Genomic DNA, 57,671 nt, shown 5'->3' with positions numbered 1-57,671 from the left:
TCCTTATAACTTCCCTGGCCACCTGCCAAACGGTCATATTGTACCGGCCCTGCTGGCGGGTAACACTGTGATCTTCAAGCCATCAGAACTGACGCCTTATGTGGCAGAGCTGACGCTGAAGCTATGGGAGCAGGCGGGTCTGCCAAAAGGTGTGATCAACCTGGTACAGGGTGAAGTAGAAACAGGTAAAGCCCTGGCGTCACACAAAGGCATCGACGGCTTGTTCTTCACTGGCTCTTCTCGTACCGGTCACCTGTTACACGAGCAGTACGCAGGTCAGCCTGGCAAAATTCTGGCGCTGGAAATGGGGGGTAACAACCCATTGATCGTTAAAGACGTTGCTGATACCAAAGCGGCAGTTCACGACATCATCCAGTCAGCCTTTATCTCTAGCGGTCAGCGTTGTACCTGTGCGCGTAAACTGTTCCTGCCAGAAGGTGAACAGGGCGATGTGATCCTGGCGCAGCTGCTGAAAGCGACTAAAGCGATTAAGATCGGTAATTATGATGCCGAAGATCAGCCGTTTATGGGCTCAATGATCTCTAACAATGCCGCAGCTGGTATGGTTACTGCACAGCAACAGCTGGTTGAGCTGGGTGGTGAGATCCTGCTTGAGCTGACACACACTGAAGGCACTGGTTTTGTAACGCCAGGCATCATTGAGTGTACTAAGGTCACTGACTTCCCTGACGATGAGCACTTCGGTCCGTTACTGAAAGTGTTCCGTTACAGCGACTTTGATGCCGCGATTGAAAAAGCCAACGACACCAGCTTTGGTTTGTCTGCCGGCTTACTGGGTGATAACCAGGCCGATTATGAGTACTTCCTGCGTCGCAGCCGTGCTGGTATCGTCAACTGGAACCGCCCAATCACAGGCGCATCCAGTGCCGCACCATTTGGTGGTATCGGTGCTTCTGGTAACCACAGAGCAAGTGCCTACTATGCAGCAGACTACTGTGCATATCCGGTGGCTTCGGTTGAACTGGACAAAGTGACTTTGCCAGGCACCTTGAGCCCAGGCCTGACTATCGAGTAAAATCTTACTCAGAGAGAATAAACGCTTATTTTCTCACCCTTTAGTATTGAAAAAAGCAGCCAAGTTTCAACTCGGCTGCTTTTTTGTTGGTCTGCAAATATCAAAAGTAGCAATCAAAACTAGTTTCTGCTTAAATCAATAGGAGATGTCATTGATACATTCAGGTGGGCAATATATGGTTTTAGATAAACAAGGATACGATGAGTTAGTCATGTACCTAACGCAACACTTAGCCTTGTTTGAGAAGCCGGGTGTGGTGAAAGCCAATGCACCTAAGGTGTTGGAGTTAATAGAAGATGTGATTGCTGAGCATGTGATCCGCCTCTGTGAGCAACATACCGGATTGACGACCGAACAACGTAGCCTGATAGTCAGAGAAGTTGACGGCATTGTGTATGATTTGCAGGAAGTACTCTCCAGCGTAACAGAGCAGCGCGTCACTGAAGAACAAAGAGAGTTTATTGAGGAATTCGCCGGACTGGTTAAAAACCTGTTCGACAATGCAATAAACTAATGCAGTTGTGGCTGCTATGTATCAAATATAACACCGCCTATTGGCGGTGTTATTAGTTTTAGGAACTCGAGGAATAATAAACATGCAAGCAAGTGTGAAGTGGGTTGACGGAGACACCTTTATTGGTCGCTCTCATTCTGGTCATAACGTGGTATTCGACGCAGGCGCTGACAGTGCGGCGCCAAGTCCGATGGAAATGGTGTTGATGTCGGCAGGCTGCTGTTCATCTGTGGATGTTGTCAGTATTCTAAAAAAAGCTAAGCAGGACGTCAGTGATGTCACTGTGGAGCTGACTGCAGAGCGCGCTGAGAGTGCGCCTAGAGTATTTACCAAGATCAATCTACACTTTGTGGTGACTGGCGATAATGTGTCTGAAAAACATCTGGCACGGGCCGTACAATTGTCTGCTGAGAAGTACTGTTCTGTGGCCTTAATGCTTGAAAAAGCAGTAGAAATTACCCACAGCCATGAGGTGGTTGAAAACAGCGCAAAATAGTGCTTTTTCGAGACGCTATTTTCGTATAAAATCCGCGAACTTTTATTTCTGCAGCGCAGATTTTCACGTTTTAAGGTGGGTCTATCGTGAACAAGCCCTTTGATAAAATTAAACTCCACGGCTTTAACAACTTAACTAAGAGTTTAAGCTTTAGTATCTATGATATTTGCTATGCCAAGACCGAGCAGCAGCGCAAAGAATATCTGGAATACATCGATGAACAGTATAGTGCTGACCGTCTTACTGACATTCTGCGCGATGTTGTCGATATCATTGGTGCCAATGTACTGAATATTGCCCGCCAGGATTACGACCCACAAGGCGCCAGTGTCACCATTCTGGTCTCGGAAGAGCCGGTTGAGCAGCAGACGTTCGACAGCAATGAAACACCAGGTCCATTACCTGATTCTGTGGTTGCGCACCTGGATAAAAGCCATATTTGTGTGCACACCTACCCTGAAGCGCATCCGCATGATGGTATTTGTACATTCCGTGCTGATATTGAAGTCTCTACCTGTGGCATTATTTCACCACTGAAGGCGCTGAATTTCCTGATCCATAAGTTAGAGTCAGACGTGGTGACTATTGACTATCGAGTACGTGGTTTCACTCGCGATGTGAATGGCGTAAAGCACTACATCGACCATGCTATCCACTCTATCCAGAATTACATGACCGAAGATACCAAAGAGGCGTATCACATGGTGGATGTGAATGTGTATCAGGAAAATCTGTTCCATACTAAGATGATGCTTAAAGAAACCGATCTGAACACCTATTTGTTCGGCATCACAACAGATGATCTGGATGCAGATGAAGAAGAGCAGATCCGCGAGCGTCTGAACCGCGAGATCCAGGAAGTGTTCTACGGTCGCAACCTGCCGGAATAACCAGCTGGTACTATCCGTTTGGAATGGTAAAAAAGGCGCTCACTGAGCGCCTTTTTTATATCGATATGGATTGGTATTACAAATCGTAACTGAAGGTCAGGCCAAAGACTCGCGGCTCACCATACTGAACGTAGTTTCGCGCCGTGTAGCCATCGCGTGGATCATTACCAAAGTAAAACCCTCTGACCGGGACATCACGGTCGGCCAGGTTACGACCCCAGGCAGTCAGTGACCATTGTTCACCATAATAACTTACGCTGGCATTGATCAGGTTCTGACTCGGTGCTTGTTCATTGTGACTGTCAGAGAAGAAGTAATCGTCTTTACCTTCGAGCCCTAAAGTGACAACCAGGTTTTCCAGTACACTGTAGTCTGCTGAGAAAGCATATTGGTACTTAGGTGCCTGCGCCTGCTCGCGACCATCGAAGTTTTCACCTGATGTAGTCACAAAGTCTTCAATTTTAGTATCGAGATAGCCCAGGCTATAGTTGAGCGTCAGCCGATCTGTGATCAGACGTTGGCCTTCGATTTCCAGACCGTAGTTCTCACCTTTACCTGCATTACTGATGAAGCCCGCAAATTGCACACCATCAATTTGCCATTGCTTAAGCTGCATGTCCTCGCGTTCCATATAGAATGCGGTAACAGACAGGGTGTGTTTTTTATCTTCAGACTGGCCCTTTACACCAAATTCTGCATTCCACAGATACTCTGGCTCAAACGAAAATGCTGAGGCCGGGATGCTGAAGCCTTCATCTTTGGCTTTGGCCAACGCTTCACCATTGGCGCCACCGACCTTATAACCCCGGCTTAGGCTGGTATAGATCATGGTGCGAGGCACAACCTGATATTCCAGCGCCAGCTTACCACCGACCATAGTGTCATCCTGATCTATGCTAAAGCCATTGGTATCCAGATATTCACTATCATAGCGTTCAACTCGCAATCCCGTGATCAGTCGGGTCTGTTCATTCAGATGCGTGACTTTTTGACCGAATAGCGCCTGACTGGTGACATCATAGCTGGAGCGAAAATCATTGCTCAGCCAGGTGTACTGACGGGTCAGGTCGACATCACGACGCTGTGCGTAGGCACCAATCACCCAGTCGCCCTGCTTGTCCAGTAGTTTAACTTCCAGCGTACCACGTTCGTGATCACGTAGATAGTTATCAAAGCCAACATAGTGATCCGGGTGTAACCCGGCGGCGCAAAGCTGTGCCTGAGTCGCATCATGACAGGTCCAGTCTTCGTCGTAGCTATACTCAGTATCAGCCTGCAACCCTGTGCCCTGAAGCTCGACATCAAAGGCGCTCAGACCGGTATACAACGCACTGAGTGCAAAGGCGTCGCTTTTTTGTGTGTCTTTACCTGGCTGATTGGCCACACTGTTACGTGTATTATCCAGTGTAAAGCCATCATAGCCATTATCAATATTGATATGATGCACTGCCAGATTGACAGTCAATGCGTCTGTCAGCTGGCTGCTCAGTTTAAAACGGGCCAGACTCTCTTCCTGATCCTGAGTGGGTTTATTCAGGTAAAGGTTATCAACGTAACCATCCGAGCCGCGTTGATATACACTGACCCGGGCGGCGGTGTTATCGGTCAATCCCGTACCTGCGGCCAGACCCGCTTCATAGCTGTTGTAGTTGCCGGCGCCTATGCGTAGTTTCAGGTTCGTGTCCTGAGTTGGAGCATGAGACTGCAGATCGACTATTCCGCCCATTGCATCGGCACCAAAACGTGTTCCCTGAGGACCGCGATACAAGGTGACCTGATCAATATCGAACAGCAATGCACTGCCACCCAGGCCTGAGTAGTTAATGCCATCGACTAGCATGCCTACACTCGGGGTGATAGGATCTACAAACTGAGAGCGCAGGCCCACACCACGTATCTGCACGAAGCGACCTCGCGAGGCACCTGCGGTAAAGTTCACATTGGCGGTGCTGTTCAGTAATTCGTCCAGGTAACTGGCGCCGCGATGGGTCATTTCAACTTCATCCATGACACTGGCACTGGCGCTCAGTGTTTGCAGAGATTCTCTTTGAAAGTCACCGGTGACCTCAATGGTTTCAAGGGGCACTGCGGTGCGTGATTCATCAGCTGCGGCTTGGTATGACAGGGCAGCCAACAGGCTGATGCTAAGCGAAGAAAGTTTAAGCTTCATGTCTTATCTTGTTCCATTTTTGATTGCGCACAGTGTAGCAAAAGCCCGACCAGTTAACAGTTAATATGTGTTATAAATTCGGCAACTTAGTCAAGAGGAAAGGCCATGACATTTAAGCTTGATTTCAAAGTCAGGGATTACGAATGTGATCTACAGGGTATAGTGAATAACAGTGTCTATTTTAATTATCTGGAACATGCGAGGCATGAATTTTTGATTGCCAATGGTGTCGATTTTGCTGCACTTGCGGAACAAAAAATCAACCTGGTAGTGATCCGCTCAGAAATGAATTACAAGGATTCACTTAAACCAGGCGACGCTTTTTATGTTGAGGTTGACACATTGCGGGTCAGCAAACTGAAGTTTGCGTTTATCCAGCGTATTATCCGTGCAGAGGATAATAAACTGATGCTGGATGCCGTTGTGACAGGCACTTCCGTGAATGAACGAGGACGTCCGTTCCTTCCAGAGAAGATTGATCAGCTTTTTGGCTGATTTTTTGACTAAAAAGGCAGAAAATTACAGATTTTTACTGCCTTTTCCATGCCGCCTGACGTTATAATATTAATCATATTTTAAGCGGTTGGTTTACCATGAAAATTTCCATTCTTTTATGCCTGATGTGCGTATTATTAATGGCATGTTCCAGTACAGGGAAGGTAACCAGGGAACAGCTTAAGCACTCTCACTGGCAGTTAATTCAGGTTGATGGTCATCTTGTCAAAGATGCCTCACCGATAGAAATTGAATTTCTGGACGCTCTACAGGTGGTTGGCTTCGCAGGTTGTAATCGGTTTTTTGCCGAGGGCAACATGGATTCAGAGGTGCTCACACTGAGTAAGCTGGGGATGACTCGCAAGTCTTGCGGCAGTACCTTAGACAATCAGGAAGTACAGTTTCTAGAGATGCTGCAACAAGGCGCCAGTGTTACCTTTGTGAATAGCAAGCTACAGCTGAAAGGCGAGCAAACCTGGCGGTTTAAAGCGCTGGACGCAGAGTCTTTGACTAACTAGGCGCGATTCAGTAAACTTTTTCACAGTTCGTTACTTGTCGGAGTGCCCATCTGGGCTGAGATCGCAGTATTGCGGGATCCGTGGACCTGATCAGGTTAATGCCTGCGTAGGGAACAAGCTACCTAAGTTGGTATATCGCAAGATATCTAGGTTGCCAGCCATGTTGTGCCTGTGCCAGCATGATCCACTGAATGAAACCAGCACACAGAATTTAGCTGTGAGCTTGGTTTGGACCCTTCTCGCTCCCTTAGCGGAGTTCTGACAAGACACCTTAACTTAACAATGAGGCATGTCATGTCAAACAACAGTAGCAAGTTATCACGTCGTGAGTCGCGCGAGGCCGCGTCGGATTTTATTTATAACCTTACCGGGCAACCTTTCCCAAATTCCGAGAAAGTGTATGTTGATGGAGAGCAGGCAGGTGTGCGTGTTGGTATGCGCGAAATCACTCTGAGCGACTCTTTTATTGGTGGGACGGAAGAGGATCCGATCTTCGAAAAGAATGAGCCGGTTCGTGTTTATGATACATCGGGCCCTTATACCGATCCGGATTTTAAGCTGGATGTGCGTAAAGGCTTACCTAAATTCCGTGAGCAGTGGATCCTGGACCGCGACGATACTGAAGTACTGGAGTCGGTCACTTCGCAGTTTTCTCAACAGCGCATGGCGGACGAAGGTCTGGACCATATTCGTTTTGAAAACCTGCCTACGATCCGTCGCGCTAAGCCCGGAGAGAATGTGACACAAATGCACTATGCGCGCCGTGGTATTGTGACGCCGGAAATGGAATACGTCGCCATTCGTGAAAATATGGGTCGCGCGAAAATTCGTGAAGAGTTACTGGCGCAGCAGCACAAGGGCCAGTCGTTTGGTGCCGAGATCCCAGATTTTATTACCCCTGAATTTGTCCGTTCTGAAATTGCACGTGGCCGCGCTATCTTGCCAAACAACATCAACCACCCGGAAACCGAACCTATGATTGTCGGCCGCAACTTCCTGGTGAAGGTGAATGCCAACATAGGTAATTCTTCGGTGACCTCTTCGATTGAAGAAGAGGTTGAGAAACTGGTGTGGTCAACCCGTTGGGGTGCCGATACAGTCATGGACTTGTCGACTGGCCGATATATCCACGAAACCCGTGAGTGGGTCGTACGTAACTCACCGGTGCCGATCGGTACGGTGCCCATTTATCAGGCGCTGGAAAAAGTGAATGGCGTGGCGGAAGATCTGACCTGGGAAATTTTCCGCGATACGCTTATTGAGCAAGCCGAGCAGGGCGTTGACTACTTCACCATTCACGCAGGTGTGCTGTTACGCTATGTGCCTATGACAGCGAAGCGAGTGACGGGCATTGTTTCGCGCGGTGGCTCTATCATGGCCAAATGGTGTCTGGCGCACCATAAAGAAAACTTCCTGTACACCCACTTTGAAGACATCTGCGAGATCATGAAGCAATACGATGTCTGTTTCTCTTTGGGTGATGGTCTGCGTCCGGGCTCAATCGCCGATGCTAACGACGAAGCGCAATTGTCTGAGCTGCGTACTTTGGGTGAGCTGACCACGATTGCCTGGAAGCATGACGTACAAGTATTCATTGAAGGGCCGGGCCATGTGCCAATGCATCTGATCAAAGAAAACATGGATGAGCAATTAAAGCATTGTCATGAAGCGCCTTTCTATACCCTTGGTCCGCTGACCACAGATATTGCTCCTGGCTACGATCACTTCACCTCCGGGATTGGTGCAGCTCAAATAGCCTGGTACGGTACGGCCATGTTGTGTTACGTCACGCCAAAAGAGCATTTGGGTCTGCCAAACAAAGAAGACGTGAAAGAGGGCCTGATCACCTACAAGATTGCGGCACATGCGGCGGATCTGGCCAAAGGTCATCCGGGCGCGCAAATCCGAGACAATGCCTTGTCTAAAGCGCGTTTTGAGTTCCGTTGGCACGATCAGTTCAATCTGAGTCTGGATCCGGAGCGGGCATTGTCTTATCACGATGAAACACTGCCTCAGGAGTCGGGTAAGGTGGCACACTTCTGCTCTATGTGTGGTCCTAAGTTCTGCTCGATGAAGATCACTCAGGATGTACGCGACTATGCCAAACAACTCGAAGCCGAGGGCATAGATCCAAATAATGCCGGTGAAGCTATCGCCATCAAAATGATTGATGTGGAAGCCGAAATGCAAAATAAATCACGCGAATTTAAAGAAACGGGTTCGGAGCTTTACCACAAAGCGCTGTGATTTAGGGTAGCGGGCCCCCTCGGGCCCGTATGGAGGCAAGATGTCCCAGACAAACAAACCACGCGTTGCCATTGTCGGCTTTGGTCTGACAGGCCGGGTTGCGGCGCTGATGCTGGCTGAGCATTATCAGCTGAGTGTATTTGAGCGTGATCTGGTCGCGGAGCCTGCCAGTGTAGGCACTTTGGCCGCAGCGATGCTTGCGCCCATGGCCGAATCCGTGATCTGTGAACAAGATCTGGCTGAGCAGGGCTTACATGCCATGACCTTATGGCCCGAGTTACTGGCCAAACTCGACGCGCCGGTGTTCTTTCAGCAGCAGGGCACTGTGATCGTCGCGCACCAGCAAGACAGGGGCGACTTGTTGAGTTTCCAACGTCGCCTTAAGCCACTGGCTGGCCATCAGGTGCAAAGCCTGAATGGTCACGGCATTGGTGCGCTGGAACCTGATCTGGCTGGCCGCTTTCACCAGGGGTTGTATTTACCCTGTGAGGGTCAGCTCGATAATCTGGCATTCTTTGCTGCCAGCCTTAGCACCTTAAAAAACAGGGGGGTGCGCTTTAATGAAGGGGCAGAGGCACACATCGCACAAGGGCGGGTCAATGGTGACGCGTTTGACTGGATCATTGACTGCCGTGGACTGGATGCCAAAGACGACAGCCCCGGGCTGCGAGGGGTACGTGGCGAAGTTGCTCGCATCTATGCGCCCGAGGTGAGTCTGCAGCGCCCGGTGCGTCTGATGCATCCACGTTATCCACTCTATATTGCGCCTAAACCAAATCACGAGTTTGTCATCGGTGCGACCGAAATTGAATCTCAGGATCGGGGTGATATCACGGTACGCTCAACACTGGAGTTACTGTCGGCTGCATATACGGTACACAGTGGCTTTGCTGAGGGGCGGGTGATGTCGCTGCGCGCAGGCTTGCGCCCGGCATATAAAGACAATCGCCCGCATATTAGTGTCACTGATAATGTGATTCGCATTAACGGTCTGTATCGGCATGGTTTTTTGCTGGCACCGGCGGTGGTGCAGCAAGCGTTACAACAAGGGGTATTATGAATATTAGTTACAATGGTCAGGCGCTCACGCTGTCACAGCCACTGTCTTTGCTGGAGGTGATTGAGGCGCAAGGGGCAAAGGCGCCTTTTGCCGTGGCACTGAACGGGCAATTTGTGCCGCGCAGCACGTTGGCGGAGCATCGACTGCAAGAGGGTGACAGCATCGAGTTGCTATCGCCTATTCAGGGAGGCTAATGATGCACAGTGATAAACCGTTAACCATTTACGGTGAGCAGTTCGACAGCCGCTTGCTGATAGGCTCGGCACTTTACCCCTCTCCGGAGATTATGCAGCAAAGCCTGGTGGCTTCGCAGGCACAAATCGTCACTGTCTCACTGCGACGACAAAACTCCGTGTCGGCTGGAGACGACTTCTGGCAATTGATCAAAGACACCGGATTGCGAGTACTGCCTAATACCGCCGGGTGTCACAGTGTCAAAGAAGTGGTGACACTGGCACAAATGTGTCGGGAAGTGTTTGCAACTGACTGGATCAAGCTGGAACTGATTGGCGACGAATACAATTTACAGCCCGATCCGATTGCCCTGCTGGAAGCCACCGAAATCCTGATAAAGCAGGGGTTTAAAGTCTTGCCATATTGCACCGATGATTTAGTGGTGTGTCAGCGCCTGGCGGATCTGGGCTGCGAAGTACTGATGCCCTGGGGGGCCCCCATTGGCACCGGGAAAGGGCTACTCAACCCCTATAACCTGAAAACCATTCGTGAGCGTTTGCCTGATCATACCCTGATTGTTGACGCGGGACTCGGCTTACCATCACATGCCGTACAGGCCCTGGAGCTTGGGTATGATGCCGTGTTGCTGAACTCTGCCATTGCTGGTGCTGGTTGTCCGGTGACCATGGCCAGTGCTTTTAATCATGCGGTGGTTGCCGGGCGTGCCGCCTATGTAGCGCAGGCCATGCCGGAGAAAGAAGTCGCAGCGCCTTCCACCCCGACGATGGGGATGCCCTTTTGGCATCAGAATTAAACACGCGCTATAGTGACGCTAAGCCTTTGTGGCGCATAGCACTTATTCATGCGCCCATGTTAAACAGAGTAAGTAGGAGTAATTGTGGCTGAACTGGTATGGACCATTGCCGGGTCGGATTCGGGCGGCGGCGCAGGGATCCAGGCGGATGTCAAAGCGATGCACAGCTTTGGTGTGCAAACCTGCACAGCCGTGACTGCGCTGACGGCGCAAAATAGCCTTGCGGTTGAAGAGATCAATGCGGTGTCGAGTGAAGTGTTGGAATCTCAGCTACTGGCACTCGAAGCCGATTTAAAAGCGACCGTGATTAAGATTGGGATGCTGGCCAATAGCACACAGATACAGCTGGTGGCAGAGCATTTAGCACAGTACAAGAGCCGCTGGGAGACACCACCTGTGGTGGTCTTTGATCCTGTTGCCATTGCATCCAGTGGTGATGCGCTGACCGAAGAAGATACCCTGGATGCCCTGAAAAAGTACCTGTTACCTCTGGTCGATGTGATCACGCCCAATACACAGGAGACGCAAGTGCTCACTGGCGTATACCTGATTGGTCCGGATGCCGTCAGGGACGCTGCCCGTAAGCTGCGCGAATTTGGCGTCAAATCGGTGATCATTAAAGGGGGTCACTGGGATTATCCCAGTGGCTATTGCATTGATTATTGCTGGAGTGAGGATGAAGAGTATTGGCTTGGCAATGAAGCGATACAAACGCCGCACAGTCATGGTACCGGATGTAGCTTCGCCTCTTCTGTTGCGGCTTGCCTGGCCAAAGGCTACCCGATCAAAGATGCCTTTATTCTGGCCAAAGCCTATATTAATCAGGGGCTGAAATTAGCGCAGCGCTTTGGTGAGGGGCGAGGGCCACTGGCACATGCCGGGTTCCCAGAGAATATCTCAGACTTTCCTCAGGTGATAGAGCCAGGGAGCTGGTTGGGTGATGAACTGGAATTTGCCGTCAGTGAAGAGTTTAACTTTGCCGCCGGGTTTGCGCCCATCGGAGAAGAGCTGGGGCTTTATGCCGTCGTAGACTCGGTAGACTGGGTTGAAAAGTGTCTGGCTGAGGGCGTAAAAACAGTGCAACTCAGAATTAAACAGGCTGATCATGTGACCCTGGAAGAAGACATACAGTGTGCTATCACACTGGGGGAAAAGTATCAGGGCCGGGTCTTTATTAACGACCACTGGGAGCTGGCCATTCGCCATGGCGCCTATGGGGTGCATCTTGGTCAGGAAGATCTGGATTCGGCGAATCTGGTTGCCATTCAGCAGGCAGGATTACGCCTGGGGGTGTCCACACATGGGTTTTATGAAATGCTGCGAGCCCATAACTACCGGCCCAGTTATCTGGCATTTGGGGCGATTTACCCGACGACCACCAAGGACATGACCGGACAGATCCAGGGGATCGAAAAGCTCAGACACTTTGTGCCTCTGATGTGTGAAACCTATCCTACAGTGGCTATTGGGGGCATTGACCTGACACGGGCTCCTCAGGTTGCAGCAACCGGGGTTGGCAGTGTGGCGGTGGTGCGTGCCATCACCGAGGCGGCGGACCCTAAACAGGCCATTATTGACCTGAAACGGGCCACTGGCGAGTCATGAGTACAGAACTCAGTGACAAAGAGCGGCTGAGGTACAGCCGCCATTTACTGCTCAATGAAGTGTCTGAAGCCGGTCAGCTCCGTCTTAAACAAGCGCGGGTGGCTGTGGTGGGTTGTGGTGGCCTGGGTAGCCCTGCGCTGTTTTATCTGGCGGCAAGCGGAGTCGGGCAGCTGACTTTTTGTGATGATGATGCGGTTGAGCTGTCTAATTTGCAAAGGCAAATTTTGTATAAGATCAGCCATATCGGGCAGCCAAAAGCGAAGGCAGCGGGTAAGGTTTTAGCTAGCCTGAATAACCAAATCTCACTGATCCCTCAGCCTGTGAAGCTTAATAGCAGCAATATAGACAGCATATTGCAAGACAGTGACTGGATCCTGGATTGCAGCGACAACTTCGCCACGCGCTATTTGCTCAATCAGTATTGCGTACAACAACGTAAGGTACTAATCTCGGGTGCCGCGCTGGGCACTCAGGGCCAGTTTATGACCTTTGATTTCAGGAAACCTTCCCCCTGTTATCACTGCATTTTTCCACAGTCTTCGGCGCAACCGATATTGAATTGTCAGAACGCAGGTGTGGTGAGTCCGTTACTTGGCATAATCGGCTCTATGCAGGCGATGAAAGCAGTCAGTTTAATTATCTCTGATGTACCTGATAAACACAGTGAAATGATAGTGGTTGATGCGCTAAGCCTTAAGCAAAGGCAGTTTACGCTGGAAAGAGATACAGCATGTGATGTGTGTGGCTAATGCCACAGACGATTAAAAAAGCCCGCTTCTGCGGGCTTTTTTGAGCGAATTACCCGACTTAGTCGCGGATGGTCGCAAAAGGGGTGCCCATACGGGTAACGGTTTCTGGCAATTGATTGGCCAGGAAGTCGGCCTTGTCTTCTCCCCAGGCCAAAATAACCGTCGAGCCCAGCTTAAAGCGGCCCATCTCGTCACCTTTTTTCAGTTTAACGGCGTTGTCGCCCTCTGCCGGGTAATCCCAGCTGAAGACGTCTTTACCGGCTGGTGGCGTGACAGTGCCGGCCCAGATAGTTTCGATACTGGCCACTATGGTGGCGCCCACCAGTACCATAGCAAGTGGACCTATCTCAGTGTCAAAGATAGCGACAACTCGTTCGTTACGTGCAAACAGATTGGGGACATTTTGCGCCGTAAGCGGGTTTACTGAGAAGAGATCACCAGGCACGTAAATCATCTTTTTCAGCGTTCCATCAAGGGGCATATGAATACGGTGATAGTCTTTGGGTGCTAAATAAATAGTGGCAAACTTACCGCCAAGGTACGGTGCTACGTCGGATTCTTTGCCACCCAGCAGAGTTTGCAGGCTGTAATCATGGCCTTTAGCCTGAATGATCTGGCCATCGACCACATCGCCTAACTGGCTGATGGCACCATCGACCGGGTGGGCCAGGATGCCGGCATCTTCTGCAAGCGGGCGGATCCCCGGCTTCAGCGGACGGGTAAAGAATTCATTAAAGGTTTTATAGTGAGCTGGATCTTCATGCAGGGCTTCACTCATGTCTATCTTGTATTGTTTGATAAACAGTTTAATTAAGGTGGTGGTCAGTGCACCCGCTTCGGCTGCGGCCAGTTTTCCCACTAAACGTGATACGGCATGTTTGGGTAAAGCATATTGCAGGGCAATCTTTAGTTTATCCAAGTTCACTTTTATTATTCCTGAAAAAATTTTGAAGATAGTATCAAACTCTTGGCGCGCGTGCACCTGCACGGCCATCCGCCATTGACTCCAGAATACGATGATAGCTGTCAAAGCGCAGCTCGCTGATCTTGCCCTCATCAACCGCTTCCAGGATCAGACAACCCGGATCATTCAGGTGTTTGCAGTCACGAAAACGGCAACCGCCGATAAATTCACGAAACTCTTTAAAACACCAGGTTACCCGCTCTACTTCGAGGTGCCACAGGCCGAATTCACGGATCCCCGGACTGTCTATCAGGTTACCGCCACTGGGCAGGTGATGTAGCTTAGAAACCGTGGTGGTGTGCTGACCCAGGCCACTGTTCTCAGAGACTTCCTGCGTCAGAATGGCGGCATCGGGCAGGACGGTATTCACTAAAGTGGATTTACCCACCCCGGATTGGCCAACAAAGATGTTGTTCTTGTCTGTCAGCAGGGCTTTGAGTTCATCAATCCCCTGGCCTGTTTTGTTACTCACCAGCAGGACGCGGTAACCTAGCTCACGATAGATATCCAGCACTTCATCGACATAGTCGAGGCCTTCGTCATCGAGCAGATCGATCTTGTTGAGTAACAGAATAGGCTCAATGCCCATGTCCTCACAGGCGACCAGATAGCGGTCAATGATCTGTGGGGTGAATTCAGGCACTACAGCGGATACCATTAAAATTTGGTCAATATTGGCTGCCACCACTTTTACGCCGTCGTAAAAATCCGGACGGGTGAGCTGAGAGCGGCGAGGCTCAACGGCTTCTATCACGCCGGCCAGATCGCCTTCGCTGACTTTGGCGCGACGAAAAATCACTTCATCGCCACATACTATGCTGGTGACAGTACGGCGAATATTACAGCGCAGGACGTCGCCATTTTCGCACTCGACATCGGCGTGCTGGCCAAAGCGACTGATCACCACTGCGGGTTCTGTGGGGCCCAGGTTATCGGTTTGCCAAGTTACCTGAGTGTCGGATTGTTGTTTCGCTTTATGCAAGCGTTTTTGATGGTTGGCACTGATCCGTCTGGACTGGCCCTTACTGAGTTTTTTGCGTTTTGCCATATCTTATAAACTCGCGACACGATTTATTGCTATCGAGTGGTATACAGGCCAATCATGGACTATAACTCAATAAATTGCCCCGCTTTGTAAAAAAAAGCTTTTGGTCGAGTGATGAAGCTAATATGATATATCTAATTGCATTGGATCTAAAGGAAAGTACCGTTAGGTAGTGTATGTCTTTTCATGAATCAAACCTGATCTGGCTCGACTTAGAAATGACGGGTCTGGAACCTAAAACAGATAGGATCCTCGAAATTGCCACTGTGATCACCGACTGTGATCTGAATGTACTGGCCGAGGGACCTGTAATTGCTATCCATCAAAGTGATGATTTACTTGATAATATGGATGAGTGGTGTACAAACCAGCATGGCCGCTCCGGTCTGACTGCACGTTGTAAGGCCAGCACTCACTCTGAATCTGATGCAATCAAACAAACATTGGACTTCCTGAAACAATGGGTACCGCCGGGCAAATCGCCGATGTGTGGTAATTCGATTGGGCAGGACCGTCGCTTCCTCAACAAATACATGCCTGAGCTGGAAGAATATTTCCACTACCGCAACCTGGACGTCAGCACGATTAAAGAGCTGGCACGTCGTTGGAAGCCTGAGCTGTTAAATGGGATCCACAAAAAGAGCTCTCACCTGGCTCTGGACGACATCAAAGACTCCATTATGGAGTTGAAGGTTTACCAGCAAAAATTCTTCAATCTTTAAAAAATTTAGAAAAAGTACTTGCAATGCTTTTTCTATCTTGTAGAATCCTGCCCCGCTCAAGACGGCAAAGCTTCTTTGTCTCTGGGGTATTTATGAAGCGGCACTAGCTCAGCTGGTAGAGCGCGACCTTGCCAAGGTCGAGGTCACGAGTTCGAACCTCGTGTGCCGCTCCAATCTACAATCAGTTTACTCGACTGACTAAATAACGAGTTTGTATTGGATTATATTTCCATACCCTGTGATGCGGCACTAGCTCAGCTGGTAGAGCGCGACCTTGCCAAGGTCGAGGTCACGAGTTCGAACCTCGTGTGCCGCTCCAACACTTCTTCAGGTGTATAAACTAGATATCTTTTATAAAGCGGCACTAGCTCAGCTGCTAAAACGTTAGACGCGACCCGTCGCGCACCAGCGTTTAAAATATGAGTAATCAGGAATGCGGCACTGGCTCTGCTGCTAAAATGTTAGACGCGACCCGTCGCGCACCAGCGTTTTAATATTCCATAACTTATGAAGCGGCACTAGCTCAGCTGGTAGAGCGCGACCTTGCCAAGGTCGAGGTCACGAGTTCGAACCTCGTGTGCCGCTCCAATCTACAATCAGTTTACTCGACTGACTAAATAACGAGTTTGTATTGGATTATATTTCCATACCCTGTGATGCAGCACTAGCTCAGCTGCTAAAACGTTAGACGCGACCCGTCGCGAACCAGCGTTTAAAACAATTGAGCAAATTATGAAGCGGCACTAGCTCAGCTGGTAGAGCGCGACCTTGCCAAGGTCGAGGTCACGAGTTCGAACCTCGTGTGCCGCTCCAACTCCTCCCTCTCTTTATATCCATATTTTCTCACTCTGACTTACTTGCTCAACTTTAAATCTTATTCCACCAATTTTCATCGATAAACTGATTGCTTATTTTTAGTTCGACACGTAAAATACGCGCTCTTTCGGCCTAACTAACTTTAGTTCCTTGCCTTACCCCGACTGGCCGAAACGGGACAAGGCTATATTAACCGTAAGGAATATCCATGCGTCATTACGAAATCGTATTCATGGTTCACCCAGACCAAAGTGAGCAAGTACCTGGTATGATCGAGCGTTATACTGGTGCCATCACAGAAGCTGGCGGTAAAATCCACCGTCTAGAAGACTGGGGTCGTCGTCAACTGGCTTACCCAATCGAAAAGCTTCACAAAGCACACTATGTTCTGTTGAACGTTGAAGCACCTACTGAAGTAATCAGCGAGCTTGAAACTTCTTTCCGCTACAACGATGCAGTGCTTCGTAACCTGGTTATGCGTACTAAGAACGCTGTAACTGAAGCATCTCCTCTTGCTAAAGAAGAGAAAAAAGAAGCAGCAACTGCTTAATCGTTTTTGATTCGGAATTGATCTGGTAGTTTGGTGAGCACTCAGTCTGATCTGTATACAAACCAGCTGGTATTATCTGGCACGGTCTGTAAGCCACCTAAGTACAGTCAAAGCCCCGCCGGTATCGCGCATTGTATTTTTGTTTTAGAACATAAATCGATGCAAGTAGAAGCCGACCTAAATCGTAACAGTTATGTGCGTATTCAGGTGGTTGCCAGCGGACAGCAGTTCCGGACTCAACTAGAGCATTTATACGTTGGGCAAACCATACAAGTACGCGGTTTTTTAAACCGGCACGAGAGTCGCAGTGGCTTGAGTCAACTTGTATTACATGCACAACATATTGAAAGAATTAATTGAGGAAATTTACTCATGGCACGTTATTTCAGACGTCGTAAGTTCTGCCGTTTCAAAGCGGAAGGCGTACAACAAATCGATTACAAAGATCTGGCTACTCTTAAAAACTATGTAACTGAAAGTGGCAAAATCGTACCTAGCCGTATCACAGGTACTAGCGCTAAATACCAGCGTCAGCTAGCAACTGCTATCAAGCGTGCTCGCTACCTAGCCCTTCTTCCGTACACTGACTTACATAAGTAAGCAGCTGATTAACAGTTTTTAAAAGGTGTAGAGACATGCAAGTTATTCTACTAGACAAGATCGCAAACCTAGGTGGCCTAGGTGACCAGGTTTCTGTTAAATCTGGTTTCGCACGTAACTTCCTTTTCCCTAAGGGTAAGGCAGTTCCTGCAACTAAAGCTAACATCGAAACTTTCGAAGCACGTCGTGCTGAGCTTGAAGCGAAAATCGCTGAAGAGCTAGTTGCTGCACAAGCGCGCGCTGAAAAACTAGAAGCACTTGCTGAAGTGACTCTGGTTTCTAAAGCGGGTGACGAAGGTAAGCTGTTTGGTTCTATCGGTACTCGCGATATTGCCGACGCTATCACTGCAGTAGGTCTTGAAGTTGCTAAGTCAGAAGTTCGTCTGCCTACCGGTACTATCCGCGAAACAGGTGAGTTCGACGTATCAATCCAGCTTCACACTGACGTGACAACAGCTATCAAAGTAATCGTGATCGCTGAAGCTTAATAGTATTAAGCACCAACCGCGTGTATCTGCACGCGGTTGTATTCCCAATCTCTGAAAGACAATAACAACTCCAATTTTCAGTGTGTGGATCTGATGATTATCGGGATCATCATGGAAGGTTTACAACACAAGTCGGAAATTTAATCCAAATCAAAACAACAGCGCTCGTAAACGGCTTATAGTCTTTATGGGAACAAATGACGCTGGTATTTAATGGTCTGACCACCGTGTAACCTTGAGGCACATCGTCGGCTGTTATCCCGTGTAAGCGCGTTCCTGTTTTAGATAATTCTGTTTTGTGATATTTTAGTTAACTGTTTTTATTACAGGCACTTTTTTTTATTGGTCAAATGTCATACAGTCATACTCAGGTACTAATGACAGCGTTATCATTTAGGTGGGAAACCCAATATGCTTAAAACCTCCAGAATGCGTGGATTTACTTTAATTGAGCTGCTGATCGCCATTGCGATCGTCGCCATTCTGGCCAGTGTGGCATTGCCAAACTATGGTCAGTATGTACGTGAAAGCAGACGACTGGATGCACAGCACTTGCTGTTACAAACCAGTGCTACGTTGGAGCGCATCTATTCCCGCAATGGTGGTTACCCTAATGATCAAACGTTTCAAAGTCTGCCAGCTGCTGAACACTACACGTTCAGCTACGAAGCGCGTAATAAGCCACAAGGTGCCAACGGTGATTTTCGCAATATGGGCTATATTTTAAAGGCGACGCCACTGGCTGCAGGTGGTCAAAATGGCGACATTTGCGGAGTGCTCACGCTGGACCATTTAGGCAATCAGGGAGGCAACCTGAATGACTGTTGGTAAGCATGCCCAGCACGGTGTAACACTGATTGAGCTGTTGATGGTCCTGGCCATCATTGCCATCCTGGCTGTTACGGCTGCGCCGTCTTTAATCGGCCAGATTAAACAGGACAGAGTTAATACCACCGCAAATCAGCTAAGCAGCTTTTATCGCTTTGCCCGCAGTGAAGCGGTAAAACGCGAAGTGCCGGTAAAACTGGAACTTGAAAACAATGACTGGGTGATGAAGGTGGTCGAGCAGGGTCAGGAAATCACGTTAAAACGGTTTACGATTGACCACTCGGCAGTAGCCGTGAACCTGGTTGACAGAACACTGCGCTCAAGCGGTGAGCTCAGTGCATTCAGTAATATACTGATATCGGATAATGATGCAACAACGGATGATGTTCGTTTATGCATCTTACACAGTGGGCAAAGCTGGTTGGGTAAGGCGACAGACAATTGCGCGTAGTTTCGGGGTTTTCATTGCTGGAAGTTATGGTGTCTATGGTAATCGCAGCCATTGCATTGCTCGGCCTTGCTGCAGCCCAGATCAAGGCCATGCAGTTTGCACAGAACAGTTTTAATTATACCGTGGCTTTGATCCACGGTCAGAATGCGATAGAGCGTATTTGGCCCGACATTTGCCACTATCAGAGTGTCAATACCAGCCTGAACCCGGGTGCCAACCCGACAGCTGCCTGGCTATACCCGAATGATCCTCGCTTCACGCTAACGCTGCCCGACACTTTTAGTCTCGATATGAGCCTGACGGTTAGCTGGCACGATGAACGAATGACCAATATAGGCGTGGACCAAATCTCTTTGCACGCCAGTTTTGTCAATGAATGTTTGTGAGTCGATTGATGAATTGCCGCGGATTTACTTTACTTGAGCTACTGATCGCACTGGCGATAGGCTTGTTTATGCTCGGAGGTATTGCCGTGGCCTATTCGACCATTCGCAGCACTATTGCGGTAAATCAGGAGCTGGCACAGGCACAGGAAGTGATCCGCTATACCAGTCAGCTAATGACTCGTAGCATTAAGCAAACAGCGTCCACACCTCAGGTCATGCTTAACGGTGAGGCATTAGAAGTCAGTCAGGTTGCCAATACGCCGGCCTGCGATGGCAGCGTGCCTGTGGTGAATTACACCGAGACCTTTTCGTTACTTGATGGCTACTTATTATGCGATATCAGCTCAGATAACTTACCTGCCCAGCGCTTGTTAAGAGGGGTCAATGGACTAAGCTTTTCGGTCAACGGCCTGATCACGTCCATTACAGTGACACCCGTGGGTGTGCCCGCACAGTATGCCGCGGGGATCCAGATAGATATTGCAGCAAGTCAGCAGGTGCTGGCGACGGCGAACTGGTGACTATCATGGCAATACAAACACTACGACAACGTGGGTTTACCCTGATAAAAGTGATGCTACTCAGCTCGGTGGCTAGTGTCGTCGTATTTGCTGCATTTAAAGATACCCTGGTGCAGGAGCGTCTCAGTGGTAATTATCAAAAAGACCTGAATGCTCGTTTATTGGCTGAAAAGGGCGTGATCGAGCGGGGGCAGGCACTCAAAGCTGCACTTATCAATAACCCAAATCTGACACTGGAGCAGGCGGTTCAGCAGATTGGCGCGGGTCTGGGGAGCGGCGAACTTGACGGTACGAGTTTTGACGCCCAGTTGTCAGTCAATGGTGATGAAGTGGCGATTGCCAGCCTGGGACAGCGTTATGATGAGCAGGCCCAGGCGCGTATGATCTCTTACTTTAAATACACCCCCCCCGAGCGTAGCTCAGTGTTCCAAAACGCCGTTACCGGGTGTAAAGGCGTAAATCTTGCGGGCAGTGGTTTAGTCGACAGTTATGATTCCACTCAGGGTAGCTATGAAGACACTAAAACCAGCAATGGTGATGTGAATACTGTGATTGGCGATGCCGATGTGGTGCTAAATGGTCACTCTCCTATCATGGGAGATGTTAAAGCATCGGGTATCCTGTATCTAAAGGGGTCTTCACCTGTTATCGGTACTGTTCAGTCTAATACTGGTATCGATATTTCCGCGGGCAGTGGCGTGCGGGTTGATGGCGATGTGCTCACTCAGGGATTCGTAAAGCACAATGGCGGACAGATCACCGGCGTGCTACGTGCGAATGGTGACGTGACGATGAAGTGGGGCGCCGAAATTCTCAATCAAAACCAGGCTGAGTTAGATATTATGTATGGTGGCACGGGTGTCTTCCAGAGCAGCCATATGCAAGGTGGGTTGCATTATTCAGCTGATCGCTTCAATGTTAACCCAGAAGTGGAAGCGGTACGGGTATACGATCCCAGCTCGCCGGATTATGATCCCAACGACCCGGATAAAGAATGTGATCCACTGGCGTTACCTTTGAATATGCCCTCAGTGATCGACAGCAATAACAACTATGCTGATTTTACTGTCGGTGCACAGACGGACTATGTGTTTACCCCGAGCGAGGGCCGTTATATACGTGGAGGCAGTGGTACCTGGTCATCGAGCCCCGCAGACATCTATTTGTTTCAGCACCTTACACAAAACCATGGTCAGGGTAATACCGGCAATGAGTATGTGTTTGGGATGAAAAACATGAAGCTGACCAGCGATGGTACCATTACCATTGAGGGAGGAGATGTGATCTGGCTGGTCGATGGTGACTTCAAGATGACGGGTCACACCAGCATTACTATAAAAGCAGGCAGCAGTCTGGCGATTTTTGTTACCGGTAAAGTTGATTTTGGTGCCAGTGGCGTCGTGATCACTGAACGTGAAGGCATGACTGATAGCGGCTTTCCAAGTTTGAGTATCTTCTCTTCTTATTCAGGCCAAAATGGCATTACTCTGAGAGGTGCCAGTTCCGTGTATGCCGTAATTTATGCACCCGTTACCAGTATCGCAATGCGAGGGAGTGGTCAGTTTTACGGCACTATCCGTGGCGCAACCATAGATGCCACCGGCGGCAGTGGTGTACATTTTGATGAAGCACTGAAAAACTTTAACCTCGGCAACGGTGGTGTGGTTACGCCGGCTAAGCTGGAATTTATGGGCTGGCGTTTTGAGTCTGGCGAAGACTATCAGACTCCAGAGGAGGAAGACGAATAACACAGTGAACTAGTCGCTTCCACCGCTCAGAAAAATTTTTCCTCTTTGTTTAAACCTTTTGCTCTTCCCCCCGCGTCTTACTCCTCAAACATCGCACATTGGGTCACTTTCTTTATTACATCTGATGTGTCACGATGATGGCTCGGTAACGAGGGAATACTCTATGATAATCAATGCCAAAGAGGCATTTAACCAAGATACTATTGAGGCGTTAGTGCAGCGTGCCCAGCAGGGCGAGCAGGTTGCATTTGAACAGCTTTATCAGCAGTGTTATCGCAGGGTGTATGGGCTGTGTTTACGTTTGCTTGCCGATCAGGCACACGCGGAAGATGCGACGCAGGAAGTGTTTGTTCAACTGTGGCATAAAATCGCTCAGTTTCAGGGGCAATCGAAGTTCACGACCTGGCTTCACAGCGTCACGTCGAATGTTGCAATCAGCTATTTGCGTAAGCAAAAAAACTGGTTGCAAAAAGTCGTCAGCCTGGAAGACAGTGGGATGGAACAAACTGAAATCGCGCAATGTGAATCGCTCAACGGGCTAGATAAGCTGGTCCTGCGTTTACCTGAGCGTGCCCGTTTGGTGTTTGTTTTACACGCGGTAGAAGGGTACCGCCATGAAGAGGTGGCGGGCATGTTGAATATGGCGGTGGGCTCAAGTAAATCCCAGTTTCACCGGGCCAGGAAATTGTTACAGGAGTGGTATGACAATGAGTAAACCAACGTTTGAGCAGTTTCTGAAACAACAGCTGCCACGACAACAAGATCAGGATCAGCTACCTGAACCGCGAAAAGACTTATGGCAGGGCATTGAAAAGGCAATCAATTTGCCCACAGCGGAGCCTCGCTCTGCCAGTCCCTGGGTTAAGCTGGCTGGTGTTGCGGCCTGTGTATCAGCTGGCCTGCTGAGCTGGCAGGTCATCATGACGCAGCCTCAGCAAGATACTATGGCGAATATGAGTGCCTTCTTCGAGCAGAGAAAACAAACGCTATTGGTTCAGTATGAGACACAACCCGCACTCACACAGGATTGGCAGCAGCCATTACAGGAACTGGAAGAAGCAGAGCAGGCCATCAAACTGGCTCTGACAAAAGATCCCGACAATGCAGCTCTGCTTAAAATGCTGGCTCAGGTATACCAGCAGCAATTGGATTTAATCACTAAGGTACATCAGCCCCAGTGGCAACAGATTTAGGAGAGAAGCATGAAAGCAATCATTTTAGGACTGGCCACGCTGCCGCTGTTTGCCCTGGCGGGTGACAAGATTGACGAGCAGATTGAAGTGCCGCTGGATGGCAAAGTGGTTATCGAAAACCAGCGTGGTAAAGTCACTATCAAGTCGTGGGACAAGCCAAGCTTTAAAGTCAGTGGCGAGCTAGATGAACTGGCCGATGGCTATACATTAGAAACTCAGGGCAATGTAACAGAGTTTATTGTCAAAATGCCACGTCGCAATAAAGGGTGGAATAACAAGCGAGATGGATCTCGGTTGACCATTTATATGCCGAAACAGAGTGAACTGGACTTTGAAGGCGTGAATGTCGATGTGGATGTCAGCAACTTCAGTGCGGGCGTAGCAGTCACTACCGTCAATGGCGATATTGAGGTAAATCAGGTAAACGGGAAAATTGAGCTGGAAACCGTCAATGGTGACATCGAGGGGAAAGAGCTATCCGGTAACATCCGCTATGAAACAGTCAATGGCGATATTGAAGATATGGCGTCCAGCGGCAAGCTAAGGTTTAATGCGGTCAATGGTGGCATTGAGAGTATGACTCAGGCGAGTGATATTCGGGTTGAAAACGTCAACGGCGAAGTTGATTTCGATATTGCCAGCCTGAAGGACTTGAGAATGAGCACCGTCAATGGCGAGATTAATGTTAAATTGAGAGCACTGGAAAAGAGAGCCAATATTCGCTTTGAATCAGTCAGCGGTGATGTCGACTTTTATTTTCCCACCAATCTGTCGGCGCGTTTTGATATCGATGCGCATGCCGGCGGACGGATCATCAATGAACTGTCAGCAGACAAAGAGAAAAAGGCGAAATATGGGCCATCGCGTGAACTGGAGTTCGTGATTAACGACGGTGATGTGGATGTAGAAATCGATACTGTCAGTGGACGTATTGCGTTGAAGAAATTGTAATACTCAGGAGGGGCGCCCGGCGAGGGCGTCCCTGAGTCAATATTAGCCTGATAATCTAGATTCATTTCCACCCCAATTGCGTATACAATAACAGGTCCGTCCCTTAGTGTTTGTAGTGATATGGCGAAACCTGATCAACAAGTCGATACCCTGAAAGTTCCCCCCCATTCTATCGAGGCAGAGCAGTCTGTGTTAGGTGGACTCATGCTTGATAATCAGGCGTTTGATAGGGTTGCAGAACTGGTTGTCGCGCAGGACTTTTACACCCGCACCCACAAGCTGATATTCGAGGCAATGAGCAAGCTGGTTGAGGCCAGTCAGCCTATTGACCTGATCACTATCTCGGAAAACCTCGAAAAGAACAACCAACTGGACACAGTCGGTGGTTTTGCTTATCTGGCTGAAATTGCTAAAAATACGCCCAGTGCGGCGAACATAGATGCCTATGCCAGTATCGTTCGCGAACGGGCAGTGGTCCGTGAGATGATCTCGGTCGCCAATGAAATTGCCGAGGCAGGGTTTAATCCGGAAGGCCGTGATAGTCACGAATTATTGGATCTGGCAGAAAGTAAAGTATTCAAAATCGCCGAGCAGCGCACCAAGAGTACCGAAGGTCCACAGAGCATTCACAGCATTCTCGAAAAAACCGTCGATAAAATTGAAGAGCTTTACCAGTCGCCGCAAGATGGTGTAACCGGGGTGAGCACGGGTTACTCTGATCTTGACCAGATGACCGCAGGCTTGCAACCCTCAGACCTGATCATAGTCGCTGCACGTCCGTCGATGGGTAAAACCACTTTCGCAATGAACCTTGCTGAGCATGCTGCGATGACGCAGGATAAGCCTGTGCTTATCTATTCACTGGAGATGCCCTCAGAACAGATCATGATGAGGATGTTGGCTTCACTGGGGCGTATTAACCAGACCAAAGTGCGAACTGGTCAGCTGGATGATGATGATTGGGCACGGTTATCCTCAACCATGGGTTTGTTGATGGAAAAGGGTCAGATGTACATTGATGATGCTTCAGGCCTGACGCCGACAGATGTGCGTTCACGGGCTAGACGGATCGCGCGGGATCATGGTGGTATTAGCATGATCATGGTGGATTATTTGCAGTTGATGCGAGTGCCCAGTTTATCGGACAACCGGACCTTAGAAATCGCAGAGATATCTCGTTCACTTAAGGCACTGGCAAAAGAGCTTCAGTGCCCGGTGATAGCCTTATCACAGCTTAACCGGACACTGGAACAACGGGCTGATAAACGCCCGGTTAACTCAGACTTACGTGAATCGGGGTCTATCGAGCAGGATGCCGACTTGATCATGTTTATTTACCGTGATGAGGTGTACAACGACGACAGTCCGGATAAGGGAGTCGCGGAAATTATTATTGGTAAACAGCGTAATGGTCCGATTGGTAAGGTTAGGTTAACCTTCCAGGGGCAATTCTCTCGGTTCGACAATTATGCCGGTCCTGCAGTCGATGACGAATATTAGAGTATTTGTTGTTTTCTAACTGAGTCGGCAGCCTGAATTAGGAGTAAGTATGCGCCTGGCAACCGCCGAAATTAACCTCGCGGCATTAAGTTATAATTTAAAACGGATCAAGGCACTTGCGCCTGGTGCCCGCGTGATGGCTGTGCTTAAGGCCAACGCCTATGGCCATGGTCTGGTCAAAATTGCCCAGCAGCTCAATGACGCAGATGCCTTTGCAGTGGCTCGTATTGATGAAGCATTGGCGCTGCGCGCCGGTGGTTTAACCAAGCCGATCGTTTTACTGGAAGGCTTTTTTCATTGTGCTGATTTGCCTATTCTGATTGCCAATAACTTTGAAACCATTGTTCATGATAAAAATCAGCTAAGGGCCATCGAAACCAGTCAGTTGGGTGCTCGTCTGTCTGTGTGGCTGAAAGTCGATACAGGCATGCACAGGCTGGGCATCGAGCCTGAACAGTTCGAAACCTTTTATCAGCGGCTAAAAGCCTGTGACAATGTTGACCCGAATATCAAACTAATGACGCACTTTTCCTGCGCTGATGATGTAAATAGCACGCAAACGCAACGCCAGATTAAAGCATTCGAGCGTCTGATAGAGGGTAAACCTGAAGCGAAGTGTCTTGCCAACTCCGCCGGGGTACTCGGCTGGCCTCAGTCACATGGTGACTGGATCCGCCCCGGTCTAATGATGTATGGGGTTTCTCCCATGCTTAACCAGGTTGGCACTGAGCATGGCCTCAAGCCTGTGATGCGGCTAACAACCCGGGTGATCGCCATCAAGACCATCGCTGAGGGCGAAAAAGTGGGGTATGGCGGTCGCTGGCAGAGTAATAAACAAACTCAGCTGGCCGTCGTGGCGATGGGGTACGGTGATGGTTACCCACGTAATGCGCGCAATGGCACCCCTGTGGTGATCAGGAAGAAACGTTATGGCATTGTTGGTGCGGTATCTATGGACATGATCACTGTGGACATAGGCACTAACCCGGAGGGGGTGGCTGTCGGTGATCAGGTTGAAATGTGGGGGCCTGCTCTACCGGTTGAAGAAGTTGCGGCGTGTGCGGGTACTATCCCCTATGAATTACTCTGCAATGTCACACCCAGGGTGAGCTATGACTACATCACCCCGTTAGACTCATCACGCTAGTTATTCCAGAAGCTGGCCATGTAAGGTTGCGACAATTGAGCGACTACTTGCATGGTCTCTGTGCTCCCCCAGGTAAATCCCCTGCCAGGTACCTAATTGTAAGCGCCCATGACTAACCGGGATCGTCACTTCACAGCCCAGTGTACTGGATTTGATATGGGCTGGCATGTCGTCGTCTCCTTCATAATCATGACGATAGTAACTTTGTCGCTCGGGTACAAAGTGGTTGAAGTGACTTTCCATATCCATACGAACGGTAGGATCGGCATTTTCATTGATGGTGAGACTGGCTGAAGTGTGCTGAATAAACAAATGGAGCAATCCCACTTTGTAATAGCCTAGCTGTGGTAACTGTGTAAGTACCTCATCATCAATTAAATGAAAGCCGCGTTGACGCGGCCTGAGTGTGATATGTGTTTGATGCCAGCTCATAGCTTATCGAAGCTCACCTCTATGTTGGCATTCCCGTCAGCTGAGGTGAAGGGCATAATGATTTTAGGGCCTTCGCATTTATGAGTAATGGTGTGTCCGGGTCCGGAGACCACAATTGGCGTGGCCATATCAAACTCGTAGCCCTTCTCGCCAAGCAGGTTCTTTGCGCCACCGGTAACCATGTTGGTGATTTCACCGACCATGTCGGTGACTTCTTCATTGATTTTGTCCGGGCGCTCACCCAACATTCTTTCCATGATAGTCAGTGCCAGGCCTTCATCAAAACTGATAGAAAAGGAGCCTTTGGTTTGTGGGCCTACCATGCCAATCAACCCAGACACATCACCGCGTGCCACCTCATCTTTTTTAATCTTTGGTTTGCCTGGCGTTAATTCTGTTTGTGCCATGGTCGCCAGTACATTCATTAGTGACGATAAAAAAGGGTTGATGAATTCTACATTCATATGCTTCTTCCCTAGGTTCCTACGTTGTAACGGACGCTGGTTTAAGTGTAGTGGGCTTTTTACTATGCTGCACTACTCATTACACTTTCCACAACGGCCGTGTGCTTCAATCGTTTGTGCTTTAACAAGAAAGCCGTGCTCTGCAGCCAGGTTATTCAGCTCGTGCGAAATGGCATTGGAATGCAGCTCTTGTACGTGACCACAGGAGTCACAGATCAATAACTGCACTGGGTGAATACAGTCAAAGTGATGGCACAGCATAAATGCATTTGTGCTTTCAATCTTATGAATAAATCCTAATTCTGACAGAAAATCCAAAGCACGGTATACCGTTGCCGGCTTTGCTCCAGACTCGGTGAGCTTGAGCTCTTCTAGCAGATCATAGGCGCCTACACCGCCTTGTTTAGCAGCGAGTAAGCGGAAAACTTTTTCTCGGATAGGGGTAAATCGAGCCCCTCGATTATCACAAACTTGCTTAGCTTTACTTACCAGTTGTTCTATATTCATGTTCTAAATCCTTACACTGCCATGCAATACTAACATATTCTTTTTAATAGTCTTGTATCGACAGGGATTTATTCATTATATTCTCCGGTCGAGTAAAGTTGTGTTCAAGCCAGTTCTGGAATGCGGCTTCAGGCATTGGCTGTCCAATCAGGTAGCCCTGACCTATGTTACACTTAAACTCCACCAGTCGAGTGAGCTGTTCATGGTCTTCAATCCCTTCGGCAATCACTTTAAGGCCCATGCCATGTGCCATAGTGATGATATTTTTTACCAGATAGGCCGATTCATTCCCCGTGTGCATGTCGGCAATGAAGCTTTGGTCAATTTTTAACACATCAAACGGATACTGACGCAAATAGTTCAACGATGAGTAGCCTGTGCCGAAGTCATCCATTGAGATCAAAATCCCCATTTGCTGAAGTTTATCCAGTGTGGCTCTGATCGTGCTGTCACCGTTTAATAGCAGACCTTCTGTGATCTCCAATTCAAGCGTACCAGGTTGTAAAGCACAACGTTCTATTAAGTGCTCAACATGGCTGAGTAGTTCAGGGTCATTAAACTGGCGGGGTGACAGATTAACCGCGAGTCGCAATGACGCATTAAATTGCGTATGTATTCGCTGTAAGGCTTTGGCTGCTGAATTAAGAACAAACTTACCCAAGTCGATAATAAACCCATTTTGTTCCGCCAGGGGGATAAATTCAGCCGGAGAGATAGGGCCGAGCTTATCACTGTGCCAGCGAAGCAGCGCTTCAGCCCCAACGACTTTGCGCGCCTGGAGATCCAGCTGTGGCTGATAATAGACCTCGAATTCTCCACGCTCAAGTGCACCTTGCATGCTTTCTTCCAGCATCAGGCGTCGTTGCAGCGTATTGCTCATGCTTTCAGTGAATAAACAATAGGTATTGCGGCCCTGTTGCTTAGCATTGTACATCGCAGAGTCGGCCTTTCTCAGCAAATCGTTGGGCGTATCGGCATCCTGAGGAAAAAGGGCTATGCCCAGACTCAGAGAAATATTGAAGGCACGGCCGTCGATATCAAACGGTGCGTGAAAGAGTTTAACCAGTTTACTGGCGATGGGATGAATATCGGCGTTGCTTTTCAAGTCGCCCAGCAAGATGATGAACTCATCGCCACCGAGGCGCGCCACGGTGTCTTTTTCTCGCAAAGCCGACTGCAGTCGCTTTGCCGAATGGATCAAGACTTTGTCACCGACTTCATGTCCCATGGAGTCATTCACTTTTTTAAAGTCATCCAGATCGATAAAACCAACACCAACCAGTGACTTGTCTCGTTTGGCGTCATGGATCAGTTGCTGCAGGCGATCAAGCACCAAAAAGCGATTAGGCAAGTCAGTCAGGGTATCGTAAAAAGCGTGGTGCAGGATGATTTCTTCCTGGCGTTTTTTGTCTGTGATGTTGCGCACTGCAATAACCAAAGACTCGCTCTCTGGTAGTGCACTGAGGCGAGCTTCAAAGTGACGGTTACCGTCCTCAAAGGGCAGCGAATATTCAAGTTGCGTTAACTGGCCAGGCTGTTCAATACTTTGAATTGCGCGAGTAAAGTGGCGCGAGGTTTGGGCAGGTAGAAATTCCTCAATTTTACGTCCCAAAAATTGGGCTTCAGGTACGTATAAGTCGTCTGTCTGTCCGCTGTGATACTCTAAAATAGTGCCCTGTTTATCAATGATAAAAAACAAGTCAGGCAGGGCTGAGAAAATGCCCTCCAGGATCGCTGTTTTGCGGCTGGCATCAGCCTCAGCTTGTTGCGTTTTCTGCCAGCCGACTTGCAGACTGTTTGCCATGTGGTTGAGGTTGTCCGCCAGATGCTTAAACTCGCCAGCGCCATGTGTCTCGAGTGTGTCGCTGAAGTCAAAACTACTCAGTCGCTCACTGAGCGCAACTAGCTGTGATACCGGGCGATGAATGAAGAGCCGAGTGAAATACAGCACCAAAGCAGTGAGCAGTGCCGCAATCGCCAGAATAGACAGGGTTTTCATTCGCGTATATTCAAGTAGTTGTTGTGCCTGGTCAGCAATGGAGTATTCGGCATAAATGAGTGCTGGAAGGGGGGTATTAGCCGCCAATGCGCCTTGTTGTTCATACGTACTATAGGCCTGATACAGGTGCTTATGTTTAATGTATTCAACCATAATGTATGGCGGACTGAGCCGTTGACTGATGGCCTCTGGTTTAAGTTCTAATGGGGTATCGTTGTGGTGCCGACCTTCATGGCTGGTTGTACTGCTAAATAGCACCATGCCTTTTGCATCGACCAATGCCAGGTTGACATATTGCTGGCCCTGCTGATACGCAACCAAGGTGTTACGTATTTCATTTTGATCGTACCCGGAGAGTTGATGTTGCATCGTTAGGTTTAGCGCGGAGAGATCGCGTTTTAACCTTGCCTCTGTGATCGCCAGCAGACTTTCTTGCTGGGTATCATGATGGACCTGCACTAAGCCTACCGCCAACAGGGCGGCAAATAAAAAAGCACTGAGTGTAAGCCATAGCTTGAGGTCAATGGAGTACAGTTTGGTCACGCGGCTATCTCTCTTTCGTGTTATCACCTGGCCCTGTGACTGAGCAGTCGAGACTCTGGGCTGTCCCTTGTCAAGACTCGGACCCCGTTTTAGAAGCTTTCTACAGGTAAGTGTAGTTGAAAAGTACTGATTACTCGTTGTGATCTTGGATTATAGGAAAAAGAAGTTACACCAGTCAGGTGAAAAACAATCAATAACTAATTACGGAATGTATTTGGCCTGGCTGCGATTTTTGGCTAGGGTAGGTAAGAAGCTAACAAAGTCAAAACAAGGAGCGGCTATGAGCAGACATGAAGCGGATAAACTAAGCAGAAGTGCTCAACGGGTTCAGGATGCCATTACGGCGGCAGGCGGGGCGTTTACTGTTGTCGAGTTACCCGGCAGCACCCGCACTGCAGAAGACTCTGCGCACACCTTAGGGTGTGAACTCGGACAAATTGTAAAATCACTGATATTTAAAGGCAAAGAAAGCGGTAAGCCGGTGTTGTTATTGGTCAGTGGCAGCAATCGAGTAAAAGAAAAAGTCGTGGCCAAACATCTGGGAGAGAAGCTGGTAAAAGCCGACGCAGAGTTTACCCGGGAGGTCACCGGATTTGCCATTGGTGGCATACCTCCTATCGGACACCTTACCCAGCCTGTCACTTATATTGATGAGGATTTACTGCAATATGAGACGCTGTGGGCTGCGGCAGGTACACCCAATGCGGTATTCTCGCTGCCAGCAGCCAAGCTGGTGTCACTGACTCAGGGAGTCGTGATAGCCGTGAAAAGCTGATTGCGGCGCTATCCGGTAAAGAGTTGCAGCGTTATTTTCACTTCGTCAGACTCAAACTCTGCAACACCCTCATAACCTTCAATATTGTAGTTAAAACTGAAGAAACGGCGCAGCCACAGGTCGTCTTTATTGTCCTTTAGCACATCGATGGAAATATCCATCAGGCTTTCAGCCACATTCATACCGACTGCAAACAAAGGATTGGCCGCCGCAGCCACGACGGTGCGGGTGAGCTCGCCAAATGCTGCGGTTTTTCGGACCTGGGCCATCAGCTTGGCCGTGCTGCGAATATCACTGTCATCTTCTAAGACGGCAATATGGGCATCAAGAAAACGCGGGATCTGTCCGGCACGATTACGGTAAATCGTGTAACCCGCAGGGCCAAAGCTAATGGTACCGCCTTCGCTGACCGGCATCACGTTCAGCTCCATATTAAATGCATGGTCTGCTACCCCGTCACTTACGGCACTAAATACCTTAATTTCAAACTTACTTTCGCTGAGTAACTTGTCGACGAAGCCCTGCGATTTAACATGAATTGACATAATGCGAAGCTCGACATCGGTAAACATTTGATTGGGCATGAAATAAATCCTTTGATATGCGGAAGTGTTAGGATACTTGGAACCGGAGTGGGGCGCTAAGGTTTTTGGTTCTAAGGTAGACTAGTTGAGAATAATAAAAGTCATCAGGTTTAATGACGAGAATTGATACATAAAAGTACTAAAGGAGGTGAAAATGGTGGCCCCACCTGGACTTGAACCAGGGACCTACCGATTATGAGTCGGGTGCTCTAACCAACTGAGCTATAGGGCCATTTTCAAATTGTAGTGCTCAATAAATTCGTCCATGAAGCGAGGTCCTGTCGGCGTCCTGCCTCCACCTCAACAAGCTGCGAAGCGGCGCTTCGGTCTTGTTTCGCCCAACTGAGCTATAGGGCCATTTCCAAATTGTAGTGCTCAATAAATTCATCCATGAAGCGAGGTCCTGTCGGCGTCCTGCCTCCACCTCAACAAGCTGCGAAGCGGTGCTTCGGTCTTGTTTCGCCCAACTGAGCTATAGGGCCATTTTCAAATTGTAGTGCTCGATAAATTGAGCGCGCTTTTAGCACAGACCTAAAAAGCGCTGGCAGTATAAAAATTTTTAACAGGCTTGTCACTAGCTAAAGAGGAAAAAGTCGCACATATCTGATTCAATTGCTTAATAAAAAGCCAAACTAATTCGCTAAGCCTGTTTCTTTATTAGGTTCGTTCGCCTTACATCTGTGCGTTAGATCCAGACATCGTTTTGTGCGGTGAGGGAGCTGTCGGCCTCTCCGGTATTGACGACCCCTTTGGGTTCGATAATAAGTACCTGGCACTCATGCTCTGCATAGGGTTTGTGTTCTGCACCTTTGGGGACGACCAGCATGTCACCCTCTTTCAGATATTCTGTACGGTCTCGAAAGGCAATGTACATCTCTCCTGAAAGCACGATAAATACTTCGTCGGTGCCGGGGTGATCGTGCCAGACAAATTCCCCCTGAAGTTTTACCAGTTTGAACTGATAGTCGTTCATTTCAGCTATGACTTTTGGGCTCCAGTGCTCTGAAAACAGGGTCAATTTTTCGGCAAAATTAATGGGTGCATGTGACATAACATTTCCTTATGGTGACGGACATAAGAGAGAAGCCTTACCCGACCGGATAAGGCTCAAGGATCAGTTGAGTCGTGAAACCACAAAGTAAGGGTTCAGATAAGACTCTTTTTGGTTGTACAGCAGTGGGCTGCCGTCCAGCTGAGTGACGGTTGCACCGGCGATTTTCGCCACAGCATGCCCGGCACCGGTATCCCATTCACTGGTGGGGCCCAGGCGCGGATACACATCGGCAGTACTTTCCGCTACCAGACAAAGTTTCAGTGAACTGCCTTTTGGCACCATGTTCACATCATCAAATTGTTTGAGATAGTCAGCCAAGTCAGGTGAAGGGTGTGAGCGTGAGCCCACCACCTGGATAGTGCCTTGATTATCTTTGCGGGTGACTTTCAGCTCAATACGGGCCTCGCCACATTCTTTGAAAGCGCCGATGCTGTTGGCGGCGAAGTAACTGACGTTCAGTGCGGGCGCATGGACCACGCCCATCACTGGCTCACCATTTTCAATCAGAGCAATGTTGACCGTGAACTCACCGTTTTTCTTAATAAACTCTTTGGTTCCGTCGATGGGGTCAACCAGCCAGTAGCGCTGCCAGGTTTGGCGCTCCTGCCAGCTGATCTCGGCGCTTTCCTCACTGAGGATAGGTAAATCCGGAGTAAGCGTTTGCAGACCGGCTGTGATCACCTCATTGGCGGCTAAGTCGGCGTCGGTAACCGGACTTTTATCGTCTTTATATTCAACGTTAAAGTCCTTGGCATAAATGGTGAGGATCTTGTCTCCGGCGCGTCGGGCCAGATTAACAATTTCCTCCAGTAAGTCGGTGTCGTTCATGGTATTTCCTTGGTACTACAGATGAATTATCTCGCGCTGCTGTAGATACGCTACCAGCTGGTGCACCGATTGGTCCAGACTATTTTCACCGGTATTAATGCGGATCTCCGGGTTTTGAGGCGGTTCATAGTCTGAGTCTATACCGGTAAAGTGTTTTATCTCGCCGGCGCGGGCCTTTTTATACAGGCCTTTCGGGTCTCGTTGTTCGCACACCGCCAGCGGTGTATCCAGGTAAACTTCAATAAACTCGGCATCTTCAACCAGGCCGCGAACCATATCGCGCTCAGCCTGGAATGGGGAGATAAAAGCGGTGAGTACTATCAGGCCAGCATCGACCATGAGTTTGCTCAGTTCACCCACACGACGAATGTTCTCGACTCTATCTTCGTCGCTGAATCCGAGGTCTTTACACAGACCATGACGCACATTGTCGCCATCAAGCAGGTAAGTGTGCGCGCCGAGCTGTTGCAGGGCACTTTCCAATGCATTGGCCACGGTGCTTTTGCCCGAGCCAGAATAGCCAGTAAACCAAAGAATAACCGGACGATGGCCCTTTTGTTCGCTGCGATGTGTTTTATTCACGGCATAGTTATGCCAGACAATATTCGTATCCATAATTCCTATCCACTAAAACGGGAAAACCAAGGGGATCAGCGTCAGCACAGTGATCGAGTAAATAATTGAAAGCGGCAGGCCCACGGTCACATAGTCTTTGATCCGGTAATTGCCTGCACTGTACACCATCAGGTTAGTCTGATAGCCAAAAGGTGAAATAAAACTGGCCGATGCACCAAAGGCCACCGCCATTACGAATGGCAGCGGATTCACGCCAAAGCCAATGGCCAATGCATACGCGACAGGGAATGACAGCGCGGCTGCCGCATTATTGGTGATTAATTCAGTGAACACCACCGTCATCACAAAGATAGCAATAAAGGCGCCGTACGGACCAAAGTCGCCCAATACATAAAACAGCGCATCGGAAATCTGCCCGGCTAACCCTGTGTCTATCATCAGCTTAGCTAAGCCAATGGCACTGCCCACAATGGCGAGTAGTTCTATGGGAAAACGACGCTTCATTTCACTGACTTTGACGGAGCCAAATAGCACTAGTCCAAGCAATAACACCATCAGACCTTTGACTAAAGGCACAACATCGAAGATACCCAGGCCGAGCACGGCGACAAAGGCGGCCATCACCTTATTAGACTGTGGCTGCGTTAAATGGGTTTGCAGGTCCAGGCCAGAGATATAAACAAATTCGCGTTTCAGATCGGGTAGCTGGTAAAAGTCACCGCCAGGGGCGAGGATCAAAGAATCTCCCGCCTGCAGCTTGACCTGACCCAGGCCGCCAGGCAGACGGTCGTGACCTCTGCGAATGGCAATCACCGCGGCATGAAATTGTTCGCGAAAGCGGATCTCTTTGAGTGTTTTGCCCAAAAACTTGGATGACTGACTGATCACGACTTCGACCAAATGCTCGGCGTCTTTTTCGTGTTTATCATGCACTACCTGTAATCCGTCGAAACGACGTAATAGGGGCACAGACTTGATATCGCCGACAAACAACAGCACATCACCCTGCTGGATTTCCTGTTGCGGGGTCACGGCGCAAATGCGGCGCTCGCCGCGAATGATTTCTGCCAGGAATAAATCACGCAGATCGCGCAGGCCATTTTCTTCAACCGTACGGCCAATCAGTTTAGAGCCCGCTGTGACTTTCCCTTCCAGATAGAAAGGCACTACTTCCTCTTCTTTACGGCCATGGTCCGGCAAAAACTTCAGTAATAGGATAATGGTGATCAGGCCCACACTCAGTGCGCCAATACCAACCAGAGTAAAATCAAAAAAGCCCAGCGGTGCCATACCAGCCTCAATCGCAAAGCCATTGACTATTAAATTGGTCGAGGTGCCGATCAGGGTCAGGGTACCGCCCAGAATCGCAGTGTACGACAGCGGCAGTAATAACTTAGAAGGCGAGTGGGTTTTACTTTCCTTAATGGTACTGATCAAAGACGCGACCACGGCGGTATTGTTGGTAAAAGACGACAAAAAGGCCGTGGATAACCCCAGCTTCATCACCGAGCGCGCCAGCGAACCATTGGCCAGCGAGCGGGCAAGGTATTGCACCAGAGTGGTTTTTTCGATGGCGATAGACACCAGAACCAGTAAAACCAGGGTGATCAGCGACGGGTTTGCGTAATTGACCAGCATGGTTTCAAGGTCGATCAATCCGGCCAAATAGGCGCTGCTGATAGCGCCGACAAATAACCAGGCCGGATTAAGCCGCGTGCCAAAAAGACACGCGACCAGCACGAGCATGATGCCTGTTAAGATGATCTGCTCTAGCAGCATAGATAACTCCCGTTAACAGGCAAAGGCCGTTACTTCAGCTTGCTTAAATCAAGCGCTTGCCAGTGCGGGAAGTGCTTGCGAACCAGGGCATTGAGCTCCAGCTCAAACTCGCTGAACTGCTGCTTTTCACTGACTTGCTCATCCAGAATCGCATCAATCATACCCGCACCTACGGTCAGGTTGCTCAGACGGTCAATCAGGATGAAGGCGCCGGTTTCGTGGTTATCACGATATACGTCGGCCGCAATGGTTTCGGTCAGTTCCAGCGTCACAATGGCAATCTCGTTCAGCTGCAGGCTTTCGGCTTCGCCATGTTCCAGCGTATTTACGTCAATGGTGTGGTCAATCTGCTTCACGATGGCTGCCGTACTCTTTGCGCCCAGCTTGAAGTTGTACGTTTTGCCCAGCACCAGAGGTGCTTCGTGCATCCATACCAGCTTGGCCTGGATCAGGTTGGTTGCCTTAGTCGATGAGTCTGCCGGGACAATCACATCACCACGACTGACATCCACTTCGTCATTCAAAGTGATAGTCAGTGCCTGACCGGTTTCTGCTTGTTCCAGGTTGCCGTCGAAGGTGACCAGTTCTTTGATGGTACTGGTTTTACCCGAGGGTAAAATCTTCACCGCCTGACCCACACTCAGTGCACCTGACGTCAACGTGCCCTGGAAGCCACGAAAATCCAGGTTAGGACGTACGACATACTGCACCGGGAAGCGGGCTTCAAATGCACTGTTTGGTTCAGCAGCCGGAGAGTCTTCCAGCAGCGCCATCAGTGGCTGATCTGTGTAGTAAGGTGTGTGCTCAGAGCGAGTCACAACATTGTCACCTTTCAGAGCTGAAATTGGCACAAACTTGATGTCATTGACGTCCAGTTGCTCAGCAAACTTCAGATAATCGGCTTTGATTTTTTCGAACACGGCTTCATCAAAGTCAACGATGTCCATTTTGTTGATGGCCACAACAAATTGCTTGATACCCAGCGAGTCACAGATAAAACTGTGGCGCTTGGTTTGAATCTGCACACCATAGCGGGCATCTACCAGAATAATCGCCAGATCGCTGGTTGAAGCGCCGGTAACCATGTTACGAGTATACTGCTCGTGTCCTGGGGTGTCCGCGATTATGAACTTACGCTTGGCTGTTGAGAAGTAACGGTATGCGACGTCGATGGTGATACCTTGTTCACGCTCTGCCTGCAAACCGTCAACCAGCAAGGCAAGATCCAGCTCTTCACCAGCATTACCGACTTTTTCGTTATCTTTATGCAACGCTGCCAGTTGATCTTCATAGATCTGGTGGCTGTCGTGCAGCAAGCGGCCGATCAGAGTGGATTTACCATCGTCTACACTGCCGCAGGTCATCATGCGCAACAGGCTTTTATCCTGCTGGCGTGATAAGTAGGTTTCAATCCCCAGTTCTTTTACTTCATTTGCGGTAGACATTAGAAATACCCCTCACGTTTTTTCTTCTCCATTGACCCGGATGAGTCATGGTCGATGACCCGGCCTTCACGCTCGGAAGAGGTCGATAACAACATTTCTTCGATGATCCCGGTCAGGGTGTTTGCTTCTGACTCAACTGCACCGGTCAGCGGGTAGCAGCCCAGCGTGCGGAAACGTACAGATTTCATCTCAGGCACTTCCCCTTCCGCCAGTGGCATACGCTCGTCGTCAACCATGATTAACGTACCATCACGCTCAACGACCGGGCGCTTTTCAGCCAGGTAAAGCGGTACTATCTCAATGTTTTCCTGATAGATGTATTGCCAGATATCCAGCTCAGTCCAGTTCGACAGCGGGAATACACGAATACTTTCGCCCGGGTTGACCTGACCATTGTAGGTATTCCACAGCTCTGGACGCTGATTTTTCGGATCCCAGCGGTGGTGTTTATCACGGAATGAATACACACGCTCTTTGGCACGAGACTTCTCTTCATCACGGCGGGCACCACCGAATGCGGCGTCGAAGCCGTACTTGTTTAATGCCTGCTTAAGGCCCTGGGTCTTCATGATGTCGGTGTGCTTGGCTGAGCCGTGGGTGAATGGACCTACGCCCATTGCCAGTCCCTCCGGGTTTTTATGCACAATCAGGTCAAAGTTGTACTCTTTGGCCAGACGATCACGAAACTCAATCATCTCGCGGAATTTCCAGTCCGTGTCTACATGCAGCAGAGGGAAAGGGATCTTTGCCGGAAAAAACGCTTTACGTGCTAAGTGAAGGAGTACCGATGAGTCTTTACCGATGGAGTAAAGCATCACTGGGTTTTCAAACTCAGCAGCGACTTCGCGAATAATCTTTATACTTTCAGCCTCAAGTTGCTGAAGGTGAGTTAAAGCCATTGTCGTCGTCCTACTTAAATACTAAAAATAAAGTGGTTCATGTGTCAGGCGATCTTAGCGAGCGGCTGAGCGTAACTTGCAATTTGTTCTGTTTTACCAAACCAGGCCAGCTCCTGATGCAAAGCGGCTACTTCGCCAATGATCAGCAGCGCCGGGGACTGGATATTGTTGGCTTCGATTTGCGCTGCCAGCTGACCAAGCTCAGTGGTAACAACACGCTGTGATTTGCGGGTACCATTTTCAACGATGGCCACTGGCGTGCGTTCACTGCGGCCATGGGCCAGTAGTTGGGCCTGTATATGCGGAGATTTAATAACCCCCATATAAATGGCCAAAGTCTGGTTGGGCTTGGCCAGCGACTGCCAGTCCAGTTCCTGCCCTTCTTTTTTACAGTGCCCCGTCACAAACTGAATAGCCTGCGCGTGGTCACGGTGCGTGAGTGGTATACCTGCATAGGCACTGCACCCCGCGGCGGCGGTAATACCAGGGACTATCTGGTAGCGGATGTTGGCCGCAGCCAGGACCTGCACTTCTTCGCCACCACGGCCATAAATAAAGGGGTCGCCGCCTTTAATACGACATACCTTTTTACCTTGCTGGGCCAGCTCAACCAACATCTGATTGGTGTCTTCTTGTTTGACACTGTGGTGTCCGGCGCGTTTTCCGACGCAGATAAGGTCGGCATCGCGTCTGACCAGTTCCATAATTTCATCGGACACCAGGTAGTCATACACCACAACATCAGCTTGTTGCATCAATTGCAGCGCTTTGAGCGTCAGTAGTTCCGGATCGCCCGGTCCTGCGCCTACGACATAGACTTCGCCTTGTGGCTCTGCGGTGTCGTTCAGCATGTCATGTAGCTGCTGTTGTGCACCTTGTGTGTCCCCGCTTTGTACTTTACTGACGACGTGTGAGTCGAATACCCGCTCCCAGAATTGGCGGCGATCCGCAAAATGCTTAAAACGGCCTTTGACCTTGTCTCTGAATCCGCCAACCAGTTCAGCCAGTGGGCCGATATGTTGTGGGATCAGGGTTTCGAGCTTTTCTCTCAAACGGCGCGCCAATACAGGTGCTGTACCGGCACTGGAAATCGCAATCGTGATTGGATTACGATCAACGATAGACGGGAAAATAAAGCTACACTTTGGCTGGTCATCAACCACATTGACGAAAATATTGCGTGCATCTGCTGCATCGCGCACTTGTGCGTTGACGTCATCGTTGTCGGTGGCAGCAATAACCAGCGCCATGCTGTCAACGGCGTCGGCACTAAAGTAAGCTGTCTTCAGGTGCAGCTCGCCTTCTACGGCTAACTGTTTGAGCTCGTCACAGAATTCGGGGGCCAGGACGGTTACGTCGGCGCGGGCTTTGAGCAGCGCGCGGATCTTTCTCAGTGCAACTTCACCGCCGCCGACGACCAGCACGGGTTTGTTGTCCAACTTGGTAAAGATAGGTAAGTACTGCACGCTGTTGCCCCTTAAACATCGTAAAACTTGATATAAGCCAACTCTGGCTTTTTCTAGAGTGGCAGAATATCCCGCGTACTGGCAGGGAAAAAATAACTTAAACCCAGTTTTTATAACTAAAAGTTATATAAAGACTTGGAAACAGGCTTACCTCATATATATCAAGGGGTTTTGCGTGGTTACATGTGTCTGATTACAGTTATAGCTATTGGTTATGAGTTATAATTCCGACAATTTATCCCAAAGCGTGCTTGTTAGCACTGAACAATGACGTAAATTTAGCGCCCTGGAGGCTGACTGAAGCAGCGGGTGTGGCCAAGTGAGCTTGTTCGAGAATGGTGCGGACAAATGTCCTGTGGTCGAGTGGGGCAAGCAGCTAACGTTGAGATCCGACTCATATGATGCAGCCATGTCCGTGGGACAGGGGCAGTAAAAAGGAAACGAATATGAAAATGCAAGCCGTCGCACGCGAGGTGCTTGGATTAATGGATCTGACGTCGTTAAACGAACAGGATAACGAAGCCAGTATCATTGGTTTGTTAGACAGCATTAAACCAGAATTGGGATTGCCCGCTGCTGTGTGCGTGTATCCGCAATTTGTGGCGTTATGTAAAAGTGAGCTGGCACATCGAGGCTGGTCACAGGTGAAGGTAGCCACTGTCACGAATTTTCCCGGCGGTAAGCAGTCGCTGCAACAGGTGCTGGCACAAACGAAAGAGGCTTTGCAGGCTGGGGCCGATGAAATTGATCTGGTCATGCCTTATCAGCAGCTCCAGGCAGGCGACCCGGATACGCCCTGGCAGTATGTACGCTCAAGCAAGCAACTCTGTGGCGCTCAGGCAAAACTTAAAGTGATCATTGAATCTGGGGTGCTGGAAAATGCGCAGGAAATCGTTCAGGCCAGTGATGTTGCTATTCTGGCTGGGGCTGATTTTATTAAAACCAGTACCGGTAAAGTGCCGGTGAATGCGACGTTAGAAGCAACAAAAATCATGCTTGAGCGCATCCGTGTTTCGGGCAAGGCTGTTGGCTTCAAAGCCGCCGGCGGTGTCAAAAGTGTTGAGCAAGCAAGTGATTACTTACAAGTCGCTCGCCAAATAATGGGTGATGACTGGGTGCGAGCAGAGCATTTCCGATTTGGTGCATCGAGTTTGCTACAAGATGTTCACCGCCTGCTGGACGACTCAGACTAACGGAGAATAAGGTGAAGCGTGACCAGGCAGTGATACGCGATAGTGAGCGAGAAAAGCAACAGCTGGAACATGGTGCAGCCAAGCTGTTTATGCGCAGCTATGAGCGGCTCATGCACACGCCGATGCGTCACATCTGGCATAATCAACCTGCCAAGCCCGATGTCAGCTGTTATCTGGGTGAGTCACAGCTCGACATTGAAGTGGCGCACCTTTACGCCAGCGAAACGGAAGCGATGGCTGTACTCGGTCGCCCGCTGTCACTGACCATGCAACGTGAACTGGCTGTGATGGCGCAGGCGCCGGGCACACAGCGGCTGAACACGGGCCTGGGTCGCTTACTCAAGCAAAAAGCGGGGAAGCACTACCATTCTCAGCGCGTCTGGCTGTTGATCCGAAATGCCAGCCCAATGTGGCATCGGGCCGACTTCGAAAGAGAGTTACCACATTTATCTGTGCCCCAAACACATCCTTTTGAACAAATATGGCTGCTGTGTGATTTCTTCTATGGTGATCCACTGCGCTTATATTAGTTGGGAAATTTCTGGTTTGTATCGCTGGGTGGAAGCAGAACCTGGCTGAAATTAGCACAAATACCGCTTTGCGCATCTTTTACTCTTGTTTTCAGTTTGTTCGTCAGTATAATGGGCATCCACTTTGCAGGGGCGTAGTTCCAATTGGTAGAACAGCGGTCTCCAAAACCGATGGTTGCGGGTTCGAGTCCTGCCGCCCCTGCCACTCTTAATAATCAGTCCAAATCTAAAATAATGGGTTTTACCATCACCGCTTATTTGTAAATTTGGATTGAAATGGATTAACCCTGCTCCTATGTAGGGTTGTTGTGTCTGTATTTAAGGTAAAAATAAATTATGAGCACTAATGTTGAAAACCCGTCTAGCTCGATGGACACGGTAAAGTGGTTGTTGGCAGTCGTTTTATTGGCTGGCGCAGTTGTTGGTAACTACATGTACGCTGATATTTCAGTGCTAACGCGCGCGATTGGTGTGGTAGTTGCGATTGGTGCAGCATTGGGTATTGCTGCGACAACAGAAAAAGGGCGCACCTTTATCGCTTTCGCCAAAGAGTCTAGAATTGAGGTTCGCAAGGTAGTTTGGCCAACGCGTCAGGAAACAACACACACGACCTTTATCGTAATGGCTGCAACAGTAGTAATGGCACTGATCCTGTGGGGATTGGATGGCATTCTGTTTCGTGCAGTTGGCTATTTAACCGGTTTGGCCTTGTAACAGGTTAGCGTTTTAACTGGATTGGAGATCTGATCCCATGTCGGATGAGAACAAAGAAAAGAAATTACGTTGGTACGTAATTCAGGCGTTTTCAGGTTTTGAAAAGCGCGTCGCTCAAACTATTCTTGAGCACATTAAAATCGAAGGTCTGGAAGACTACTTCGGTGAAGTACTAGTCCCAACTGAAGAAGTTGTGGAAATGCGTGCCGGACAAAAGCGTAAGTCTGAACGTAAATTCTTCCCAGGCTATGTACTGGTTGAGATGGTAATGGATGATGCGTCCTGGCACCTGGTTAACAGTACACCACGCGTGATGGGCTTTGTGGGCGGCACGTCAGATCGCCCAGCACCAATCAGCAAAAAAGAAGCTGACCGTATCCTTAACCGTCTGCAGGAAAATGCAGAAGCACCTAAGCCGGCAACATTATTTGAGCCAGGTGAAGTGGTACGCGTTATCGATGGTCCGTTTGCTGACTTTAATGGCGTTGTGGAAGAGGTCGATTACGAGAAGAGTCGTCTGAAAGTATCGGTACTGATCTTCGGTCGTTCTACGCCGGTTGACTTGGAATTTGGACAGGTTGAACAAGATAAGTAATTTTGTTGTTTAATACAGCAAAAGTTATTGCCAAAGGCCGCTGGTTAATCTATAATCAGCGGCCTTTTTGTATGTCATTACGATGACGCACAAAAAGACAGATTTTTTAATTGGGAAGCCGTCTGAGTACGCGTCCTCGCGCGCACAAGGCTAAGACCCACATAACGAGGTATTATCATGGCTAAAAAAGTTGAAGCTTTAATCAAGCTACAAGTTGCTGCTGGTATGGCTAACCCTAGTCCTCCAGTAGGTCCTGCACTAGGTCAACACGGTGTAAACATCATGGAATTCTGTAAAGCGTTCAACGCACGTACAGAGTCTATCGAGAAAGGTGCACCGGTTCCTGTAATCATTTCTGTTTACAACGACCGTTCTTTCACTTTCGACATGAAAACTCCGCCTGCTTCTTACCTTCTTAAGAAAGCAGCTGGTATCAAGTCTGGTTCTGGCCGTCCTAACACTGAGAAAGTGGGTACTGTTACTCGCGCTCAGCTTGAAGAGATCGTTGAGACTAAACGTCCGGATCTTACTGCTGCTGATATGGACGCAGCTGTACGCACGATCGCAGGTTCTGCACGTGCAATGGGCTTGAACGTAGAGGGGTAATTGAGAATGGCTAAATTAACTAAGCGTATGCGTACTATCCGCGAAAAAGTGGATGTTACTAAAGAATACGAAATCAACGAAGCTGTTGCTCTTCTTAAAGAACTGGCTACTGCTAAGTTCGTTGAAAGCGTAGACGTTGCTGTAAACCTGGGTATCGATGCTCGTAAATCTGACCAAAACGTACGTGGTGCAACTGTACTACCTCACGGTACTGGTCGTGAAGTACGCGTAGCAGTATTCACTCAAGGTGCAAACGCTGACGCAGCAAAAGAAGCTGGTGCTGATCTGGTAGGCATGGAAGACCTTGCTGAACAGGTTAAGAAAGGCGAAATGAACTTCGACGTAGTTGTTGCTTCTCCGGATGCAATGCGCGTAGTTGGTCAACTAGGTCAAATCCTAGGTCCACGTGGCCTTATGCCTAACCCTAAGACTGGTACTGTAACGCCTAACGTTGCAGAAGCAGTTAAAAACGCGAAAGCGGGTCAGGTTCGCTACCGTAACGACAAAAACGGCATCATCCACACCACTATCGGTAAGGTTGATTTCGACGCTAACCAGCTTCAGGAAAACCTGGAAGCACTTATCGTTGCGCTTAAGAAGGCTAAGCCTTCACAAGCTAAAGGTACTTACGTGAAGAAAGTAAGCATCTCAACGACTATGGGCGCGGGTGTTGCTGTAGACCAAGCTACTCTAAACACGCAAGTGGCTTAATTTAGAGATAAGCGTTTACATGGCGTAAAAATTAGACTATAATTTTGCGCCATTTCGTTGAGAGCTGAGCTCAAAACGAAGCAAAGAATTCGGGTTGAAGCGCATAATTTCGGCACTTTGCAGACTTTATAGTCTACAATGATCCGATAAATTGCGTTTCCGTCCAAGACCGTAGGTGTAACTTAGTTACTTAATTCCCTACGTAGACGGTGTGAATCCCAGCTAGATTTTCCTAATCTTCTGGTTCTCGCCGTAAAAAGCAGCTCACAGTCGCAAGACGATGAGTAAAGTAGAACTGGGACACGTTCCCATCATAACCAGGAGTAACACCCATGGCTTTAAATCTTCAAGACAAAAAAGCAATTGTTGCTGAAGTCAACGAAGCTGCCAAAGGTGCTCTGTCTGCAGTTGTTGCAGATTCTCGTGGTGTAACAGTAGATGCGATCACTGCACTTCGTAAAGAAGCTCGTGAAGCAGGCGTATGGATGAAAGTTGTCCGTAACACCCTAGCTAAGCGCGCTGTCGAAGGTACTGACTATGAGTGCCTTAACGAATCGCTAGTGGGCCCAAGCCTAATCGCTTTCTCTTCAGAGCATCCAGGTGCTGCAGCTCGTATCTTCGCTGATTTCGCGAAGAAGAACGAGTTGTTCGAACTGAAAGCGGCTGCATTTGAAGGCAATGTTGTTGACGTAGACATGCTAGCTAAGCTGCCTACTTACGACGAAGCTGTTGCACGCCTAATGAGCGCTATGAAAGAAGCGTCAGCTGGTAAATTGTGTAAAACAATTGAAGCTGTACGTGTTCAGAAAGCTGAAGCAGCTGCTTAATAGCACGCTTCTTACTTTCACAAATAAATTTTTAGAACCCCATGGTTCGTGATTAATTAGGAAACTTAAAATGTCTGTAACTAAAGACCAAATCCTTGACGCGATTGCTGAAATGTCAGTAATGGAAGTTGTTGAACTAGTTGAAGCAATGGAAGAAAAATTCGGCGTAACTGCAGCTGCTGCTGTTGTTGCTGCTGGTCCTGCTGAAGCTGCTGAAGAAAAGACTGAGTTCGACGTAATCCTAGCTGGCGCTGGCGGTAACAAAGTTGCTGCTATCAAAGCTGTACGTGGTGCAACTGGTCTTGGCCTTAAAGAAGCAAAAGCTCTTGTTGAGTCTGCTCCTGCGCCAATCAAAGAAGCTGTTTCTAAAGAAGAAGCTGAAGCACTTAAGAAAGATCTTGAAGAAGCTGGTGCTGAAGTTGAGATCAAGTAATCTGGCATTTGCTAGGTTCGCTGCCTGAGCAATCAGGCAAGGGCTGGTGATTATTTAATCACCGGCCCTTTTGCGCTATAGAGCGACGCTTTCCTGTTGCGCAATAAATTCCTATGTTTTTTCTTATTTTTCAATCTGTTAGTAGTATTTTGAAAGTGAGTGACTCATAGGACGACAATTAGATGTTGTTATCATGGCTTAGATGCCAATGAAGTCTGTTCTCCATGAACAGGTTGGGTCAAAGATCAGCAAGCTGAGGAACCCCATGGCTTACTCTTATTCTGAAAAGAAACGTATCCGTAAGGATTTTGGTAAACGTCCACAAGTTTTGGACATACCTTTCCTTTTGCAAACGCAGTTGGAATCGTTCAAAAAGTTCATTACACCGGACGCTGATGGTGATACCGGACTGGAAGCGGCATTCCGTTCTGTGTTCCCGATCAAAAGCTACTCGGGCAATTCTGAGCTTCAATACGTTAGCTATCGTATTGGAGAGCCAGTATTCGATGTAAAAGAATGTCAAATTCGCGGTGTGACTTTTTCTGCTCCACTTCGCGTAAAACTTCGTCTTGTGCTAATGGACAAAGATGCACCAGGCACAGTCAAAGACATTAAAGAGCAAGAAGTTTACATGGGCGAAATCCCGCTCATGACTGACACAGGTACTTTTGTTATCAATGGTACTGAACGTGTTATCGTTTCTCAGCTACACCGTTCACCTGGTGTATTCTTTGATAACGACCGTGGTAAATCACACTCGTCGGGTAAAGTACTATATAACGCACGCGTGATCCCTTACCGTGGTTCGTGGTTAGACTTTGAATTCGATGTAAAAGATAACCTGTTTGTACGTATCGACCGTCGTCGTAAACTGCCTGCGTCAATCATTCTACGTGCGCTTGAATTCTCAACTGAGGAAATTCTTGGCATGTTCTTCGAAACCACTGCGTTCGAAGTGACAAACGGCAAAGTGATGATGGAATTGGTGCCATCTCGACTACGTGGTGAAACCGCTGCTTTTGATATCAAAGATGCAGACGGTGAAGTCCTGGTTGAACAGGGTCGTCGTATCACAGCCCGTCATATAAAAACAATCGAGAAAAAGGGCATTGACCAGCTTGAAGTACCGCATGAGTACATCATTGGTCGTGTGGTTGCGAGAAACTACATCGATGAATCAACGGGTGAGATCATTGCAGAAGCAAATGCTGAGCTGTCTCTGGAGTTGATGGCCGAGCTTGTGAAAGCAGGTCACACCAAAATTGATACCCTGTACATCAACGATGTAGACAGCGGTGCTTACATGTCGGAAACTGTGCGCATTGACAGCACATCAAACCGTCTTGAAGCGCTGGTAGAAATCTACCGTATGATGCGCCCGGGTGAGCCACCAACAAAAGAAGCAGCAGAAGCCTTGTTTGACAACCTGTTCTTCTCTGACGAGCGTTATGACTTGTCAACGGTTGGTCGTATGAAGTTCAACAGCCGTGTTGGTTATGACACTGACACCGGCCCTGGCACGCTGAGCAAAGAAGACATTGTTAGCGTGATGAAGGTGTTGATCGACATCCGTAACGGTAAGGGCGATGTGGACGATATCGACCACTTAGGTAACCGTCGTATCCGTTCTGTAGGTGAAATGGCAGAAAACCAGTTCCGCGTTGGTTTGGTACGTGTTGAGCGTGCTGTACGTGAGCGTCTGAGCTTAGGTGATCTGGATAACGTGATGCCTCAGGATCTGATCAACGCTAAGCCTATCTCTGCTGCCGTTAAAGAATTCTTTGGTTCTTCACAGCTTTCTCAGTTTATGGACCAGAACAACCCGCTGTCAGAAGTAACGCACAAGCGTCGTATTTCTGCACTTGGTCCGGGTGGTCTGACTCGTGAACGTGCTGGCTTCGAGGTTCGAGACGTACACGTTACTCACTACGGTCGTGTTTGTCCTATCGAAACGCCTGAAGGTCCAAACATCGGTCTGATCAACTCATTATCTACTTATGCACGTACTAACGATTATGGTTTCCTTGAAACACCATATCGTAAAGTCGTGGATGGTGTAGTAACGGATGACGTTGATTACCTGTCTGCAATTGAAGAAGGTCAGTTCGTAATCGCACAGGCGAACACTAACCTGACTGAAGAAAACCAGTTTGCAGAAGAGCTGATCCCATGTCGTTATAAAGGTGAGTCAACCTTTATGCCAAGCGACAGCATCCAGTATATGGATGTATCTCCACAGCAGGTTATCTCTGTGGCAGCGGCACTTATCCCATTCCTTGAACACGATGATGCGAACCGTGCATTGATGGGATCGAACATGCAACGTCAGGCTGTACCAACACTGCGCGCAGACAAGCCGCTGGTAGGTACAGGTATCGAGCGTACGCTGGCAAAAGACTCTGGTGTAACCATTGTTGCTAAGCGTGGCGGTGTGGTGAAGTATGCTGATGCAAGCCGTATCGTTGTTAACGTGAACGAAGAAGAGCGCGTACCTGGTGAAGCAGGTATCGACATCTATAACCTGACTAAATACACCCGTTCTAACCAGAACACCTGTATCAACCAAAAACCAACTTGTATGGTTGGTGAGCCGGTTGTACGTGGTGACGTTCTGGCGGATGGTCCTTCGACTGACCTGGGCGACCTGGCTCTTGGTCAAAACCTGCGCGTGGCATTCATGCCGTGGAATGGTTACAACTTCGAGGATTCAATCCTATTGTCAGAGCGTGTTGTTCAGGAAGATCGTCTAACTACGATCCACATCCAGGAACTACAGTGTATTGCGCGTGATACTAAGCTTGGTCCGGAAGAGATCACCGCTGATATTCCGAACGTGGGTGAGTCTGCGCTAGGCAAGCTGGACGAATCAGGTGTTGTATACATCGGTGCTGAAGTGAAAGGCGGCGATATCCTGGTTGGTAAAGTTACGCCTAAAGGTGAAACTCAGTTAACGCCTGAAGAGAAGCTACTGCGTGCTATCTTCGGTGAAAAAGCGTCTGACGTTAAAGACAGCTCACTACGTGTACCTAACTCTGTATCTGGTACGGTTATCGACGTTCAGGTCTTTACCCGTGATGGCGTAGAAAAAGACAAGCGTGCACTGGAAGTTGAAGACATGCAGCTTCGCGAAGCGAAGAAAGACTTCAACGAAGAATTCCGTATTCTTGAAGGTGGTATTCTGACTCGTGCGCGTGATCTGCTTGTACGTGCTGGTCTGAGCGAAGATAAGATCGCAGATCTGAACGCTGAAAAACTACTGACGCAAAGCCTGGCTGACGAAGAGCAGCAAGCTGAACTAGAGCAACTGGCTGCGCAGTACGACGAGCTGAAAGCTGAATACGATAAGAAGTTCGAGAACAAACGTCGCAAGATCACCCAAGGTGATGATCTGGCGCCGGGCGTACTGAAGATCGTTAAGGTTTACCTGGCTGTTAAGCGTCGTATTCAACCGGGTGATAAGATGGCGGGTCGTCACGGTAACAAGGGTGTTATCTCTACTATCGTGCCTGTTGAAGACATGCCTTACGATGAAAGAGGTCGTACGGTAGACATCGTTCTGAACCCGCTGGGTGTACCATCGCGGATGAACATCGGTCAGATCCTGGAAACTCACATGGGTCTTGCTGCACGTGGTATCGGTGAGCGCATTGAAGACATGATGAAAGAGCAACGTGAACTACACGAAATGCGCGATTTCATCAAGAAAGCTTACGAAATCGGTGATTGCCGTCAGAAAGTCGATATTGAAAACTTCTCTGATGATGAAATCCGCCGTCTGGCAGACAACCTTAAAGGTGGTCTACCAATCGCAACACCTGCGTTTGACGGTGCACGCGAAGCTGAAATCAAAGACATGCTAGAGCTGGGTGGTTACCCACGAAGTGGTCAGGTAACGCTATATGATGGTCGTACCGGTGATGCATTTGAGCGTCAGGTAACGGTTGGCTACATGTACATGCTGAAACTGAACCACCTTGTTGATGACAAGATGCACGCACGTTCTACCGGTTCTTACAGCCTGGTTACTCAGCAGCCGCTGGGTGGTAAGGCACAGTTCGGTGGTCAGCGTTTCGGTGAGATGGAGGTATGGGCACTTGAAGCATACGGTGCTGCCTACACGCTACAGGAAATGTTGACAGTTAAGTCGGATGACGTAAACGGTCGTACTAAGATGTATAAGAACATCGTAGACGGCAACCATAAGATGGAGCCGGGCATGCCGGAATCATTCAACGTATTGTTGAAAGAGATCCGCTCGCTGGGTATCAACATCGAATTGGAAGAAAGTTGATCCGCCGGGCCGCCTAAGCGGCCCAGACCGGACTGAAAAGAATGAAGGGGCAAGCCCGGCTTGCCCTCAAGATTAACTCCGACAGGAGAGCTAAGGTGAAAGACTTACTTAAGTTTCTGAAGCAACAAAATAAGACCGAAGAATTCGATGCAATTCGCATTGGTCTTGCTTCGCCGGACATGGTGCGTTCATGGTCCTACGGTGAGGTAAAGAAACCTGAGACAATTAACTACCGTACTTTCAAGCCTGAGCGTGACGGCTTATTCTGTGCCCGTATCTTCGGCCCAGTAAAAGATTATGAGTGTTTGTGTGGTAAGTACAAGCGCTTGAAGCACCGTGGTGTGATCTGTGAAAAGTGTGGCGTTGAAGTTACACTGACTAAAGTACGCCGTGACCGCATGGGTCACATTGAGCTGGCCAGCCCAGTTGCACACATTTGGTTCCTAAAATCACTGCCGTCTCGTATCGGCCTGATGCTGGACATGACGCTTCGTGATATCGAGCGTGTACTTTACTTCGAGTCATTCGTTGTAACTGAACCTGGCATGACGACGCTTGAGCGTGGCCAGCTGTTAGGTGAAGAAGAGTACCTGGATGCTCTGGAAGAGCACGGTGACGAGTTCGAAGCTAAGATGGGTGCCGAAGCGGTACTTGATCTGCTACGTGACCTGGATCTGGGCCAGCTGATCGCTGAAATGCGTGAAGAGCTGCCTACTATCAACTCTGAGACCAAGCGTAAGAAGATTACTAAGCGTCTTAAGTTGATGGAAGCGTTCCACCAGTCAGGTAACAACCCTGAGTGGATGGTAATGAGCGTACTACCTGTACTGCCACCTGATCTACGTCCACTGGTACCACTTGATGGTGGTCGTTTTGCGACATCTGATCTGAATGACTTATATCGTCGTGTTATCAACCGTAACAACCGTCTTAAGCGTCTACTTGACCTGGCGGCACCGGACATCATCGTACGCAACGAAAAGCGTATGTTGCAAGAAGCGGTAGATGCACTACTCGATAACGGTCGTCGTGGCCGTGCGATCACAGGTTCTAATAAGCGTCCTCTGAAGTCGCTTGCAGACATGATCAAAGGTAAGCAAGGTCGTTTCCGTCAAAACCTGCTAGGTAAGCGTGTAGACTACTCAGGCCGTTCTGTAATCACAGTAGGTCCAACACTGAAATTACACCAATGTGGTCTGCCTAAGAAGATGGCACTTGAGCTATTCAAGCCATTTATCTACGGCAAACTAGAGCGTCGCGGCATGGCGACAACCATCAAAGCTGCGAAGAAGATGGTTGAGCGCGAAGTACCAGAGGTTTGGGACGTACTAGATGAAGTTATCCGTGAACACCCGGTTCTGCTGAACCGTGCACCGACACTTCACAGACTAGGTATCCAGGCGTTTGAACCGGTTCTGATCGAAGGTAAAGCAATCCACCTGCACCCGCTAGTGTGTGCGGCGTATAACGCTGACTTCGATGGTGACCAAATGGCGGTACACGTACCGTTGACACTGGAAGCACAGCTTGAAGCACGCGCCCTGATGATGTCGACAAACAACATCCTGTCTCCTGCGAACGGTGAGCCAATCATCGTACCATCACAGGACGTTGTATTGGGTCTGTACTATATGACTCGCGACCGCATCAACGCAAAAGGTGAAGGCATTGCTTTCAAAGATGCGAAAGAAGCTGAAAAAGCTTACCGTACTGGCGCTGCTGAACTACATGCACGCGTGAAAGTACGTATCGCAGAAGTCCACATTGATGGGGAAACAGGTGAGCGTAAAGACGTAACTGAAGTGGTTGAAACCACAGTTGGTCGTGCCATCCTGTCTTTGATCATGCCAACTGGCCTGCCGTTTGAGTTGATCAACCGCACGCTGGGCAAAAAGCAGATCTCTGGTTTGTTGAACGAGTGTTACCGTCGTCTGGGTCTGAAAGATACCGTTATCTTTGCTGACCAGGTGATGTACACCGGTTTCCACTACGCGATGAAGTCGGGTGTTTCTATCGGTATCAACGATATGGAAATCCCACCTACGAAAGTTGGTATCATCGAAGCGGCAGAAGCCGAAGTTACAGAAATCAACCAGCAATTCCAGTCTGGTCTTGTAACTGCGGGTGAGAAATACAACAAAGTTATCGATATCTGGTCACGTGTTAATGAAAACTTGTCACGTGAGATGATGGCGAACTTGTCCAAAGACACGGTTGTGAATGCAAAAGGTGAAGAAGAAGAGCAAGACTCTTTCAACTCAGTATTCATGATGGCCGACTCGGGCGCACGTGGTAGTGCCGCTCAGATCCGTCAGCTAGCCGGTATGCGTGGTCTGATGGCACGTCCGGATGGTTCAATCATCGAGACACCTATCACAGCGAACTTCCGTGAAGGTCTGAACGTACTACAGTACTTCATCTCGACGCACGGTGCGCGTAAAGGTCTAGCCGATACGGCACTTAAGACAGCGAACTCGGGTTATCTGACCCGTCGTCTGGTAGACGTGGCACAAGACTTGGTCATCAACGAAACTGATTGTGGTACTCTTGAAGGTACTGTGATGAAGCCGCTGATTGAAGGTGGTGACGTTGTAGAACCACTACGCGAGCGCGTATTGGGTCGTGTTGTAGCAGAAGACGTGGTTATCCCTGGCACTGAAGAAGTGCTGGTTGAGCGTAACGTAATGCTTGATGAAAAACTGTGTGACCTGTTAGAAGAGCACTCAGTGGACGAAGTAAAAGTACGCTCGGTTATCACCTGTGAAAACGACTTTGGTGTATGTGCTAAGTGTTACGGTCGTGACCTTGCGCGTGGCCATATCATCAATGCTGGTGAGTCTGTGGGTGTTATCGCGGCACAATCAATCGGTGAGCCGGGTACCCAGCTGACGATGCGTACCTTCCACATCGGTGGTGCGGCATCTCGAGCGTCTGCAGAGAACAGTGTTCAGGTGAAGAACAACGGTAGCATGAAGCTGCACAATGCGAAGTTCGTAATCAATACCGACGGTAAGATAGTGATCACCTCACGTTCAACCGAAATTACGGTTATTGACGAGCAGGGCCGTGAGAAAGAGCGCTATAAAGTGCCTTACGGTGCCGTATTGTCAGTGAATGACGGTGCTGAAGTGAAAGGTAACGACATTGTCGCGACCTGGGACCCGCACAGTCACCCAATCATCATCGAGCATGAGTCTAAAGTATCGTTCAGCGACATCGACGATTCTAACACAGAAGCACAGACAGACGAACTGACTGGTCTGACGCGTGTGGTAGTTAAAGACCTTGCTAAGGTGAATGCGAAAGAGCCTAAGCTTATCATTGAAAATGAAGAGCGTGGCCTGCAGGAAATTCGTCTGCCTTCGTTCACCACCATCGAAATCACAGATGGTGCTAAGGCTCAGCCGGGTGACGTATTGGCGCGTATTCCTCAGGAAGGTTCGAAGACGCGTGATATCACGGGTGGTCTACCTCGAGTTGCTGACCTATTCGAAGCACGTAAGCCGAAAGATCCAGCAATCCTGGCAGAAATCACAGGTACCGTTAGCTTTGGTAAAGAAACCAAAGGTAAGAAGCGCCTGGTGATCACGCCGGCAGAGGGTGATGCATACGAAGAAATGATCCCGAAATGGCGTCAGTTGAACGTGTTCGAGGGTGAGCAGGTATCTAAAGGTGAAGTTATCGCCGATGGTCCTGAGTCTCCGCACGACATCTTACGTCTACGTGGTGTGACTGACGTATCTAACTACATCGTAAACGAAGTACAAGAAGTATATCGTCTACAGGGTGTAAAGATTAACGATAAGCACATCGAAACCATCATTCGCCAGATGCTACGTAAATGTATCATCATCGATGGTGGTGACAGTGAGTTTCTGGCGGGCGAGCAAGCCGAAGTGGCACGCGTTAACATCGCAAACCGCGAGCTAGAGAAACAAGGTAAGATCCCGGCTAAGTTCGAAATTCAGCTGATGGGTATTACTAAAGCCTCACTGGCAACAGAATCTTTCATCTCTGCAGCCTCGTTCCAGGAAACAACTCGTGTCCTGACTGAAGCCGCAGTAAATGGTAAGAGTGATGAGCTACGTGGTCTGAAAGAAAACGTTATCGTGGGTCGTCTGATCCCAGCGGGTACCGGTTTCTCTTACCACCTAGATCGCATCAACCGTCGTAAGCAAAATGAAGCTGCAGTTGAAGAGCAAACAGTAAGTGCTGAAGAAGCATCTCAGGCACTGACTGACGCACTAAACGCAGACTTGCTTGGCGGCCAAGACTAAAATTGACGAAAAACACGTCAATTACAATAAAAAGGCAGCTTTAACGCTGCCTTTTTAGTTGTTTTGGTTGACAGGTTAAACTTTGCTCATTAAAATTCCGCCACCCATTTATTCGTTCGAATAACAGAACGTTTAAATTGGCTAAATTTGATTTTTTCAGTAGTAATTTTTATTAATTCAGGAGCTATTTAATGGCAACTATTAACCAGCTAGTACGTAAGCCACGTCGCAGCAAGGTTACTAAGAGCAACTCAGCTGCTCTTAAAGCTTGTCCTCAAAAGCGTGGTGTATGTACTCGTGTATATACAACTACACCTAAGAAGCCAAACTCTGCACTACGTAAAGTAGCGCGTGTTCGTCTAACGAACGGCTTCGAAGTAACATCTTACATTGGTGGTGAAGGCCACAACTTGCAAGAGCACAGTGTTATCCTAATCCGTGGTGGTCGTGTTAAAGACTTACCAGGTGTGCGTTTCCACACAGTACGTGGCGCGCTTGACTGTGCTGGCGTAAATGACCGTAAACAAGGTCGTTCTAAGTACGGTGCAAAACGTCCTAAGGGCTAATGGTTCTCCGTTAGTAAGGCCAAGCACTTAAGTTTTAATTTATATATTTTGTTTTGGGAATTCGTCGTAGTAAGACGAACCTGAAGATACCGGAGAAAGAAAATGCCTAGAAGACGCGTAATAGGTCAACGTAAAATTCTTCCAGATCCGAAGTTCGGATCAGAGCTTCTTGCTAAATTCGTTAACGTAGTAATGCTTGACGGTAAGAAGTCTACTGCTGAAAAAATCGTATATGGTGCGCTAGACGTGGCTGCTGAAAAATCAGGCAAGTCGCACCTAGAAATCTTTGAGTCTGCACTTGATAACGTACGCCCACAGGTTGAGGTTAAATCTCGCCGTGTTGGTGGTTCTACGTACCAGGTACCAGTTGAAGTACGTCCAGTTCGTCGCAACGCACTAGGTATGCGTTGGTTGGTTGAAGCTGCACGTAAGCGTGGCGAGAAATCAATGGGCCTTCGTCTGGCTCAAGAGATGCTTGACGCTGCTGACAACAAAGGCACTGCGGTTAAGAAACGTGAAGACGTTCACCGTATGGCTGAAGCGAACAAAGCATTCGCTCACTACCGTTGGTAATCTGCCCGAGACCTTTAAGAGGATAATATGGCACGTACAACTCCTATTGAGCGCTACCGTAATATCGGGATCTGTGCTCACGTAGATGCGGGGAAAACCACCACTACGGAACGTGTACTTTATTACACGGGCCTGTCTCACAAAATTGGTGAGGTACATGACGGTGCCGCAACTATGGACTGGATGGAGCAGGAGCAGGAGCGTGGTATTACCATTACCTCTGCTGCGACCACGTGTTTCTGGAAAGGGATGGATGCTCAGTTTGATGAGCATCGTATAAACATCATCGATACTCCCGGACACGTAGACTTCACCATCGAAGTAGAACGTTCATTACGTGTACTAGATGGGGCTGTAGTCGTATTATGTGCTTCATCAGGTGTACAACCACAAACGGAAACCGTTTGGCGTCAGGCGAACAAGTACGAAGTACCTCGCATGATTTTCGTCAATAAAATGGACCGTACCGGCGCAGATTTCCTCGCCGTTGTGGATCAGGTGAAAAAGCGTCTTGGCGCTACGCCTGTGCCAATTCAGCTGCCAATTGGTGCTGAAGATGAATTTAAAGGTGTTATTGATCTCATCAAGATGAAAGCCATCAACTGGAATGCTGAAGACCAGGGGATGACTTTCAACTACGAAGAGATCCCGGCAGAACTTCAGGAGCTGGCAGAGGAGTGGCGCGCAGAGCTACTCGAATCTGCCGCAGAAGCTTCTGAAGAGCTAATGGACAAATATCTTGAAGAAGGTGAACTGAACGAGGCCGAAATTAAGGCCGCGATCCGTCAGCGTACATTGAACAATGAAATTGTCCCAATGACCTGTGGTAGTGCGTTCAAAAACAAAGGTGTTCAGGCAGTGCTTGATGCCGTTGTTGAATACATGCCATCTCCAACTGAGGTTAAAGAGATCCAGGGTATCCTGGAAGATGAAAGCGAAGCAACGCGTCCTGCGGACGACAGCGCACCGTTTTCTGCTCTGGCGTTTAAGATCGCCACCGACCCATTTGTTGGTACGCTTACCTTCTTCCGAGTTTATTCCGGCACAGTAGGTCAGGGTGACTCGGTTTATAACCCAGTTAAAGGCAAAAAAGAGCGCTTTGGACGTATCGTTCAGATGCACTCTAACTCGCGTGAAGAGATCAAAGAAGTTCGCGCCGGGGACATTGCTGCTGCAATTGGTCTCAAAGATGTTACTACCGGTGACACGCTTTGTGCCCATGATGCTGTTATCACGTTAGAGCGTATGGAATTCCCAGAGCCTGTGATTTCAGTGGCAGTAGAGCCTAAGACCGTTGCTGACCAAGAAAAAATGGGTATCGCGCTGGGTAAACTGGCGGCGGAAGACCCGTCTTTCAGAGTTGAAACCGACGAAGAATCAGGCCAAACCATTATTTCAGGTATGGGTGAACTCCACCTGGATATCATCGTAGATCGTATGAAACGTGAATTCAGTGTTGAATGTAACGTAGGTAAGCCACAAGTTGCTTATCGTGAAACGATCCGCGGTTCGGTTGAAGCCGAAGGTAAATTCGTACGTCAGTCAGGCGGACGCGGCCAGTATGGTCACGTTTGGTTGAAGCTCGAGCCTATGGATGTTGCTGATGAAGACGCGCCAATTTACGAATTCGTAAATGAAATCGTAGGTGGCACGGTTCCTAAGGAATACATTCCTGCGGTTGACAAAGGCATCCAGGAGCAGATGAAGCAAGGTGTTCTTGCGGGCTATCCTATGCTGGGTGTGAAAGCTACCTTGTTTGACGGCTCGTTCCACGATGTCGACTCAAATGAGATGGCGTTTAAGATTGCCGGCGCAATGGGCTTCAAGAAAGGCGCGCTAGATGCGCAGCCTGTGATTCTTGAGCCTGTTATGAAGGTAGAAGTCACCACCCCTGAAGCAAACATGGGTGATGTCGTTGGCGACCTCAACCGTCGTCGAGGCATAATCGAAGGTATGGAAGACTCATTTGGTGGTCTGAAGCAAGTTAATGCTCAGGTACCGCTGTCTGAAATGTTTGGTTATGCAACCGATCTTCGTTCTGCAACACAAGGTCGAGCTTCGTACTCAATGGAATTTTCCAAGTACGCAGAAGCGGCGAAAAACGTTGCTGACGCAATTATTGCAGCTCGCGCTGTTAAGTAATTTTAGTTCGGTCCGGTCTTAGGGCTGGACTTTAATTTCTTTATAGGAATTTTGAAAATGGCAAAAGAAAAGTTTGAACGTTCGAAACCGCACGTTAACGTTGGTACTATCGGCCACGTTGACCACGGTAAAACTACCCTAACTGCAGCAATCACTAACGTACTTGCAAAAGTATACGGTGGTG

General features: G+C 48.9%; 57 protein-coding genes, 6 tRNA genes and 1 riboswitch (1 of these 64 running past the window's edge). Of the genes, 47 read left to right on the top strand and 16 right to left on the bottom strand.

Going from position 1 to position 57,671, the window contains the following annotated elements:
• The 4 genes from astD to speD form a co-directional block, all read left to right on the top strand.
• Positions 1 to 1,036, top strand: partial view of a succinylglutamate-semialdehyde dehydrogenase gene (astD, locus tag NH568_RS15715; RefSeq protein ID WP_253048669.1) — the 3' portion only. It extends 437 nt beyond the left edge of the window; 1,036 of the gene's 1,473 nt are visible here — the last part of the coding sequence; its start codon lies beyond the left edge, outside the window; it ends in the stop codon at positions 1,034 to 1,036.
• A 175-nt stretch (positions 1,037 to 1,211) separates the two neighbouring features.
• A complete protein-coding gene (locus NH568_RS15710) occupies positions 1,212 to 1,550 on the top strand; it encodes a DUF3802 family protein (protein ID WP_046004953.1) in 339 nt (112 codons plus the stop codon).
• An 82-nt stretch (positions 1,551 to 1,632) separates the two neighbouring features.
• Entirely contained in the window at positions 1,633 to 2,046 is a 414-nt protein-coding gene (locus NH568_RS15705) for an OsmC family protein (protein ID WP_253048668.1), read from the top strand.
• Between the two features lie 86 nt (positions 2,047 to 2,132).
• Positions 2,133 to 2,936 (top strand): adenosylmethionine decarboxylase, encoded by an 804-nt coding sequence (gene speD / locus NH568_RS15700; RefSeq protein WP_054016943.1) that lies wholly within the window; start codon positions 2,133 to 2,135, stop codon positions 2,934 to 2,936.
• Positions 2,937 to 3,012: 76 nt separating this feature from the next.
• Here the strand turns inward: speD and NH568_RS15695 are convergent, their stop codons facing one another.
• Positions 3,013 to 5,106 carry a TonB-dependent receptor gene (locus NH568_RS15695; protein WP_253048667.1) on the bottom strand — a complete coding sequence of 698 codons (2,094 nt, stop codon included), beginning with the start codon at positions 5,104 to 5,106 and terminating at the stop codon, positions 3,013 to 3,015.
• Between the two features lie 105 nt (positions 5,107 to 5,211).
• Here NH568_RS15695 and NH568_RS15690 point away from each other — a divergent pair, with 105 nt between their 5' ends.
• The 8 genes from NH568_RS15690 (at position 5,212) to NH568_RS15655 (ending at position 12,768) form a co-directional block, all read left to right on the top strand.
• Positions 5,212 to 5,601, top strand: a complete 390-nt coding sequence (locus NH568_RS15690; RefSeq protein WP_253048666.1) for an acyl-CoA thioesterase — start codon at positions 5,212 to 5,214, stop codon at positions 5,599 to 5,601.
• Between the two features lie 98 nt (positions 5,602 to 5,699).
• On the top strand, positions 5,700 to 6,119 hold the full coding sequence (locus tag NH568_RS15685; protein ID WP_253048665.1) for an META domain-containing protein: 420 nt from the start codon (positions 5,700 to 5,702) through the stop codon (positions 6,117 to 6,119).
• 28 nt (positions 6,120 to 6,147) lie between these two features.
• Positions 6,148 to 6,249, top strand: a riboswitch (TPP riboswitch).
• A 164-nt stretch (positions 6,250 to 6,413) separates the two neighbouring features.
• Positions 6,414 to 8,366 (top strand): phosphomethylpyrimidine synthase ThiC, encoded by a 1,953-nt coding sequence (gene thiC, locus NH568_RS15680; protein WP_253048664.1) that lies wholly within the window; start codon positions 6,414 to 6,416, stop codon positions 8,364 to 8,366.
• Positions 8,367 to 8,406: 40 nt separating this feature from the next.
• A complete protein-coding gene (locus NH568_RS15675) occupies positions 8,407 to 9,426 on the top strand; it encodes an FAD-dependent oxidoreductase (RefSeq protein ID WP_253048663.1) in 1,020 nt (339 codons plus the stop codon).
• On the top strand, positions 9,423 to 9,620 hold the full coding sequence (gene thiS / locus NH568_RS15670) for a sulfur carrier protein ThiS (RefSeq protein WP_253048662.1): 198 nt from the start codon (positions 9,423 to 9,425) through the stop codon (positions 9,618 to 9,620). Before NH568_RS15675 ends, thiS begins: the two co-directional genes overlap by 4 nt.
• A 2-nt stretch (positions 9,621 to 9,622) precedes the next feature.
• On the top strand, positions 9,623 to 10,414 hold the full coding sequence (locus NH568_RS15665) for a thiazole synthase (protein WP_054016936.1): 792 nt from the start codon (positions 9,623 to 9,625) through the stop codon (positions 10,412 to 10,414).
• 84 nt (positions 10,415 to 10,498) lie between these two features.
• Positions 10,499 to 12,019 (top strand): thiamine phosphate synthase, encoded by a 1,521-nt coding sequence (gene thiE / locus NH568_RS15660; protein WP_253048661.1) that lies wholly within the window; start codon positions 10,499 to 10,501, stop codon positions 12,017 to 12,019.
• Positions 12,016 to 12,768 (top strand): HesA/MoeB/ThiF family protein, encoded by a 753-nt coding sequence (locus tag NH568_RS15655; protein WP_253048660.1) that lies wholly within the window; start codon positions 12,016 to 12,018, stop codon positions 12,766 to 12,768. The genes thiE and NH568_RS15655 overlap by 4 nt, the downstream gene beginning before the upstream one ends.
• A gap of 58 nt (positions 12,769 to 12,826) precedes the next feature.
• Here the strand turns inward: NH568_RS15655 and asd are convergent, their stop codons facing one another.
• The gene (gene asd / locus NH568_RS15650; protein ID WP_253048659.1) at positions 12,827 to 13,693 is read right to left on the bottom strand and encodes an archaetidylserine decarboxylase; all 867 of its coding nucleotides are present in this window, start codon (positions 13,691 to 13,693) and stop codon (positions 12,827 to 12,829) included.
• A 34-nt stretch (positions 13,694 to 13,727) separates the two neighbouring features.
• Complete coding sequence (gene rsgA, locus NH568_RS15645) at positions 13,728 to 14,780, bottom strand: small ribosomal subunit biogenesis GTPase RsgA (protein ID WP_253048658.1); 1,053 nt, start codon at positions 14,778 to 14,780, stop codon at positions 13,728 to 13,730.
• Positions 14,781 to 14,953: 173 nt separating this feature from the next.
• On the opposite strand from rsgA, the gene orn reads away from it, so the two are divergent.
• The 19 genes from orn (at position 14,954) to alr (ending at position 26,678) form a co-directional block, all read left to right on the top strand.
• Positions 14,954 to 15,499, top strand: a complete 546-nt coding sequence (gene orn, locus NH568_RS15640; RefSeq protein WP_046004965.1) for an oligoribonuclease — start codon at positions 14,954 to 14,956, stop codon at positions 15,497 to 15,499.
• 97 nt (positions 15,500 to 15,596) lie between these two features.
• Positions 15,597 to 15,672 (top strand) — tRNA-Gly (locus NH568_RS15635).
• A gap of 70 nt (positions 15,673 to 15,742) precedes the next feature.
• Positions 15,743 to 15,818 (top strand) — tRNA-Gly (locus tag NH568_RS15630).
• A 193-nt stretch (positions 15,819 to 16,011) separates the two neighbouring features.
• A tRNA-Gly gene (locus NH568_RS15625) sits at positions 16,012 to 16,087 on the top strand.
• A gap of 149 nt (positions 16,088 to 16,236) precedes the next feature.
• Positions 16,237 to 16,312, top strand: a tRNA-Gly gene (locus NH568_RS15620).
• A 211-nt stretch (positions 16,313 to 16,523) separates the two neighbouring features.
• Complete coding sequence (gene rpsF, locus NH568_RS15615) at positions 16,524 to 16,865, top strand: 30S ribosomal protein S6 (protein WP_010386261.1); 342 nt, start codon at positions 16,524 to 16,526, stop codon at positions 16,863 to 16,865.
• 30 nt (positions 16,866 to 16,895) lie between these two features.
• A complete protein-coding gene (priB, locus tag NH568_RS15610) occupies positions 16,896 to 17,225 on the top strand; it encodes a primosomal replication protein N (protein WP_239399739.1) in 330 nt (109 codons plus the stop codon).
• A 12-nt stretch (positions 17,226 to 17,237) separates the two neighbouring features.
• A complete protein-coding gene (gene rpsR / locus NH568_RS15605; RefSeq protein ID WP_010386263.1) occupies positions 17,238 to 17,465 on the top strand; it encodes a 30S ribosomal protein S18 in 228 nt (75 codons plus the stop codon).
• A gap of 35 nt (positions 17,466 to 17,500) precedes the next feature.
• Positions 17,501 to 17,953 carry a 50S ribosomal protein L9 gene (rplI, locus tag NH568_RS15600; protein ID WP_054016932.1) on the top strand — a complete coding sequence of 151 codons (453 nt, stop codon included), beginning with the start codon at positions 17,501 to 17,503 and terminating at the stop codon, positions 17,951 to 17,953.
• 411 nt (positions 17,954 to 18,364) lie between these two features.
• On the top strand, positions 18,365 to 18,784 hold the full coding sequence (locus tag NH568_RS15595) for a type IV pilin protein (RefSeq protein ID WP_054016931.1): 420 nt from the start codon (positions 18,365 to 18,367) through the stop codon (positions 18,782 to 18,784).
• Positions 18,771 to 19,232 carry a GspH/FimT family pseudopilin gene (locus tag NH568_RS15590; RefSeq protein ID WP_253048657.1) on the top strand — a complete coding sequence of 154 codons (462 nt, stop codon included), beginning with the start codon at positions 18,771 to 18,773 and terminating at the stop codon, positions 19,230 to 19,232. The genes NH568_RS15595 and NH568_RS15590 overlap by 14 nt, the downstream gene beginning before the upstream one ends.
• A complete protein-coding gene (locus NH568_RS15585; RefSeq protein ID WP_253048656.1) occupies positions 19,223 to 19,618 on the top strand; it encodes a prepilin-type N-terminal cleavage/methylation domain-containing protein in 396 nt (131 codons plus the stop codon). Before NH568_RS15590 ends, NH568_RS15585 begins: the two co-directional genes overlap by 10 nt.
• The gene (locus NH568_RS15580) at positions 19,615 to 20,139 is read left to right on the top strand and encodes a prepilin-type N-terminal cleavage/methylation domain-containing protein (protein WP_253048655.1); all 525 of its coding nucleotides are present in this window, start codon (positions 19,615 to 19,617) and stop codon (positions 20,137 to 20,139) included. Before NH568_RS15585 ends, NH568_RS15580 begins: the two co-directional genes overlap by 4 nt.
• 5 nt (positions 20,140 to 20,144) lie before the next feature.
• Entirely contained in the window at positions 20,145 to 21,887 is a 1,743-nt protein-coding gene (locus NH568_RS15575; protein WP_253048654.1) for a polymer-forming cytoskeletal protein, read from the top strand.
• Between the two features lie 163 nt (positions 21,888 to 22,050).
• Positions 22,051 to 22,602: a sigma-70 family RNA polymerase sigma factor gene (locus NH568_RS15570; protein ID WP_253048653.1), complete on the top strand. Its 552-nt coding sequence runs from the start codon at positions 22,051 to 22,053 to the stop codon at positions 22,600 to 22,602.
• Positions 22,595 to 23,080: a hypothetical protein gene (locus NH568_RS15565; protein ID WP_253048652.1), complete on the top strand. Its 486-nt coding sequence runs from the start codon at positions 22,595 to 22,597 to the stop codon at positions 23,078 to 23,080. Before NH568_RS15570 ends, NH568_RS15565 begins: the two co-directional genes overlap by 8 nt.
• A gap of 9 nt (positions 23,081 to 23,089) precedes the next feature.
• Entirely contained in the window at positions 23,090 to 24,031 is a 942-nt protein-coding gene (locus tag NH568_RS15560; protein ID WP_253048651.1) for a DUF4097 family beta strand repeat-containing protein, read from the top strand.
• Between the two features lie 120 nt (positions 24,032 to 24,151).
• A complete protein-coding gene (dnaB, locus tag NH568_RS15555; RefSeq protein WP_138542983.1) occupies positions 24,152 to 25,531 on the top strand; it encodes a replicative DNA helicase in 1,380 nt (459 codons plus the stop codon).
• A gap of 49 nt (positions 25,532 to 25,580) precedes the next feature.
• A complete protein-coding gene (gene alr / locus NH568_RS15550; RefSeq protein ID WP_253048650.1) occupies positions 25,581 to 26,678 on the top strand; it encodes an alanine racemase in 1,098 nt (365 codons plus the stop codon).
• Here the strand turns inward: alr and NH568_RS15545 are convergent, their stop codons facing one another.
• The 4 genes from NH568_RS15545 to NH568_RS15530 form a co-directional block, all read right to left on the bottom strand.
• On the bottom strand, positions 26,679 to 27,110 hold the full coding sequence (locus NH568_RS15545; RefSeq protein ID WP_138542981.1) for a secondary thiamine-phosphate synthase enzyme YjbQ: 432 nt from the start codon (positions 27,108 to 27,110) through the stop codon (positions 26,679 to 26,681). It abuts the gene before it with no gap.
• Positions 27,107 to 27,574, bottom strand: a complete 468-nt coding sequence (locus NH568_RS15540; RefSeq protein ID WP_138553092.1) for a chemotaxis protein CheX — start codon at positions 27,572 to 27,574, stop codon at positions 27,107 to 27,109. The genes NH568_RS15545 and NH568_RS15540 overlap by 4 nt, the downstream gene beginning before the upstream one ends.
• A 72-nt stretch (positions 27,575 to 27,646) precedes the next feature.
• The gene (locus NH568_RS15535) at positions 27,647 to 28,081 is read right to left on the bottom strand and encodes a transcriptional repressor (protein ID WP_058796952.1); all 435 of its coding nucleotides are present in this window, start codon (positions 28,079 to 28,081) and stop codon (positions 27,647 to 27,649) included.
• A gap of 43 nt (positions 28,082 to 28,124) precedes the next feature.
• Complete coding sequence (locus NH568_RS15530) at positions 28,125 to 30,623, bottom strand: EAL domain-containing protein (RefSeq protein WP_253048649.1); 2,499 nt, start codon at positions 30,621 to 30,623, stop codon at positions 28,125 to 28,127.
• Between the two features lie 280 nt (positions 30,624 to 30,903).
• On the opposite strand from NH568_RS15530, the gene NH568_RS15525 reads away from it, so the two are divergent.
• Complete coding sequence (locus NH568_RS15525; protein ID WP_253048648.1) at positions 30,904 to 31,398, top strand: YbaK/EbsC family protein; 495 nt, start codon at positions 30,904 to 30,906, stop codon at positions 31,396 to 31,398.
• An 8-nt stretch (positions 31,399 to 31,406) separates the two neighbouring features.
• Here the strand turns inward: NH568_RS15525 and NH568_RS15520 are convergent, their stop codons facing one another.
• The 9 genes from NH568_RS15520 to cysG all read right to left on the bottom strand — a co-directional run bounded on the left by NH568_RS15520 (position 31,407) and on the right by cysG (position 40,029).
• A complete protein-coding gene (locus NH568_RS15520) occupies positions 31,407 to 31,982 on the bottom strand; it encodes a hypothetical protein (RefSeq protein WP_253048647.1) in 576 nt (191 codons plus the stop codon).
• Positions 31,983 to 32,137: 155 nt separating this feature from the next.
• Positions 32,138 to 32,214 (bottom strand) — tRNA-Ile (locus NH568_RS15515).
• 453 nt (positions 32,215 to 32,667) lie between these two features.
• Positions 32,668 to 33,033, bottom strand: a complete 366-nt coding sequence (locus NH568_RS15510) for a cupin domain-containing protein (RefSeq protein WP_253048646.1) — start codon at positions 33,031 to 33,033, stop codon at positions 32,668 to 32,670.
• Positions 33,034 to 33,096: 63 nt separating this feature from the next.
• On the bottom strand, positions 33,097 to 33,864 hold the full coding sequence (gene cysQ, locus NH568_RS15505; RefSeq protein ID WP_253048645.1) for a 3'(2'),5'-bisphosphate nucleotidase CysQ: 768 nt from the start codon (positions 33,862 to 33,864) through the stop codon (positions 33,097 to 33,099).
• A 15-nt stretch (positions 33,865 to 33,879) separates the two neighbouring features.
• Positions 33,880 to 34,479, bottom strand: a complete 600-nt coding sequence (cysC, locus tag NH568_RS15500; protein ID WP_253048644.1) for an adenylyl-sulfate kinase — start codon at positions 34,477 to 34,479, stop codon at positions 33,880 to 33,882.
• A gap of 12 nt (positions 34,480 to 34,491) precedes the next feature.
• Complete coding sequence (locus NH568_RS15495) at positions 34,492 to 36,216, bottom strand: SLC13 family permease (protein WP_253048780.1); 1,725 nt, start codon at positions 36,214 to 36,216, stop codon at positions 34,492 to 34,494.
• A 32-nt stretch (positions 36,217 to 36,248) separates the two neighbouring features.
• Positions 36,249 to 37,664, bottom strand: a complete 1,416-nt coding sequence (gene cysN / locus NH568_RS15490; RefSeq protein WP_046003840.1) for a sulfate adenylyltransferase subunit CysN — start codon at positions 37,662 to 37,664, stop codon at positions 36,249 to 36,251.
• Entirely contained in the window at positions 37,664 to 38,563 is a 900-nt protein-coding gene (gene cysD / locus NH568_RS15485; RefSeq protein WP_046003841.1) for a sulfate adenylyltransferase subunit CysD, read from the bottom strand. Before cysD ends, cysN begins: the two co-directional genes overlap by 1 nt.
• A gap of 44 nt (positions 38,564 to 38,607) precedes the next feature.
• Positions 38,608 to 40,029, bottom strand: a complete 1,422-nt coding sequence (cysG, locus tag NH568_RS15480) for a siroheme synthase CysG (RefSeq protein WP_253048643.1) — start codon at positions 40,027 to 40,029, stop codon at positions 38,608 to 38,610.
• A 446-nt stretch (positions 40,030 to 40,475) separates the two neighbouring features.
• On the opposite strand from cysG, the gene deoC reads away from it, so the two are divergent.
• The 15 genes from deoC to NH568_RS15405 form a co-directional block, all read left to right on the top strand.
• A complete protein-coding gene (gene deoC / locus NH568_RS15475; protein ID WP_253048642.1) occupies positions 40,476 to 41,222 on the top strand; it encodes a deoxyribose-phosphate aldolase in 747 nt (248 codons plus the stop codon).
• Between the two features lie 29 nt (positions 41,223 to 41,251).
• Positions 41,252 to 41,752, top strand: coding sequence for a hypothetical protein (locus tag NH568_RS15470; RefSeq protein WP_253048778.1), 501 nt, complete (start codon positions 41,252 to 41,254; stop codon positions 41,750 to 41,752).
• 128 nt (positions 41,753 to 41,880) lie between these two features.
• Positions 41,881 to 41,957 (top strand) — tRNA-Trp (locus NH568_RS15465).
• A 131-nt stretch (positions 41,958 to 42,088) separates the two neighbouring features.
• The gene (gene secE, locus NH568_RS15460) at positions 42,089 to 42,466 is read left to right on the top strand and encodes a preprotein translocase subunit SecE (RefSeq protein WP_138542972.1); all 378 of its coding nucleotides are present in this window, start codon (positions 42,089 to 42,091) and stop codon (positions 42,464 to 42,466) included.
• A 37-nt stretch (positions 42,467 to 42,503) separates the two neighbouring features.
• Positions 42,504 to 43,061 (top strand): transcription termination/antitermination protein NusG, encoded by a 558-nt coding sequence (gene nusG / locus NH568_RS15455; protein WP_010387321.1) that lies wholly within the window; start codon positions 42,504 to 42,506, stop codon positions 43,059 to 43,061.
• A 177-nt stretch (positions 43,062 to 43,238) separates the two neighbouring features.
• Entirely contained in the window at positions 43,239 to 43,667 is a 429-nt protein-coding gene (gene rplK, locus NH568_RS15450) for a 50S ribosomal protein L11 (protein WP_010387320.1), read from the top strand.
• A gap of 6 nt (positions 43,668 to 43,673) precedes the next feature.
• Positions 43,674 to 44,378, top strand: coding sequence for a 50S ribosomal protein L1 (gene rplA, locus NH568_RS15445; RefSeq protein WP_010387319.1), 705 nt, complete (start codon positions 43,674 to 43,676; stop codon positions 44,376 to 44,378).
• 332 nt (positions 44,379 to 44,710) lie between these two features.
• Positions 44,711 to 45,205, top strand: coding sequence for a 50S ribosomal protein L10 (gene rplJ, locus NH568_RS15440; RefSeq protein WP_010387318.1), 495 nt, complete (start codon positions 44,711 to 44,713; stop codon positions 45,203 to 45,205).
• Between the two features lie 70 nt (positions 45,206 to 45,275).
• Complete coding sequence (gene rplL / locus NH568_RS15435) at positions 45,276 to 45,638, top strand: 50S ribosomal protein L7/L12 (protein WP_023400585.1); 363 nt, start codon at positions 45,276 to 45,278, stop codon at positions 45,636 to 45,638.
• A gap of 265 nt (positions 45,639 to 45,903) precedes the next feature.
• Positions 45,904 to 49,929, top strand: a complete 4,026-nt coding sequence (rpoB, locus tag NH568_RS15430) for a DNA-directed RNA polymerase subunit beta (protein WP_253048641.1) — start codon at positions 45,904 to 45,906, stop codon at positions 49,927 to 49,929.
• 95 nt (positions 49,930 to 50,024) lie between these two features.
• A complete protein-coding gene (rpoC, locus tag NH568_RS15425) occupies positions 50,025 to 54,206 on the top strand; it encodes a DNA-directed RNA polymerase subunit beta' (RefSeq protein ID WP_253048640.1) in 4,182 nt (1,393 codons plus the stop codon).
• A 191-nt stretch (positions 54,207 to 54,397) separates the two neighbouring features.
• Positions 54,398 to 54,772, top strand: coding sequence for a 30S ribosomal protein S12 (gene rpsL / locus NH568_RS15420; RefSeq protein ID WP_010387308.1), 375 nt, complete (start codon positions 54,398 to 54,400; stop codon positions 54,770 to 54,772).
• Between the two features lie 102 nt (positions 54,773 to 54,874).
• Positions 54,875 to 55,345 carry a 30S ribosomal protein S7 gene (rpsG, locus tag NH568_RS15415; protein WP_046003850.1) on the top strand — a complete coding sequence of 157 codons (471 nt, stop codon included), beginning with the start codon at positions 54,875 to 54,877 and terminating at the stop codon, positions 55,343 to 55,345.
• 27 nt (positions 55,346 to 55,372) lie between these two features.
• Positions 55,373 to 57,487 carry an elongation factor G gene (fusA, locus tag NH568_RS15410; RefSeq protein ID WP_054016908.1) on the top strand — a complete coding sequence of 705 codons (2,115 nt, stop codon included), beginning with the start codon at positions 55,373 to 55,375 and terminating at the stop codon, positions 57,485 to 57,487.
• Between the two features lie 57 nt (positions 57,488 to 57,544).
• Positions 57,545 to 57,671, top strand: a 127-nt coding sequence (locus tag NH568_RS15405) for a GTP-binding protein (RefSeq protein ID WP_228553369.1), incomplete at its 3' end; no start/stop codon positions are given.

Source organism: Pseudoalteromonas sp. XMcav2-N (genome assembly GCF_024124545.1).
Classification (GTDB): Bacteria; Pseudomonadota; Gammaproteobacteria; order Enterobacterales; family Alteromonadaceae; genus Pseudoalteromonas.
Note: the sequence above shows the minus strand (reverse complement) of the source record. Positions and strands in the feature narration are given on the sequence as shown.

Bases quoted from the DNA above. Each gene is read 5' to 3' on its own strand.
- dnaB (WP_138542983.1), top strand. From the start codon at position 24,152: ATGGCGAAACCTGATCAACAAGTCGATACCCTGAAAGTTCCCCCCCAT.
- NH568_RS15540 (WP_138553092.1), bottom strand. From the start codon at position 27,574: ATGAATGTAGAATTCATCAACCCTTTTTTATCGTCACTAATGAATGTA.
- NH568_RS15560 (WP_253048651.1), top strand. From the start codon at position 23,090: ATGAAAGCAATCATTTTAGGACTGGCCACGCTGCCGCTGTTTGCCCTG.
- alr (WP_253048650.1), top strand. From the start codon at position 25,581: ATGCGCCTGGCAACCGCCGAAATTAACCTCGCGGCATTAAGTTATAAT.
- orn (WP_046004965.1), top strand. From the start codon at position 14,954: ATGTCTTTTCATGAATCAAACCTGATCTGGCTCGACTTAGAAATGACG.
- rplA (WP_010387319.1), top strand. From the start codon at position 43,674: ATGGCTAAATTAACTAAGCGTATGCGTACTATCCGCGAAAAAGTGGAT.
- rplK (WP_010387320.1), top strand. From the start codon at position 43,239: ATGGCTAAAAAAGTTGAAGCTTTAATCAAGCTACAAGTTGCTGCTGGT.
- rpsF (WP_010386261.1), top strand. From the start codon at position 16,524: ATGCGTCATTACGAAATCGTATTCATGGTTCACCCAGACCAAAGTGAG.
- NH568_RS15710 (WP_046004953.1), top strand. From the start codon at position 1,212: ATGGTTTTAGATAAACAAGGATACGATGAGTTAGTCATGTACCTAACG.
- NH568_RS15655 (WP_253048660.1), top strand. From the start codon at position 12,016: ATGAGTACAGAACTCAGTGACAAAGAGCGGCTGAGGTACAGCCGCCAT.
- NH568_RS15590 (WP_253048657.1), top strand. From the start codon at position 18,771: ATGACTGTTGGTAAGCATGCCCAGCACGGTGTAACACTGATTGAGCTG.
- NH568_RS15705 (WP_253048668.1), top strand. From the start codon at position 1,633: ATGCAAGCAAGTGTGAAGTGGGTTGACGGAGACACCTTTATTGGTCGC.
- NH568_RS15520 (WP_253048647.1), bottom strand. From the start codon at position 31,982: ATGCCCAATCAAATGTTTACCGATGTCGAGCTTCGCATTATGTCAATT.
- NH568_RS15570 (WP_253048653.1), top strand. From the start codon at position 22,051: ATGATAATCAATGCCAAAGAGGCATTTAACCAAGATACTATTGAGGCG.
- NH568_RS15535 (WP_058796952.1), bottom strand. From the start codon at position 28,081: ATGAATATAGAACAACTGGTAAGTAAAGCTAAGCAAGTTTGTGATAAT.
- NH568_RS15575 (WP_253048654.1), top strand. From the start codon at position 20,145: ATGGCAATACAAACACTACGACAACGTGGGTTTACCCTGATAAAAGTG.
- thiC (WP_253048664.1), top strand. From the start codon at position 6,414: ATGTCAAACAACAGTAGCAAGTTATCACGTCGTGAGTCGCGCGAGGCC.
- NH568_RS15510 (WP_253048646.1), bottom strand. From the start codon at position 33,033: ATGTCACATGCACCCATTAATTTTGCCGAAAAATTGACCCTGTTTTCA.
- rpsR (WP_010386263.1), top strand. From the start codon at position 17,238: ATGGCACGTTATTTCAGACGTCGTAAGTTCTGCCGTTTCAAAGCGGAA.
- deoC (WP_253048642.1), top strand. From the start codon at position 40,476: ATGAAAATGCAAGCCGTCGCACGCGAGGTGCTTGGATTAATGGATCTG.
- NH568_RS15565 (WP_253048652.1), top strand. From the start codon at position 22,595: ATGAGTAAACCAACGTTTGAGCAGTTTCTGAAACAACAGCTGCCACGA.
- NH568_RS15545 (WP_138542981.1), bottom strand. From the start codon at position 27,110: ATGAGCTGGCATCAAACACATATCACACTCAGGCCGCGTCAACGCGGC.
- cysD (WP_046003841.1), bottom strand. From the start codon at position 38,563: ATGGCTTTAACTCACCTTCAGCAACTTGAGGCTGAAAGTATAAAGATT.
- NH568_RS15685 (WP_253048665.1), top strand. From the start codon at position 5,700: ATGAAAATTTCCATTCTTTTATGCCTGATGTGCGTATTATTAATGGCA.
- rplJ (WP_010387318.1), top strand. From the start codon at position 44,711: ATGGCTTTAAATCTTCAAGACAAAAAAGCAATTGTTGCTGAAGTCAAC.
- rpoB (WP_253048641.1), top strand. From the start codon at position 45,904: ATGGCTTACTCTTATTCTGAAAAGAAACGTATCCGTAAGGATTTTGGT.
- rpsL (WP_010387308.1), top strand. From the start codon at position 54,398: ATGGCAACTATTAACCAGCTAGTACGTAAGCCACGTCGCAGCAAGGTT.
- rplI (WP_054016932.1), top strand. From the start codon at position 17,501: ATGCAAGTTATTCTACTAGACAAGATCGCAAACCTAGGTGGCCTAGGT.
- rpsG (WP_046003850.1), top strand. From the start codon at position 54,875: ATGCCTAGAAGACGCGTAATAGGTCAACGTAAAATTCTTCCAGATCCG.
- rsgA (WP_253048658.1), bottom strand. From the start codon at position 14,780: ATGGCAAAACGCAAAAAACTCAGTAAGGGCCAGTCCAGACGGATCAGT.
- cysQ (WP_253048645.1), bottom strand. From the start codon at position 33,864: ATGAACGACACCGACTTACTGGAGGAAATTGTTAATCTGGCCCGACGC.
- fusA (WP_054016908.1), top strand. From the start codon at position 55,373: ATGGCACGTACAACTCCTATTGAGCGCTACCGTAATATCGGGATCTGT.
- cysC (WP_253048644.1), bottom strand. From the start codon at position 34,479: ATGGATACGAATATTGTCTGGCATAACTATGCCGTGAATAAAACACAT.
- NH568_RS15690 (WP_253048666.1), top strand. From the start codon at position 5,212: ATGACATTTAAGCTTGATTTCAAAGTCAGGGATTACGAATGTGATCTA.
- secE (WP_138542972.1), top strand. From the start codon at position 42,089: ATGAGCACTAATGTTGAAAACCCGTCTAGCTCGATGGACACGGTAAAG.
- NH568_RS15675 (WP_253048663.1), top strand. From the start codon at position 8,407: ATGTCCCAGACAAACAAACCACGCGTTGCCATTGTCGGCTTTGGTCTG.
- NH568_RS15525 (WP_253048648.1), top strand. From the start codon at position 30,904: ATGAGCAGACATGAAGCGGATAAACTAAGCAGAAGTGCTCAACGGGTT.
- NH568_RS15665 (WP_054016936.1), top strand. From the start codon at position 9,623: ATGCACAGTGATAAACCGTTAACCATTTACGGTGAGCAGTTCGACAGC.
- nusG (WP_010387321.1), top strand. From the start codon at position 42,504: ATGTCGGATGAGAACAAAGAAAAGAAATTACGTTGGTACGTAATTCAG.
- cysN (WP_046003840.1), bottom strand. From the start codon at position 37,664: ATGTCTACCGCAAATGAAGTAAAAGAACTGGGGATTGAAACCTACTTA.
- rplL (WP_023400585.1), top strand. From the start codon at position 45,276: ATGTCTGTAACTAAAGACCAAATCCTTGACGCGATTGCTGAAATGTCA.
- thiS (WP_253048662.1), top strand. From the start codon at position 9,423: ATGAATATTAGTTACAATGGTCAGGCGCTCACGCTGTCACAGCCACTG.
- NH568_RS15595 (WP_054016931.1), top strand. From the start codon at position 18,365: ATGCTTAAAACCTCCAGAATGCGTGGATTTACTTTAATTGAGCTGCTG.
- NH568_RS15695 (WP_253048667.1), bottom strand. From the start codon at position 5,106: ATGAAGCTTAAACTTTCTTCGCTTAGCATCAGCCTGTTGGCTGCCCTG.